The sequence below is a fragment of the Pseudomonas sp. AC083 genome (assembly GCF_979253165.1).
This window is the reverse complement of the sequence record NZ_CEEDDH010000026.1, coordinates 1-43822: the sequence shown is the minus strand read 5'-3', so window position 1 is coordinate 43822 and position 43822 is coordinate 1. Positions and strand designations below refer to the sequence as shown.

Below are 43822 nucleotides of genomic sequence, written 5' to 3'. Positions count from 1 at the left end.
AGCGGGAAAGTCGGGAGAAAGTGCGCAAGAAGTTGCGCAGTACTGCGCAACTTCTTGCGCACTTGGCTGCAGGGCTTGCACCGTTTGGGCTGCAGAGAATTTACCCGGTGAAATATTACGACCAACTGCGCAACTTCTTGCGCAGTTGGGCATCGAGGTGGCAATGATCGCCAAGCCTGTTGCTCAGGCAAACATCTCGTTCGTTATTGAAGGCAGAGCTGGCAACAGCTCCATGACATCGCAGAACAATTTGCGCTGTCGCCAGTCATTACGATCGCCGATTACATACAGGCGTCGTCTCGCGCGGGTGACGGCGACGTTAAGCAGATTGGGTTTTGAAACGGCCCATTCCCGGGCACCTGGATTGTCGCTGCTGCCACCCAGAACAAGAATGATTACCGCAGCTTCTTTTCCCTGCATGGTGTGAATGGTGCCTCGCACAATTTTGCCAGGCAGACGGTCTTTGAGATGATTCCGCACGTCTTGAAAAGGTGTAATGACGGCAATACTGTCCGACGGTACTCCACTGGCATCGAGTAAGCCCAGCAAACGATCGAGCTCCAGTCCTTCATTGTCGACCCAGTTGCCGCTTGACTGACCGCTTGCATGGACCCAGCCGGTCAGCAGGCGCGCTGGCGTTTCCTTATCGGCAGCAGGAGCAAGAGTGCCGTAGATCATGGCCCCGTCGTACGCGATGCGGTTAGCCAGGTCGAACATGGGTTTGTCGCAACGGCGGTGCACAACCAATGGCAGGCCGACCCAGCATTTTTGCCCTTTTGGACCGGCCATCCGGCCCCATCGAGTGGCTTGATCGGCAAGCGTCTGAGCTGACTGGCGATTGGGTAGCCAGTGAGCGTCGACCTGATAGCGTGTGCGCATATGTTCGAGCACCGCGTCTGAAACGGTCACGATAGGTTCGAGCTGAAGCGGATCACCGACCAGTACGGCGCGCTGAGCGCGCCACAGTGCGCCTGTTGCGGCTTGCGGAGTAGCCTGACCCGCTTCGTCCACCAACAGCCAGCCGATCTCGCCGCACCCAAGGCTGCCAAAAGACCGAGCGAACGAAGCAAACGTGCTGCTGAGCACCGGTACTACCATGAACAAAGACGCCCATGCCGAACGCATGACCGCTTGAGACACTCCGCCGTAATGACTGCCAGTCAGCAAACTGGTAATAAAACCCAGATTGCCACCCAGACGTGATGCCTCGATCCTGAAAAAGGTCTGGTGGAGCTTGAGTGCTTCGATGAACACCTTGCTCCGGGCCTGACGCCAGCCTTCGACGATCCAGGGTTCCAGCAGCTCGATCTCACTGCCTCGACCCATTGCGCCATGGTCAAGCCACGCTAGCACATGCCTTGCTTTACCGGTCTGAGCAACGCTGCGAGCCTTTTCCACCTGATGGCGAGCGTCACGCTCGGCTTGGTCGACCTGCTCTTGATCAGCGGCCAGTTGCAGGTCGAGTTCGCTGAGCTGACTGCTGATTCGCTGCATCAGACGTTGAATGCTGTCGTAGGCATCCTTTGCCAGAGCGTGAGCGCTGACGAGCATCTGTTGTCGAGCTAACCATTGGCGCTGCGCGCCCCACAAGCTGAACAGGTTGGCGAGAAAACCTGGTTTCAGTGTCAGATGCGTTTCAAGGCGTTGCAGTTGCAGCTGCAACTGTTCCCGTGCCGGGGTGAGTTGGCGAACTTCCAGCAAGGCCTGCTCCTCATCAAGGCGGCGGCGCTCAACCAGATGGGTATGACGTTGCTGGGTGGATTTCAGGATCTGCGCTCTGGCGCTGTTCACAGCCTCGATATGCGAGGTGATGTCACTGACTTGCGCACGCAACGCCTGTTCGGCGCTCTTCGCGTTCTGATATTGCTGGACAGATTCTCGCCAGAGAGCGGCTTTTTCAGTTGATGTAAGCGATTTCATGTGCGCGGCCTGTTCGAACAACCAGTCGCGCATGCCCTTTGGAGAGGGCTTGTCATTTGCTTCGGCGGCATCGACCTCAGCGCTGTCGAGCAAGGGATTTTCGCTGTGCAACGCTTCGTCTTCGTTCAAATCCGGCGTTTGCTGTTCTGACGATTCCAGCGGTGCGCCTGTTTTATCTTTGGGTGGACGTTTTCCGTAATAAAAGCGATCAACAAACAGCGTGCGTTTAGCCTTGCTTCCCAGCGCTGCCGAGATCATGCCCCAGGCGGGCTTGCCACTTGTCAGGCTGGCCAATTCGCTGAAGTAATCCGCATCGGGCCGCCACGAAGGATCGATCCTGTCCTGCTGAGGCAACTCGAGAGTGACGTTTTCCACGGCACCGTTATTGGACGAGGCCACGACCATTTCGAACCCGAGCAATCGCGCATCGAGTGTATAGGCAGACCGGTTATGTCCAGCGTCATTGGCAACTTCGCGTCCATCCTTGGTAAAGGCCTGCGAAGCCCTGTCGAACGACGCCAGTACGTCGGCGCGCTGCGTCACCACCGCGGCAATCAGATCACGCAGCAAGGTAGTCTTTCCGGTGCCGGGAGGACCGTTGACCCCCATGATGCCGGCCTTGAAACTGAGCTCGTGCAACAGGCTGTTGACTGCCAGTTGTTGGGAGTGCACCAGCCCTAGATGTCGTTCGGCAGGCCAGCATCCTGCGGCATATTGTGACGGCGCGAGGCGATTGATAAGAGCCGGATCAGCATCTGCCTGATCCAGATGCTGGCGCTCTTCCGGGGCGTGATGGCTGAGGTAACGAGCCAACGCCTCGCTGGTTTTGCCACGCGCCAGCGCATCGGCAACGTCGCAGAGATCCTCCAGCAAAAAGCTGTTGAGTGGATCGTCTTCCTGTTCGGGTTTGTTCGGATTGATCGGTGCTGAGCGGAAGCGATGCATGCGCGGTTGATCGGAGAAGAATTCATCGACCCCCAGCACCTTGCGCACATAGTCAGTCATGCTGCGAAGATCATCAGCCTGCGCTACACCACTGAAGTGGCTGTTGGCCTGTTCGCGGAGAAACTTTTGAGTTTCGTCGAAGCCGCGTGTCCAGTCCTGATGATTGATGGCGCAACCGACAAACCATGCCTCACTGGACAGAACAAGGCTGTCGATCAGCATCATGCCTTCCTGATTGAACTTGAGCGAGAACAGCGCTGACGTGCGCCGTTGCGGCTCTTTGTACCCTTGATCAGCGCCGTACAACTCGGCCAGCCGGCGGGTTACAACCAGATTGTCGTAGAGGTGAGCGTAGAGCGTGTGACTCCATGCGCGTTTTTCCGGAAGATTTTCCCTGGCCAGAGGATTCGTCGGCATCCACGGCAGAACCTTGGCGGTAAGAGGGATATCCTGGTAGTAAGGCTGATAATCGCTTTCGCGCTTCTTCAGCTGGGGCGCTGCCTGGGGTTGCAGCAACTCGACGGCGTGCCAGTAACGCACGATATTCTGCATGGTCATGAACGTCCTTGAAAGCGCTGGGCTTTGAATCCTGGTGCAGAGGATATCAGGCGCCATCCATCACTTCTTCGTCATTGACACGAAAACGTTGCAGTTCATTGACCCGCATGCTGTTCGCCCACGGTTTCCAGTTTCAAAAGCCGCCTTGTTTCCAAGGCCGAATCGTCAGAGCCGTTTGATCCGTAGCACCTCGACACATTCCGCAATCGACCGCCGTTGCGTCTCGGCATACAACCCCAGCTCATCAATGGTCGAACGCCCCAGCGCCTGTTCGAAAGCCTGGCGATTGGAGTGTTCGGCGTAATGCGTCTGTGCGGCATCCCCCAGGTTCGACTGAAAAATCCCCGCCGCGCTCACCGGCAGGAAATCTTCGTACACCAGCGGCTCCGCTTTCACGTAGCCATCGCGCAGCAAATCCTCCAGGGACGACTCACCAAGTCCTCCAGCGACCAAACCCTTTTCCGTGACGAAATAACGAAAGTACGCCAGCCCCTGTTCGCGCATGCCCTCGATGCTGTCAGGAAATTCGGCAAAGTGCTGCGTCATCAGCGCGTTGTAGCTTGCGGCATTGGCTTCGTTGGGGAAGTCGCCCAGTTCATCGCGAGCGGCATTCAACAAGCGGTCATACAGCGCGCGACCCTTGGGTGTCAGAGCTGCGCCGCGTTGTTCGATTTCGCCGAAACGCGCGCTGTGGCTGCCACGGGTTTCGGGTTGATCGGTGAATGCGATCGGCTCGTCCAGCGCCTTGAAACTGGTCTGGCGCAGCAGGATCGGGCAGTTGCGGCGCGGTGGGCCTTCGATTACCGCTTTTGGTGTGATGCCATGGGCAGGCATCTGTTGCTGCACGGTGTCGATGTCCAGCGTACGTGGCGTCAGGTGGTTGATGTGCGGGCCTTTGAATGCGACGACGTCGGCGACCAAGCGGTGCTGAGCGCTGAGTTTCTGGTATTGCGCAGCGCTGACGGTAGCGCTGTGGTGCCAGCGAAAAGTCTCCAAGGCCTGTCGGACGAATTCTGCGGCTTCGGCGTCATTCAGTCCGCCTGCCGTTTCCGCCTGTTCAATCAGGTGCAACGCGGAGTCGGTAAAAATCGAACGACCGGCCAGCACCGATTCGGCAAACTCACGCAGTTCAGGGTCTTCGATCAGCTCCAGGCGCAGCAACGAGGTGAACACGCGAAACGGGCTGACCTGCAGCGCCTCTTCATGCACCGCGCGAAACGCCGTCGAATGCACCGGCACACCGGCCGGGGTCAGGTCGTAATAACCCACCGGTTGCATGCCCATCACCGCGAACAAGCGGGCGAGGGTAGCCAGTTCGCTCGCGGTGCCGACGCGAATGGCGCCGTGGCGTTCCATGTCCAGCCGCTCGATTTCGCCAGTGCGCTTGAGCTGTCCGGCAATCTCAGGCTGACGTGCCAGCACTTCGCGGTTGGTTTTTTCCACCAGCTCCATCAGCGCGCCGTACAGCGGCACCTCTTCGCGGTACATGTCGGACATCGCTCGGGAGAAGCGTTGGCGGATCAGGTCGGGGCTGACGAACGGCTGCACGGTCATGAAAAAAATTCCTGCCACGGTGACGAAATGGATGCCGGAAAAGATCGCAGCCTTCGCCCACGCGGGCAAACGAAGAATCCTACGAACTTCATTCTGCCAACGACTGATCCACCAGCTCGATCCAGTGTCTGACCGGCGTGCGCCCGGCGCTCGCCAGATGGCTCTGACAGCCCACATTGGAAGTGACGATCAACTCAGGCCGGCCGCTTTCCAGAGCGTTGAGTCGCTGGTCACGCAGTTGCCGCGCCAGCACCGGTTGGGTCAGCGAGTAAGTGCCCGCCGAGCCGCAGCACAAATGGCCATCCGGTACCTGCGTGAGGTTGAAGCCGAGTCGGGTCAGCACGGCTTCCACCGCGCCGCCAAGTTTCAACGCGTGCTGCAACGTGCACGGGCAATGCACGGCGATGCGTCGTTCGCTGGCGGCGCAGACCTGTTCCAGCGGTTCCTCAGCGAGGATTTGCACCAGGTCCCGAGTCATTTCGCTGATCTGCCGAGCCTTCTCGGCATAGATCGGATCATCCGCAAGCAAATGCCCGTAATCCTTGATGAACGCGCCGCAACCGCTGGCCGTCTGCACGATGGCTTCGGCGCCGTTCTGCAGATGCGGCCACCAGGCGTCGATGTTCTGCCGAGCGCGGTCGAGACCTTTGCCCTGAGCGTCGAGATGATAGTCAAGCGCACCGCAGCAACCGGCCTCGCTCACCGGGGTGACGCTTATGCCCAAGCGATCGAGCACTCGCGCCGTCGCGTCATTGGTATTCGGCGACAGACCCGGTTGCACGCAGCCTTCGAGCAGCAACACCCGGCGCGCATGCCGAGGAGCAGGGCGCGCCCCCATGGCACCCAAGCGCTGCGGCAGTTTGCTTTCCAGCAGGCGCGGCAGCAGCGGCCGAAAGGTCGCGCCCATGCGCAGCAAGCCTTTGAACAGCCCCGGATTCGGCGCCAGCGCGCGCAAGCCTTCGCGCAGCAAGCGCTGAGCGGCCGGGCGCGGCACCGCGCTGTCGACTACCGCGCGGCCGATGTCGAGCAGGTTGTGATAATCGACGCCGGACGGGCAGGTGGTTTCGCAGTTGCGGCACGACAGGCAACGATCCAGATGCAGTTGCGTCTGCTCGGTGGCCGGTGCGCCTTCCAGCACTTGCTTGATCAGGTAAATGCGCCCGCGCGGCCCATCGAGTTCATCGCCGAGCAATTGATAGGTCGGGCACGTCGCGTTGCAAAAGCCGCAATGCACGCAGGTGCGCAGGATCTTTTCCGCTTCGGCGGCGCGGGGCAGTTGCCGCGATTGCTCGCTGAGGGTGGTTTGCATGGCTAGACCTCCGCGTACATTCGCCCGGGGTTGAACAGCCCTTGCGGGTCGAGTTGCGCCTTGAGTTGCCGGTGGTAGCGCAGCAGGGTCGGCGCCAAGGGTTGAAACGGCGAATCGGTGGCGCCGTGGGTAAAGCACGTTGCATGGCCGCCCAGGGAATGGGCGAGTGCGTGAATCTCAGGGCTTTCGGATTTCACCCAGCGTTGCGCGCCGGCCCAGTCGATCAGTTGCTCGCCGGGCAGTTCGAGCGGGCCGAGATTGTTCGGCAATGACAGGCGCCACAGCGGCAAGCCTTCGTCGAAAAAACTCAGGCGCTGTTCGTTGAGGTCGCGCCAGAAAACCGAGTCCAGCGGCTCGCCGCCGAGGCGTTGATGCGCCGCCGTTACCGAACCTTCGCCGCCTTCCAGACGCAGATACAGGCTCTGGCCATCGTGACATGCCGCGCTGATCGGCAGCGGTTGCTGGCCCCATTCGGCAAGTTTGCTCAAGGCCCGAGCGCAGTCGATATCGAGGCGAATGCTCAGGCACTGGCGCGGTTTCGGCAGGACTTTCAGCGACACTTCGGTGAGCACGCCGAGGCAACCGTAACTGCCGGCCATCAGTCGCGAAAGGTCATAACCGGCGACGTTTTTCATCACTTCGCCACCGAAGCGCAAATGTTGACCGAGGCCGGTGATCACCCGCGTGCCAAGAACGAAGTCGCGCACCGAGCCGGACCACGGCCGGCGAGGTCCGGACAGTCCCGTGGCGACCATGCCGCCGACCGTGGCGCTGTCGGCAAAGGATGGCGGTTCGCAGGGCAACATTTGCCCGGCGGCGTCCAGCGCCGCGAGCAGCTCGGACAACGGCGTGCCGGCACGTGCGGTGACCACCAGTTCGGTCGGGTCGTACTGGACGATGCCCCGATGAGCACGGGTGTCGAGCACTTCGCCGGCCACCTCGCGGCCGAGAAAGGCCTTGCTGTTGCCGCCCTGAATCTTCAGCGGCGTGGCATTGGCCCGCGCGGCGTTGACCTGATCGAGCAGGGCGTTGGCGGCATCGAAATCAGCCATCAGAATCGCTCCAGCTCGGGGAAGGGCAGTTGCCCGGCGTGAATGTGCATCGCACCGAATTCGGCGCAGCGATGCAGGGTCGGAATGTTCTTGCCAGGATTGAGCAAGCCCTGCGGATCGAACGCGGCTTTCACCGCATGAAACAGCAGTAACTCGTCGCTGTTGAACTGCGCGCACATCTGATTGATTTTTTCGCGGCCGACACCGTGCTCGCCGGTGATGCTGCCGCCGACTTTCACGCACAATTCGAGGATCTTGCCGCCCAGTGCCTCGGCCCGATGCAGTTCGCCTGGCTGGTTGGCGTCGAACAGAATCAGCGGATGCATGTTGCCGTCGCCGGCATGGAACACGTTGGCCACGCGCAAGCCATATTCTTCGCCGAGGCTGGCGATACCTTGCAGCACAGCGGGCAATTCGCGGCGCGGGATGGTGCCGTCCATGCAGTAATAATCCGGCGACAACCGGCCGATCGCCGGAAACGCATTTTTGCGCCCGGCCCAGAAACGTACGCGCTCGGCCTCGTCCTGGGCCTGGCGCACTTCAGTGGCGCCGGCCGCTGTCATCACTTCCCGTACGCGCTGGCAATCGTCGTGCACGTCGGCTTCGACGCCGTCGAGTTCGCACAGCAGAATCGCCTCGGCGTCGACCGGGTAACCGGCGTGGATAAAGTCTTCGGCGGCGCGAATGGCGAGGTTGTCCATCATTTCCAGACCACCCGGAATGATCCCGGCAGCGATGATTTCGGCAACCGCACGACCGGCCTTTTCCACTGAGTCGAAACTGCCGAGCAGGACCTTGGCGACTTGCGGTTTGGGCAGCAGTTTCACCGTGACTTCGGTAATGATCCCCAGCAGGCCTTCGGAGCCGGTGAACAAGGCGAGCAGGTCAAAACCGGCTGAGTCAAGCGCCTCGGAGCCCAGCGTCAGACGTTCGCCCTCAATGGTCAGCACTTCGATTTTCAGCACGTTGTGCACGGTCAGGCCGTACTTGAGGCAATGCACGCCACCAGCATTTTCCGCGACGTTGCCGCCGATCGAGCAGGCAATCTGCGACGACGGATCCGGTGCGTAATACAAGCCGAACGGGGCCGCCGCTTGAGATATGGCGAGATTGCGCACCCCCGGCTGAACCCGCGCGATACGTGCAGCGGGGTCGATGTGCAGGATGCTGTTGAACCGCGCCATCACCAGCAACAGGCCCTTTTCCAGTGGCAGGGCGCCGCCGGACAATCCAGTGCCGGCACCCCGCGCGACCACGGGCACGTTGTTCTGATGGCAGAGTTTCAGCAGGGTTTGCACTTGCTCCAGACGCCGGGGCAGGGCGACCAGCATCGGCGTGGTGCGGTAGGCGGAGAGGCCGTCGCATTCGTAGGGTTTAAGTTCATCTTCGCGCCAGAGGATGTCCAGGTCCGGCAGGGCTTGTTGCAGGGCCTTGAGCAATTCGCCCTTGTTCACCTCGGGCAACGGACCGTCGAGGCGTTCGTCGTAAAGGATGTTCATGGGAGCGCCAACCTTCTGTCTCCGCTGATCGTTCCCACGCTCTGCGTGGGAATGTAGCCCGTGACGCTCTGCGTCACTGGACGCAGAGCGTCCCCTGAGGCATTCCCACGCAGAGCGTGGGAACGATCAGTTGCGCCACCTGGGGCATTGCGAATATCCATCTTCATCGCTGTCGTTCCAGAAATTCCCCGTACAGCTGCGCGGTATTTCCCGGCTGTTCGACCATCGGCATGTGCCCGACGTGATCCCACACATCCACTTCGAGATTGGCGATGCCTTTGCTCCACACCGGTACGCTGCTGACATCGATCAAGCGATCCTTGCGCCCCCAAAGGAGCAGCGCCGGGCATTTGATCTCGGCGAGTTTCGGCTCCATCGGTGGGCTGGCGCGGAAATCGCGGAAGATTTCTTCGAGCTCGTCACGTTGTTGCTCATAGCGCTGGGCGACGGCGTCCAGCACCAGCTTCGGCACCCACGGCGGCGACTCCATGGTCATCGCGTAGAAGCGCTGAAATTCTTCGCGGGAGTTGATCAGGAACGGATTGTGCCCGCGCGCCAGATGACGCTCCATGTCGCTGGGCTCCGGTGCGGTGACGCCGGCCGGGTCGATCAAGGCCAGCGAGGCGATTCGCTCCGGATAGGTCGCCGCCAGCCACGCGGCGATATAGCCGCCCATGGAATTGCCGATGACATGGACTTTCTCCACGCCGCAGACATCGAGCAGTTGAATCATGCGTTTGGCCTGAACCGCAATGTCGTAACCGCCGCCAGCCTTGAAGCCGGTTTCGCCGTGGCCGGCCAGATCCGGAATGATCACCCGATACTGGCGCACGAAGTGCCGGGCGCATCGTAGCCAAAGGTTTTTGTCGGCGCTGAAACCGTGCAGCATCAGAATCGCGCTGGACGCCTCGTACGGCCCGCCTTGCCAGGTCGACACGGTCATCTCGGCGATCGGCACTTCAATCTTGTGCAATTTGTACAACTTGGCCTCGCTGGCCATGGCCAGGTCGTACAGCCAATGGCCAACCGCCGGATAACTCAGCCAGCTCCAGGCCACGAAAACCGCGAGTGCGACAAACAGCAAAAGCATCGACGTCTTCCTTTTACGTGTTCAGGACAAAATATGGTCGGCCGGTTTCAGCGCCCGGGTCAGCAGGTGATAGCTGAAACTGAAGCCGGGAAACATGGCGATCACATGACCGCTCTTGCTCTGGTACCAACTGTGGCAACCACCGGACTTCCACACCGTGCGCTGCATTTCCCGGTGGATCATTGCAGTGTAGGTACGTTCTGCGTCACGGCGCACTTCGATGCTGCGCAGGCCTTTGGCCCGTACGGTGCGGATGCAGTCGAGGATATAGTTCATCTGCGATTCGATGATGAACAGCGCCGAAGTGTGGCCAATGCCGGTGTTCGGCCCGGTGACGATAAACAGGTTGGGGAAGTCCGGCAGGCTGGTGCCGAGGTAGGCGCGCGGGTATTCGGCCCAGACATCTCTGAGTCGCACCGCGTTTTTGCCGCTGACCGGGTAGGAAATTACCCCGTCGGTGGCGTCGTAACCGGTGGACCAGACGATCAGATCAACATCGAGATGCTCGCTGCCCACGGTGTTGATTCCGCTTTCGTCGATCGAAGCGATGCCGTGCTCGCGACTGTGCAACGTGACGTTGGCGCGGCTCAGCGCCGGGTAGTACGTGCTGGACACCAAAACGCGTTTGCAGCCGATGGTGAAGTCCGGGGTGAGTTTCTGTCGCAGCAGCGGGTCTGGAACCTGGCGCTTGAGGAACCGCAGCGCATGTCGCTGGACCAGATGAATCGCCGGTCTCGAGTATTTGAAGGCGATCACCCGGGTTTCGAATTGCCAGTAAATCAGCCAGCGCAGCAGCTTGTACGCCGGCTTCAGGCCAAGCAGCCAGCGCTGAAACCGGCCGAATTTGCGATCGGCACGCGGCAGCACCCAATGCGGCGTGCGTTGGAACACATGCAGGTGTTCGACTTGTGGCGCGATCGCCGGGATCACCTGCGCGGCGCTGGCGCCGCTGCCGACGATCGCCACGCGTTTACCGCGATAGTCGTAGCTGTGGTCCCAATTGTTTGTGTGAAAAGTCTTGCCTTGAAAGCGATCCATCCCGGGAAAGTTGGGGATGACCGGCTGACTCAACGGCCCGGAAGCATTGATCAGGAATTGGGTTCGGAAAGTACCTTGGGCGCGGGTGTGCACCAACCAACGCTTTTCCGCTTCGTCCCACTCGACGCCCTCGACATCCGCCCCCAGTTCCACGCGCTCGCGTAAACCGAACTGCTCGACTACCTGTTCGGTGTAGCGCCGCAGTTCCGCCTGTTCGGCGAACATCTGCGACCAGCGGTAGGGTGCGAATGACAGCGAGTACAGTGGCGACGGCACGTCCACCGCTGCGCCGGGGTAGGTGTTCTGGCACCAGGTACCGCCGAAGAAGTCGCGTCGCTCGAGAATGCGAAAGTCGTCGATTCCGGCCTTGAGCAGGTTGACCGCCGCGCACTGGCCGCCGAAACCGCTGCCGATGATCAACACAGCGTAGGTATGCATGTGCCCCCTTTTTATAGTTGTTTTTCCATTTCCCCTCTTTCATTTATAGCCAACTCTGGGCCGCGCGTGCGGCGCTGATAGCGCTCTATTCAGGCCGCTGGCCGGTGATGGCTATTTAACGGCGCCCTGATAGACTCCGGACACATCCTTGTCGGGATGTAACCATGCATCGCGCGGTCGAGGCCCTTATGGGAAATACGCGGGGAAAGGGACTTTCACTGGCCAGGAGGCTTTACAGGTCGCGGGTGTTCGGGCTGCTGCTCGGGCTGATGTGTGTCAGCGTGGCGATGTATGCCCTCGATCCGCCGCTGTGGGTGTGGGGCCTGATGCTGTTCAATGGCCTGGTCTGGCCGCATCTGGCCTTTCTATGGGCGCGAAGCTCAAAGATTCCGTACCGCGCCGAACACCGCAATTTGCTGATCGACGCATTCATGGGCGGCTTCTGGGTCGCCGCCATGCAGTTCAATCCGCTGCCCAGCGCAACCACGATTTCGATGATGGCAATGAACAACGTCGCCATTGGCGGTGGGCGTTTTTTGCTCGCCGGGTCGGCGGCGCAGCTATTGGGCATCGGCGTCGGGCTGGTGGTGTTTGCGCCGACGTTCATCCCGCCAACAACGCCGCTGCAGTTGTACGCCTGTTTGCCGCTGCTGTTGCTGTATCCGCTGGCGCTGGGCTGGATCTGCTTTCGCCAGGCCTCGACCCTCGGTCGGCACAAGCGTGAGCTGTTGGCGTTGAGTCGCACCGACAGCCTGACCGGCCTGCTCAATCACGGCGCGTGGAAGGATCAACTGAACCTCGCGTTCCAGCGCTGCAAACGCCAGCAGCAGGGCGCGGCGATTGCCTTGATCGACATCGATCACTTCAAGGCGATCAATGACACTTACGGTCACGTCGCCGGCGATATCGTCCTGCGCCAGTTGAGCAAACTGCTCAAACAGAATCTGCGCGCCACGGATGTGGCCGGGCGATACGGCGGGGATGAGTTCTGCGTGATCCTGCCGGAGCTGCCACTGTTCAACGCCGCTCAGGCCATGGAAGCCTTGCGCGAGCGTTTCGCGGTGATGGGCTACGAGCAGAACCCGGCGTTGAAGGTCAGTCTGAGCATTGGTCTGGCCGCGTACGACCCGAGCCATGCCGACGCCACGCGTTGGCTGGATGAGGCGGATCAGGCGTTGTACGAAGCCAAGGCCAGTGGGCGCAATCGGGTGATCTGCAACAGTGACAACAAACCGAGGCAGGCGCTGCTGGATTCGGTTTGAAGAGTGATCGGAGATCCCATGTAGGAGCTGCCGAAGGCTGCGATCTTTTGGGACGCTCTGCGTCCCGGCCTGCGTTCCTTTGCTGCGCCTGGGAACGATCAAAATCAAAAGATCGCAGCCTCCAGCAGCTCCTACAGTTTGTTCGGTGTCAGTCGGGCAAGTGTCGCATCCGCTATAGAGCCTTGCGCCGATGTCGGTTACGGTGGAATCCCCCCGACACGAAACAAGGACTGCTTCATGACGTTCTCATTTCCCCGCTCACTGCTGGCTGCCAGTCTCGGTCTGTCCCTCGCTTTCTCGGCCGTGAACGCTTGCGCCGAACCGCATAAACAAGTGCTCGCCGATGCCGAGCAGTACCAGCCCGAAGCCCTGAAGTTACTGGAACGGCTGGTCAATATCGACTCCGGTTCCGGTTATGAACCGGGCCTGAAACAGGTCAGCGAGATCGCCATCGATGAGCTGAAGAAACTCGGCGCCACCATCGAATTGGTACCCAACACCCCGGAAAAATCCAACCACGTGCTGGCCACGCTCAAAGGCACCGGCAAGGCGAAAATCCTGCTGATGGCGCACATGGACACGGTGTTCAAGGAAGGCTCGGCTGCCGAACGGCCATTCCACATCAAGGACGGCCGTGCCTACGGGCCGGGGGTGATGGACGACAAGGGCGGGATCGTCGCCGGCATCTACGCGCTTAAAGTGCTGAAGAACCTCGACTTCAAGGACTACGCGCAGATCACTTTCCTGCTGGACGCTAGCGAAGAAACCGGCTCGGATGTCGCCACCGACCTGATCAAGAAAACCGCCAAACAGCACGACGTCACCCTCAACCTCGAACCGGGCCGCCCAGCCGATGGCCTGGTGGTGTGGCGCAAGGGCAGTGCGACGGCGCTGGTCGAAGTCAAAGGCAAGGCCGCCCACGCTGGCGTCGCGCCAGAGTTGGGACGGAACGCGGCGATGGAAGCGGCGCACCAGATTCTGCAACTGGGCAAGCTCGGCGATGAGGCGAAGAAAACCACCATCAACTTCACCGTGCTCAAGGCCGGCGATCGCACCAACGTGATTCCTGATCAGGCCACGGCCAAGGCGGATGTGCGCGCGGCGGTGCCGGAAGAGTTCGATCGTATCGAGAAGGATCTGGCGCGGGTCTCGCAGGACAAGTTGATTGCCGAGACCGAGGTGAAAACCTCTCTGCAGCGCGGTTTGCCGCCGATGCCGCAGACGGCCGAGTCGGATCGCCTGATGGCCATGGCCCAGGGGATTTACGGCGAGATTGGCCGCAAGCTGACCGAGGAGGGCAGTGGTGGCGCGGCGGATGCGAGTCTGTCCGCAGGCGTAGGGACGCCGACGCTGGATGGCTTCGGCATTGTCGGCGGCAATATTCACACGCCTGAGGAATATGCCGAGGTGGCGAGCGTGGCGCCGCGGATTTATCTGTTGTCGCGGATGATAATGGAGTTGGCGAAGCCGCGGTGAAGCAATGATCATTCCCGGTTCAGCCCCGCAGCCGCAGCCGCAGACGCTTTCGCGAGCAGGCTCGCTCCCACAGGGGAGCGCATTTCAACTGTGGGAGCGAGCTTGCTCGCGAAGGGGCCGGTACAGCGTATGCGTCACTCCTTGACGCTCATGTATTCCTTGGCCCAGAGAATGTATTCCTCCGGCTGGGTATAAGTGTGGGTCAACTCGGTCGCGCTCAAATCGGCGGCCTGGGTGAAGATCTGTCGCTGTTCGCGCAGGCTGTCATAGGTGGCCTTGATCGCGGCGAAGTAGGCGCCGTGGCCGTCGATGGTCACGCGCACGCCCAGTTCGGCCAGGCGTTTGTCGTCGCGCAGGGCCGGGTTGCCGTAAGTGACCAGCATTAGCGGCACCGTCAGATGTTCGGCGATTTGTTCCAGTTGATCAAAGTCCTGCACGCCGACCATGCAGATGCCGTCAGCGCCCGCCGCCTGATATTGGCGGGTGCGGCTGATGATTTCCTGGTTCGGCAGAATGCCGGCATTGGTGCGGGCGATGATCGCCATTTCCGTATCGACCCGGGCTTCCAGCGCCGCGCGGATCTTGCCGACGCCTTCGGCCACGGTGATCAGGTCGGTGGATTTGCGCCCGAATTGCGCGGGCAGCAGGGTGTCTTCGATGGTCAGTGCAGCGACGCCGGCGCGTTCCAGTTCGACGATGGTGCGCATCACGTTAAGAGCGTTACCGTAGCCGTGATCGGCGTCGGCGATCACTGGCAATTGGGCGACGCGACCGATGCGCGTGGCCTGTTCGGCGAATTCGCTGAGGGTGATCAGGGCGAAGTCCGGTGCGCCAAGCACCTGCAGCGAGGCCACGGAACCGCCGAGGATACCTACTTCAAAACCCAGGTCAGCGGCGATGCGGGCCGACATCGGGTCGAACACCGAAGCGGTGTGGTAGCAGGTGTCGGAGGCCAGCAGCTGACGGAAATTGCGGCGCAAATCTTGATGGGAAAGCCTGGTCATACGAGTTCCACCAATACATAAGGAATGGAAAGGCTTGAGCAAAGGTGTCAACGCCGAAGAATGAAAAGGCTATCACGCGAATGGGTCAAGAATCATGACGAATTTGCGCGGCAGGACTGGCGGCTGAAAGGTTTAATCTCCCGTGCCGGAAATATCAGGCCGCCACGGCATGTTGCTGTTGATGGGGCAGGAGCACCGCGCGCACCGAATTTCCCGGCTGAAGTTGCAGGCGCTTGGCGGTGAGACGATCAACCACCAGGCTGTTGCCCGCCAGTCGACCGTGGGCCGCGGTGATGCGGCAGTTTTCCAGCCGGCGGTTGTGAATCAGCCACAGCGGCGCCTGCTCGTCGGGGGTGCCGAGGCTCAGGGTCAGTTCGAGGCTGTCGCGCACCGTGCGGATGCTGCGGATTGGCGCCTCGATGACCGGGCCACCGTCGAAAATGTCGATATAGCCTTTGTGCGCAAAGCCTTCAGCTTGAAGAATTTTCAACGCTGGTTGAGTGTTCGGATGCGTCTGGCCGATCGCCGCCTGCGCCTGTTCGGTGAGCAGGCAGGTGTACAGCGGCTGGCGCGGCATCAGTTCGGCGATAAAGGCTTTGTTGCCCAGGCCGGACAAGTGATCGGCGTGGGTGAAATCCATCTGGAAAAAGTGCCGGCCGAGGCTGTCCCAGAACGGCGAGCAACCGTTTTCATCGGCACTGCCGCGCAGTTCGGCGATCATCTTCTCGCCAAACAGGTGCGGAAATTCAGCGACGAACAGCAAGCGACCCAGCGACAACAGGCGGCCATTGCTGCCGTTGCGCTGGTCATGGCGCAGGAACAGCGAGCACAGCTCCGATTGGCCGGTCAGTTCATTGTTGAGGAACAATGTCGGGATCTGCCGCTGAATGCCCAGGTCCGGTGCCGAACTGACGGTGACGCCGAGCCGGTAGTTGTACCAGGGCTCGCGCAGGCCAACGGCGCCGGCCATCGCGCTGACACCGACCACGCGCTGCTCATCATCCTCGAGGACAAACAGGTAATCGGCATCGGCGCGTTCCACCTGTTCGGCGAATGCGCGCTGTGCCCAACGCACTCGATGTGCGAGGCGGTCCTCGTTGGCAGGAAGGGTGGTGAAACCTGGCCCTGCCTGTTCGACGAGGGTCATCAAGGCAGGCAGGTCGCTGACTTTTACCGGACGGACAATCATGCTCCAACTCCTTTGGCGTACCGATTCAGGCGCGGATGGCTAACGCGGCTCACAGAGCGACCAGCCGTATCGAGCTGCCATCGCTGACCTTCAGCGCCGCGCAGATGGCGGGTGTCAGGGACAGCGGCTGACCGGGGTGATAGTCGAGTTCGGTGACCATCGCGCGGTAGTCATGCAGGGCGTCGTTGCTCAGCAGGTAACGGCCACGGGCGTCGGTCGATGCTTGTTGGCGGACGATGGCCGTTTGGCTGCCAGCGATCGAGCGAATGTTCGCGGTGCGCGCATACAGGGTCGGGCCGGCGTCGAACAGGTCGATGTAGCTGTTGGTTTCGAAGCCTTCCCGCGCGAGGATGTCGAACGCTTCCTGGCCGTCCGGGTGCACGCGGCCGATGCAGTCCTGCGCCGCTGGCGGCAGCATCGGCACGTAGATCGGATATTGCGGCATCAGTTCGGCGAGAAACGTGCGGCTCTGCAAACCGCAGAGACGCTCGGCTTCCGCGTAGGGCAGATCGAAAAAGTGCTTGCCCAGCGCATCCCAGAACGGCGAGTGACCCTGCTCGTCGCTATAGCCGACGATTTCGGTGATCACCGCTTCGGAGAACCGCTGCGCATGCGCGGCAATGAACAGCAGACGCGCCCGCGACAGCAGTTCAGAAAACGGCGTGCGCACCAACGCGGCGTCAATGTGGAAACCGCGCAGCAAGGTATGCCCGCTGAGGTCATGGCACAGCGACAACGCCGGTACGCCGTGCTCGATGTTCAATTCCCGCGAAGCACTGGTGAAATGGCGGTTGCGCAAGCTGTAGAACGGCTCCTTGAAGCCGGCGGTGGCAAGGATTTCCGAGCAGCCGACCAATTGCCGGCGTTCGAGATCTTCCAGCACAAAGAAATAGTTTTCCGGCCCCTGGGCTGTGGCGGCGCTATCGAAGGACGCGCACGACGCGGCGATTTTCTCGCGCAGGTGTTCGCTGTCATCCGGCAGCGAGGTCACGCCGATCAGGCTCTCGCGGGCCAGGCGCTGTAGCTGGGGCAGATCATTCTGCTCGACTGGGCGTAAGACCAGCATGGATGTACTCCTGTATCAAAAGGTTCGACCCATTCGCCGAACCTGACTATCACTGTCGGTTTCCACGCGTTGAATCGGCGGTCGCCTGATTTGTTGTCAGACGCCGCTCTTTTTCTTGTCAGCCTTTGCTCGGATCGGGCAGCGCTGTGCTGGCGCCGAGCTTGTTGAGGAAGAACAGATACACCAGGCCCAGGGCAATCCAGATCAGGCCGAGTTTCTGCGCATCGACGCCCATGTTGTACATGATGGCGGCGACGATGATGAAGCCGATCACCGGGCAGAGCAGATGGCGCACAACCTGTCCCGACTTCTGCCGACGCCAGTAGTGGTTGATCACCGTCAGGTGCAGCAGCATGAAACCGCTGAGGGCGCCGAAGTTGATCAGCGAGGTGAGGATGTCGACCGCGTCGATGAACAGGTAGCAGATCAGCAGCGACAACACCGCCACCAGATAAATGCTCAGGTACGGCGTGTTGTGTTTCGGGTGGACCTTGGCCAGCACCTTCGGCAGCTTGCCGTCGCGGGCCATGCCGAACAGCAGCCGCGACACGGCGGCCTGCGAGGTGATTGCCACGGCGACGCCCCAGGCCAGCGCCGTGGCGACGGCGGTCAGGGTCGCCAGCCAGCTGCCGGCGGCGATTTCAGCGATTTCATAGAACGCGGTGTCGGCGGATTTGAAACCCATGCCCGCTGCCAGATCGGTGGCGATCCACGTCTGTACGACGAAAATCGTGCCCATCACTGCCAGAGTGATCAGCGCTGCCTTGCCGACACTGCGGCCCGGATCTTCCTTGATTTCTTCGGCGAGGGTGGAGATCGCGTCGAAGCCGAGGAACGACAGCACGGCGATCGACACGGCTTGCATCAGCAGGGCGAAGTTGAAGGTTTCCGGGTGATACAGCGGCGCCAGCGTCAGCTCGCCATTACCGCCGCCGTTCTGCAGGGCGTTCCAGGCGTAGAACAGGAAGATGCCCAGCACCACCAGTTGTGCCAGCAGGAACAGCATGTTCATCCGCGCGGTGAAGGTGATGCCGCGCAGGTTGACGAATGTTGCGCTGACCAGAAACGCCAGAATGAAGCCGACCTTGGGAATGTCCGGGTACAAATGGTTGAGCGCCATCGCCGAATACAGGTACAGCAGCGGCGGAATCAGCAGGTAATCGAGCAGCATCAGCCAGCCAGCGATGAAACCGACGTGTTGATTAAGGCCGCGTTGCGCGTAGGAATATACAGAGCCGGCAACCGGAAAGGCCTTGGCCATGCTGCCGTAACTCAGCGCGGTGAACAACATCGCCACCATGCCGATGATGTACGCCAGCGGCACCATCCCCGGTGCTTCGGCGTTGACGTAGCCATACACACCGAACGGGGCGATGGGGATCATGAAGATCATCCCGTACACCACCAGATCGGTCAGCGTCAGGCTACGTTTCAACTCTTGCTTGTAGCCGAATTCTTCAATTTCCATGAAGCGCAACTCCTTGTCAGCTATCGGTCGGTTTATGTTTTATGGTCCTTCGTTTACAGCAAAGGTGCGAGGTAACCTGCCCAGCGCGAGACCGCTTCGGGACTGCGCAGCAGATCATTGCGCACCTCGATCAGTACCGCCTCAAGGCCCCTGGCATCACCGTGCACCGGCACGGTCATGTCGCCCAAGGGATCAATTTTGTACGGCTGGTTGCCCGCGACTTTCAGCGGCTGCGCTTGCAACCCGTCGAGCAGGCGCTGAGCATAGTCCTGGGCCTGGCCGAACAACACGCCGACTTCCAGTGGTCGCGGCTGGCCGTAATACACCGGGGTGAAACTGTGAATACCGACCACACGCACCGGCAGACCTTTGGCAATACGCTCGTCGATCAAGGTCTGCAAGCGCGCATGAAACGGTTTGAACAACGTCTGGCGCCGATACTCGCGGGTCGCCTCATCCAGCTCGCGATTGCCAGGTATCGGGTAGATCTCACTCTGCAGCGGGATGCTGTCCGGGGCATGGCGCGGGCGGTTGAGGTCGATCAGCAGCCGTGAGTAATTGGCGCTGAGCAACGTAGCGCCGAGCTGTTCCGACAACTGTTCGGCCAGTTGCAACGCGCCGATGTCCCAGGCGATATGTTCGCGCGCGGCCGCCTCGTCCAGGCCCAGATTGTTCAGGGCGTCGGGGATGTAGCGACTGGCGTGTTCGCACACGAGGATCAACGGATTCGTCGAGTCCTCGCGGCTCAGGTTGTAGACCGGGCGGGTATACAACCCCAGCTCAGCGGATTCAGTACAGGCGTGCATAGTGCTCACACAAGTCAGCGGGCGAGAGCTGTTCCGTCAGCGCCAGTTCCTCGGTTTTCAGGGCGTAATAAGTGTCGAGCAACGGCTTGGGCAGCCATTCGTTGAAGGCTGCACTGTCACGCAGGCAATCCAGCGCCTGGGCCAGCGAGGCGGGCAGGGCGACGATGCCCCGGGCCTTGCGTTGCTCGTCGTTGAGTGAATCGGGAATTTCATCGGTAACCGCGTTCAGCGCCAGACGCTGTTCGATGCCCAGCCGCCCGGCAATCAGCAGCGCAGCCATGGCCAGATGCGGCGAGGCGGTGGCGTCCATGGCGCGGAATTCCAGGTTGAACTGCTGCGCAGCGGATTTACCCCCCAGGGTCACGGTCGGGCAGATGCGCAGCGCCGCTTCACGGTTCTGCTGCCCCAGACACGCATAGGACGCGCTCCAGTGGTGCGGCTGCAAACGCTGGTACGACAGCGGCGTCGGCGCGGTGAACGCGCACAGCGCCGGCAGAAAATGCAGGACTCCGGCAGCCCAGTGCTGACCGATGCTCGACAGGCCGTTGCTGGTGCCGGCGTCGTACAACATCGGCTGGCCGCTCAGGTCGAGCAGGCTGACGTGCAGGTGCACACCGTTGCACACCGCCTCGGCGGCAGTCTTCGGCGCAAAACTCAGATCCAGGCCCATTTGCCGGGCGATTTCCCGGGTGATTTCCCGCACGTTGACCGCGCGATCCGCCGCCGCCACGCCAAGCGTCGGGCGGCAGGTGATTTCGTATTGGTGCTTGCCGTATTCCGGCAGAAACATTTCCGGCTCGACGCCGCCGGCGCGCAGGGCGCTGAGCAGCCAGCCGCCGAATTCGGCGCCTTGGCGCTGCGCCTCGAGAGAGAACGCCGCGTGTTCGGAAATGCCTGCGTGCAGGTTGAATTCATGTTCGAAGGCGGCGTTGACCTGCAACCCCAGCTCATCGTGATAGCGCTCGATTTCATCGCGCAGCAATGTGCGCGGGCAGGCGCCCCATGCCTGGCCGTCGGTCTCGCGAATATCGGCGTGGATGAAATCCAGCACCGGCGCATTGGCGTCCGGGCCGCTGCCGACAGTGACGCGGCTGCTCAGATCGGGAATCAGCCGCAGGTCGCCGTACGCGCCCCAGGGATTGCTCGAAGCGATGATGTCTTGCGGCGTCAACGCGCTGTTGGCCGGGACCCAGCCGCAACCCGCTGCCTGGTAGTGCTCCAGCTCATCGCTGGGAAACGAGCGGCCCCGGGTGATGCCGATCAGGTCAGTTGTCACCAGCGTGGTCATCGGTAAAGGCGTCAGGCGCGGGCTCATGGCTGCATCTCCTGCAAACGCCCGAGCACGGTGTCGGTGTCGGTGATCCAGCAGTAACCCTTGATCGCGTTGAGGCAGGCGTGATGGCGTTCAACTGTGTAAGTGGCGCAGGCATCCTCCACCAGCGTGACCAGATAGCCACGGTCGGCGGCGTCGCGCACAGCCATGTCGACGCATTGGTCGGTGACAACACCGGCGATGATCAGATGGCGGATCTGCAGATTGCGCAACACGTAATCAATATTGGTTGAATTGAACACCCCGGAGGAGGTCTTCGGCAGCACGATTTCGTTTTCGGACGGGGTCAGCTCAGCGATGACCTGAGCCTGCACGCTGCCCTTGGGCAAGTGCATGTCAGACAGTTTGTGATCCAGCGAGCGGTCGCGACCGTCGGCGGTCAGGCTTTCGATAATCGTGTGCAGCACGTTCTGCTGCGCCTGACGAAAGGCACCAAGCAGACGTTGTTGATTGGGCACCACTTGCTTGCGCGTGCGCTGGAGAAAATACTCGGCATCCGGCTCGCTCAGGTGCGGGTCGAATTGCGGTTCGAGCCAGGCGCGCTGCATGTCCACCAGCAACAAGGCGGTGTGGTCGAACGCAAACGGCAGGTCCCGAGGCGAGCGGTGGGGAAGGCTGAACATCCTTATTTTTCCTCCAGCAGGTGAGTCGCAAATTCATTGCGCAGGGCGTCGATGCCTTCCAGGCGATCGGCCGGGTCCGGCACGCGCAAGGTCAGGCAGGCGATCAGCGCCTCGACCTGCGCCAGCGCCGGTACCATGGTGTCGAACGGCGATGCCGATTCCACCGGTGCGCTGATGATCAGGTCGGCCAATTCGCGCAGCGGCGAGGCGTAGACATCGGTGAACAGCACCACCCGCGCGTTGTTGTTCTTCGCCGCCTGCGCAACGCGCAAAGCTTGGGTCTGATAGCGCCGGTAGTCGAACACCAGCACCACGTCCTGACGTTGCAGATCGTATAAACGGTCGGGCAGCAGGGCGTTGTCTTCCAGAGCGAAACAGCCGGGACGCAGCAGGCGCAAGTGGTTGAGCAGGTAATTGGCCAGCAGAATGCTGAAGCGGCCACCGAAACAGTAGACCTGATGGCGGCTGTCGAGCAGCCATTCCACGAGGATGCGCACGTCCTCAGGCTGGGTCAGGGCGTGAGTGTCTATCAGCAAACGCTGGCTGTCCGCCAGGTAATGCGCCCAGGCATCGTCCTTGTTCTGCTGCGAGCGCGGCTGCAACAAGGTGCGCGGTGAACGCAGGCGATGGTCCATGTCGCTGAGCAGGGCTTCCTGGAATTCGGCATAACCGCCGAAACCGAGCTTTTTCACCAGGCGCACGATGGTCGGATCGCTGACGCCGGCATGTTCGGCCAGTCGCGCCATAGGCCCGAGACCGTTGCGCGGATACTGATCAAGCAGGGCGCGAACGACTTTGCGCTCCGACGGCGTCAGGTCCAGGCCGGGATCGGTGATCAGGTCTCTGAGAGGGGGCATCCGGGCTCCTGCTGGATGGGGTGTCGAATTCGTTTCACAATCCGTTAAAAGAGTATTTATGTAATGTGTGCTACATGTCTAGCGAATTTTTGTACAGGTTTTCCGAGCACCAAAAGTGTGCAAGGTGCCCGTGTAATAAGGGCTACGTCGAAGTAACGCGCTGTTGTAGTCCTTTGCCGATTGCTGTGTCAGACATTGCCTATCCCAAGCTCAGCGACTGGCCGCTGACAACCCTGAACGCCGAGGTTTTACGGCACAATGCGACGCGTATCAGCTGTGTGCCATCGTTTGTTTTATCTTTCGACCGAGAACCTGCTTGTGCCAAGTAGCCGTTTGACACTGATTTGCCATGCGCGAACCATCGCACAGAAACTGGCGCGTTTTCCTACGGACGAGCCTGTTGAAAATCTGGCTGTTCCGTCCGACGCGTTCAGGGCGCGATTGGCGGTAACACGGCGGCTGGTGTGTGCCCCGGAGTTGAGAACTCAGCAGACGGCGGCATGGTTTGGCGTCGATGCGCAGATTGATCAAGCCCTGCGCGATTGCGATTGGGGACGCTGGCGCGGCCAATCGATCAAGGATCTGCAAGCCAATGAAAACCAGGCGTTGCAAGCCTGGCTGGCCGATCCTGAAGCGGCACCCCATGGCGGCGAATCAGTCAGGCAACTGACGCAGCGGGTGGCAAAGTGGCTGGACACAATCGCTGCAACGCCTGGGCATGTCGTGGCGGTGACTCATCCATTCGTCATGCGCGCGGCGCTGATGCAGGTGCTGCAGGGCGCGGCGTTCCACGCAATCGACATCGAACCGCTGGCGATGATCGACTTGCGCTTCAATGGCCTCTGGCGGCTACGCTTGCCGGGCATGGCCCTTGAAGAGGAATTCTGATGAAACAGCTGCTGGTCATCGGCATTGGCGCCGGCAATCCGGACTACATCACCATGCAGGCGGTGAAAGCGCTGAATCGGGTCGATGTGTTCTTTCTGCTGGATAAAGGCCAGAGCAAGCAGACACTGATCGACCTGCGCCGGGAGATCTGCGAGCGCTACGTCACCGACCACGCTTATCGCTTTGTCGAAGCCAGCAGTCCGGAGCGCGAGCGCGGCGATGTCGACTACACGGCGAGCGTCGATGCACTGAACCGCGCCAAGCAGCAGACCTTCGAACGGCTGATCAATGAAGAATTGTCCGACGGCCAATGCGGCGGATTCCTGATCTGGGGCGATCCGGCGTTATACGACAGCACATTGCGGATTCTTCAGGCGATTCAGGCATCAGGCCGCTGTGAATTCGAATATGAGGTCATCCCCGGGATCACCAGCGTTCAGGCCCTGGCCGCGCAGCACAAAATACCTTTGAACACGATTGGTCGCTCAGTAGAAATCACCACAGGCCGGCGATTGGCGGCGGGGCAGGTGAGTGAATCGGACAGTCTGGTGGTGATGCTCGATGCCGAGGATTCGTACCAGCGGGTGGCGGATCGGCAGACCGAGATTTTCTGGGGCGCTTACCTGGGCACGTCGGATGAGATTCTGCTCAGCGGTCGGCTGGCGGATATCGCCGATGAGATCGAACGGGTGCGCAAAGCGGCGCGGGCGGAGCATGGGTGGATTATGGATACCTATCTATTGCGCAAGCCTTGAGTGGTTGGCGCCTGAACAAGCGCTTTCGCGAGCAGGCTCGCTCCCACATTCTGGAATGCATTTCCCGGTGGGAGCGAGCCTGCTCGCGAAGGGGCCAGAACATTCACCGCCGATTTGGGACAGGCAAAAAGAAACCCGATGCAACGCAAATCGCACCGGGTTTTTTGTTGTCAGCCAACAGCGGATGTCGTGGATCCGCCGTCAACCTTGAACTCTTTATCAGCCGCGTTCCAGCGCCAGCGCCACACCCTGACCGCCGCCGATGCACAAGGTCGCCAGACCTTTCTTGGCATCGCGCTTGAGCATTTCGTGCAGCAATGTCACCAGCACGCGGCAGCCTGATGCGCCGATCGGGTGGCCGAGGGCAATGGCGCCGCCGTTGACGTTGACCTTGTTCAAGTCCCATTGCAGGTCCTTGGCCACGGCCAGCGATTGCGCAGCGAACGCTTCGTTGGCTTCAATCAGGTCGAGCTGGTCGATGTTCCAGCCGGCCTTGTCCAGGCAGCGGCGGGTCGCCGATACCGGGCCGATACCCATGATCGCCGGGTCGACGCCAGCGTTGGCGTAGGCGGCAATCCTGGCCAGAACCGGCAGGCCCAGCGCTTTGGCTTTCTCGGCACTCATCAGAATCACGGCGGCGGCACCGTCGTTCAGCGACGAGGCGTTGCCAGCGGTGACGCTGCCGTCCTTTTTGAACGCCGGACGCAGTTTCGCCAGGGATTCTGCGCTGGTATCGCCGCGTGGCTGCTCGTCGATCTTGAACGCCACCGGATCGCCTTTGCGCTGCGGGATCAGGATCGGCGTGATTTCATCCACGAAGCGCCCGGCCTCGATCGCGGCGGCGGCTTTCTGCTGAGACGCGGCAGCAAAGGCGTCCTGCTGTTCGCGGCTGATCTGGTATTTGTCGACCAGATTCTCGGCAGTGATGCCCATGTGGTAATCGTTGAACGCATCCCACAGGCCATCGCTGATCATGGTGTCGACGATTTGCGCGTGGCCCATGCGCAGACCGGTGCGCGCGCCCGGCATGATGTAGTTGGACAGGCTCATGTTCTCCTGACCGCCAGCGATGATCACCTCGGCGTCGCCGCAACGGATCGCTTGCGCGCCCAGGTGCAGAGCCTTGAGGCCCGAACCGCAAACCTTGTTCAGGGTCATGGCCGGTACGGCATGGGGCAGGCCAGCCTTGATCGCGGCCTGACGTGCCGGGTTCTGCCCGGCGCCAGCGGTGAGCACCTGGCCCATGATCACTTCATCGACCTGCGCCCCGTCCAGACCGGTCTGCTCGAGCAACTGGCGGATCACCGCCGCGCCCAGGTCTACAGCGGATACATTGGCCAGGGAGCCCTGAAAACTGCCGATCGCGGTACGCGTGGCGGCAACAATGACGACGTCTTGCATGTGCGAATTCCTCACTGGGCAGCGAACTGCATTTCCGGTACGTGATCCGGGACGATCAGTTTACCAGCGGTTTTGGCGACGATTTCCTCGACGCTGACGCCAGGTGCGCGTTCCTTGAGGACAAAAGCGCCATTTTCGATTTCCAGATAGGCGAGGTCGGTCAGCACGCGCTTGATGCAGCCGGCACCGGTCAGCGGCAGGCTGCACTTGGCCAGCAGCTTGGACTCACCGTCCTTGGACGCGTGGGTCATGATGACAATGATGTTGTCGGCGCCGGCCACCAGATCCATCGCGCCGCCCATGCCCTTGACCAGTTTGCCGGGGATCATCCACGAAGCGATGTTGCCTTCAACGTCGACTTCAAATGCACCAAGGACGGTCAGGTCGACGTGGCCGCCACGGATCATTGCGAAGGACTCGGCGGAATTGAAGATCGACGCGCCGATCCGTGCCGTCACCGTTTGTTTACCGGCGTTGATCATGTCGGCATCGATGGTTTCTTCGGTCGGGAACGGGCCCATGCCGAGCAGGCCGTTTTCCGACTGCAGCATGACCTCCATGCCTTCGGGGATGTAGTTGGCAACCAGGGTCGGAATGCCGATGCCGAGGTTGACGTAGTAGCCGTCCTGCATTTCGCGGGCGACGCGTTGAGCCATTTGTTCGCGGGTAAGTGCCATGTTGTTGTTCTCCGTAGGCCTGAATTATTTGCGGATGGTGCGCTGTTCGATGCGTTTTTCGAACGTGCCGCAAATGACCCGGTCGACGTAGATGCCCGGGGTGTGGATCTGCGTCGGGTCGAGTTCGCCGGGCTCGACGATTTCTTCGACTTCGACCACCGTGATCTTGCCGGCGGTCGCGGCCAGCGGGTTGAAATTCTGCGCGGTGTGTCGGTAAACGACGTTACCGAAATGGTCGGCCTTCCAGCCTTTGACGATGGCGAAGTCGCCAGTGATGGATTCTTCCATCAGGTACTTGCGACCCTTGAATTCCCGCACTTCCTTGCCTTCAGCAACCGGGGTGCCAACGCCAGTGGCGGTGAAGAACGCCGGAATGCCGGCGCCGCCCGCGCGCATTTTTTCGGCGAGGGTGCCTTGCGGGGTAAGGATGACTTCGATCTCGCCCTTGAGCAGTTGCTCTTCGAACAGCTTGTTTTCGCCGACGTAAGAGGCGATGACCTTGCTGATCTGGCGGTCGGTGAGCAGCACGCCAAGGCCGAAACCATCGACGCCGCAGTTGTTGGAAACGACGGTGAGGTCACGCGTGCCCTTGCGCTTGATCTCGGCGATCAGGTTTTCCGGAATTCCGCACAGACCAAAGCCGCCGGCGATGACGGTCATGCCGTCTTCCAGCCCGGCCATCGCTTCCTCGTAGGAATACACACGCTTGTCGAAACCTGCCATAGGCACCTCTTTTATTATTTGCGGGCGGCTGGCTAGCCGAATGACTGGAGTGTCTCTCTGTGGAATATATTTGTTAAGTTGATTTTTACGGTTGATTGATTGATAAAGCTCACTAATACGCGTTCGGCGATGATCGTTCCCACGCTCCGCGTGGGAATGCCTCCAGGGACGCTCCGCGTCCAGTGACGCGGAGCGTCTCGGGCTGCATTCCCACGCAGGAGCATGGGAACGATCAGGGCCATCGCATCACGGCTTGCAGCTTGACGCTTGCAGCTTGCAACTGGAGCAAAGCGACCATGACCATCAAACAGATCCGTGCCTTTCTCGCCGTGGCCCATAGCCTGAGCTTCGCCGTGGCCTGCGAGCGTCTGCACCTGTCGCAGTCAGCGCTCAGCCTGACCATCAAAGCGCTGGAAGAGGGCTTGGGCGGGCGCTTGTTCAGCCGCAACACGCGTAATGTCGCGCTGACCCCGGAAGGCGAGTCCCTGCTGCCGCTGGCGCGCCGCTTGATCGCCGATTGGGACAACGCCGAAGACGAGATGCGCCAGCGTTTCAGCCTGCAACGCGGACGCGTGACGCTGGCGGCGATGCCGTCATTTGCCGGCAATATGCTGCCGCCGATTCTCAAGAACTTCCGCGCGCGCTATCCGAACGTCAACGTCACGGTAAACGACGTGATTAACGAGCAAGTGCTGGAAATGGTCCGCGATCGTCAGGTCGAACTCGGTGTGGCGTTCGCGCCGATGCAGAGCACGTCGATGACATTCACACCTTTGTATGTCGATCGCTTTGTCGCCGTAGTACCGGCGGATTCAGCGCTGGCCGGTCGCGCCGATATCGATTGGCAGACCTTGATGGAGCAACCATTCATCACCCTGCAGCGGCCATCGACCGTGCGGGTCATGCTCGAAGAGCATTTGCAGGCGCGCGGGATGAAGTTGCCGGTGGAGTTCGAAAGTCATCAATTGGCGACCGTCGGGCGAATGGTTGCCAGCGGGCTTGGGGTCAGCGCGGTGCCGGCATTGTGCGCGGGGCAGATGCGCGAGCTCGGTGCGCATTGCCTGACCTTGAATGATTCTGTCGAACGGGCGATTGGCGTGTTGACCGAGCCGGGCAATGAGCTGTCGGCGGCGGCGCAGGCGTTGTTCGAGATTCTCAAGGCTGAAGATTTGCAGCGCCAGTTCGATTTCCCCCTCACCCCAGGAGCGCGGAAACAGAGCGCCGAACGCTGATTCAGTGTGGCAGCGAGCCTGCTCGCGAAGAACGCTAACGCGGTCTAAACCTTGGCCACGCGCCACAGATACCAGGCCGCGACCGTCCGATAAGGCGTCCACGCCTGGCCAATCTCGATCATCTGTTTGCGCGTCGGCTGCACCTCCAGTCCCTTCAGGCGCCGATATCCCTCACGTACGCCAAAATCATCCGCCGGCAGGATATCCATCCGTTCCAGGCTGTAGATCAACAGCATCTCCACGGTCCAGCGGCCGACCCCGCGCAGGCTGGTCAGGCGTTCGATCAGGGTTTCATCGTCCATCGCCCGTGCAGTCGGGTAATCCGGCACCACGCCGTCCAGCGTCGCCTGGGCGATCCCTTGAATCGTCGCGATCTTGCTGGCTGAAAATCCGCAAGCGCGCAGTTGCTCGACCTCAGTCGCGAGAATCTGCTCCGGGCGTGGAAACACCTGACCGGGAAACAACCCCACTAAACGCCCAAGGATCGCATCGCCGGCCTTGGCGTGCAGTTGCTGATAGGCAATCGCCCGGACCAGCGATTCATAGGGATCGCGCGCTGGATGTGGTTGATGCAGGCACGGGCCGACGGCGTTGATATGGCGCTGCCAGTCAGTGTCTATCGCGGCCAGAAAAGCGCTGGCCATCTCATACATGTCAGCCATGTTGCGGTGATTCGAACATACCCATCGAAATCCTTACTTGCGTGTTGGATTGCATGGCTCAAAAAGCTAATTGTTGAGTCATTTGCAGTGCGGCGTTTTCCAGTCTGAGCAGAAACGCCTTGCGCGGTTGTCCGCCACCATAACCGGTCAGCGAGCCGTCTGCGCCGATCACCCGGTGGCACGGGACCACGATTGACAGCCGATTGTGCCCGTTGGCGAGGCCGACGGCACGGCTGGCGCCGGGTTTGCCCAGGCCTGCCGCGATGGCGCCGTACGTGCTGGTGTGGCCATAGGGAATTTGCAGCAGCGCCGCCCACACCTCGCGTGCAAAAGCGCTGCCGGGCAGGTGCAGCGGCACGCTGAACTGAGTGAGTTTGCCGGCAAAGTAATCCGCCAGTTGCACCTCGATCTGCTGCAAGTGCACGTTGTGCCCCGGTGCAATCGCGTAGCCGTAACGGTTTTGCAGCGCTTCGACTTCACGGGTCAGCGCCGGTCGATCGAGAAACTCCAACAACACCAGCCCACGCTGCTCAGCCATGGCGATCATTGGCCCCAGCGGCGTGGTCAGGCGAGTGAACAGCAACGGTTCACTATTGGCCGCGCGGCCCGGGGTGATGTGGAAGGACTTCTGAAATGCGTCGCGAAAACCACTGAGCGACTCGTAGCCGGAGTCGAACGCGGCGTGATCGATCGAAGTGCCTTGCCTGATCCCGCCCAGAGCCATGCCGAGGCGCCGTGTGCGCAGCCAAGCGTGGAAAGTCATACCGAAGTGCTGCTTGAACCAGCGTCGCAGTTTCAGCGGTTCGATGCCCTCGGCGAGCAATTGCGCATCGCTCCAGCGCCGTTCGGGATCGGCGTCCACCGCATTCAGCAGGCCCTGCACCCAGTCCGGGGCGATGGCTGCTGCGTCCAGCGGTTTACAGCGCAGGCAGGCGCGGTAACCGGCGCACAGGCACTCGTCGGCGTGGGCGAAGAATTCGACGTTTTCCGGTTTCGGCTTGCGCGCTGTGCAAATGGGACGGCAAAAGATCCCGGTGGTTTTCACGGCGGTGAAGAACACGCCTTCATAGGCAGTGTCGCGCTCGAGCATGGCGCGAACCATTTCGGCGTGGGGCGGCAGGACAGCGGCTGGTATGTTCATGACGTGAGAGTAAATCCGCTTTGTCGATGGCTCCACCGAAAAATCGACAGTGAATTTTTTCCCTTGTGCAGCACAATGAGCGGGTCGCCGCTTTCGAGGGAGCCAGCCCATGCATCCATTTTCCATTCAGCGCATCGATCATATCGTCCTGCGCGTCGCCGACCTGCAACGCAGCATCGATTTCTACGCCAGGGTGTTCGGCGCCGAAGTGGTCAGGCATAACCAGCCGCTGGGGCTGGTGCATTTGCGCGCTGGCACGTCGATGATCGATCTGGTCGACTTGCACGGCGAACTCGGGCGCATGGGCGGTGGCGCGGCGCAGGCGCAGCGACGCAATGTCGACCACTTCTGCCTGCGCATCGAACCGTTCGATGAAGCCGCGCTCATCGCTCACCTGCAATCGTTCGGTCTGACCGTGGAGAAAGCCGCCAGGCGTTTCGGCGCCGAGGGTTACGGCTTGTCGCTGTACTGTTTCGACCCGGACGGCAATCAGGTCGAACTCAAAGGCCCGTCCGAGAGCGATCAGCCAGCGGTTTCCTGAAGCAGCAGCTCGGCCACTTGCCCGAGGGCCGAACGGCCGTTTTGCGCTTGTTCAGACGCGAGGTTGAACAGCGCCAGTTGCCGATCGGCGCTGGTGCCGCTGTCGATGATCGCCCGGGCACGCTCGAACAACTGCGCCGCACCCAGTATCTGCGCCGTCTCGGCAAAACGCTGCTCGGCCAGCTCCAGCCACTGCGCGAGCGAACAGTCGCCGTCGATGCCTTCGACCAAAAAGCGCGCATGAATCCCCTGATGTTTGGCCCGCCAGCGATTTTCCTCCAGCATCGAACGCGCGGTCTGGTCGTACAGCAAACCGGGCCGCCGCTGTGCACTGGCATGAGCCACCAATACGCGGAAAAACGCCGCCAGGGTCAGCGCATCATCGACCCGAGGGCAAGCGTCGGTCATGCGCAGTTCCAAGGTCGGAAAACGCGCGGCCGGGCGCACGCCCCACCAGCACTCGCCGGGCTGGCTGATCGCGCCGATGCGCATGAGGAACGCCAAGTGCTCGTCGTAATGGCGCTGATCGGCGAACAGCGGCGGGATGCCCATGCGTGGCCACTCGTCACACGCGGTCTGCCGATAGCTCATGAAACCGCTGGCGGCGCCATCCCAGATCGGCGACGAACAGCTCAGCGCCAACAGCAGCGGCGTCCAGGGCAGCACTTCGTTCATCACCGCAATGCGATCCAGCGGCTCTGCCACCTCGACGTGCACATGCAGGCCCGACAGCACGCTGCGGCGGGCGACATGGCCGTAGCGTTCGAACAGATACTGGAAATGTTCCTCGTCGGTCGGAACCTGCTCGCGCCAGTCGGCCAGCGGATGACTGCCGGCGCTGAGCATGCCCAGAGCAAATGGCTCCAGGGCCGCGCGCAAGGCCTGACGGCTGCCACGCAGGAAATCACTAGCGTGCTCGAAATCGCTGAATACCGGCGAAGCCACTTCGATCTGGCCCTGAAACATCTCCGTGGCAAACCACACACCCAGCGCCGCCCGGCAAGCCTCGATGGCCTGTGGCGGCGGACTGCCGATCATGCGCAGGCTCTGCAGGTCAGTGAGAAAGTACTCTTCCTCAATGCCGAATCGCGGGTGGCTCATGACAGTGCTCGAGCAAGTGTTTCTCTTGAGAACCGTGCGCCGTTGCGGTGGTTCACGCCAGGCGACCAGTGCCCCGCGAATGCACCGTTGGTCTTGTCCATCGCACTTGAGCGGCTTGGGCGTTTCCAAACAAGTCCGATCAACGTGTTCTGGAGGCACACATGAGCAACCCATCCAGCAACGACAAAGCGCTTAACCAAACCGTCAATCCCAACGACGACGGCTTCGCCATCGGCACGGCCGGGCGCGATGAAGACCCCAACGCCACCACCGACTGGGACGTCAGCCGTGACAACGAGGATGTCATGACGCCGGACGATACTCGCGGTCTGCCCGGTTATCCCGGGGCCGAAAAAAACAATCCTTCGAAACCCGTTGTCGACAGCAGCGTACCGGCCAACGGCGATCCATCGGTGCAGAACGACGGCGCTGATTGAGGTGGTCAGCAGTGGCAGGATAATGGCGTCGGTCGAACTTTTCTGATCCGGCGCCACTCTGAACCTGTCATAGGGTCGCAGTTCGACAGAAAAAACGCTTCGGCAGGCAGAAAAAGTTGCGTGGCGTGATAAATTCCCCCCACGTCGAGCCCACCCAGAATGGCCCCTGCCGGGTCCCACCAAGAGCGATCTACATGCAAGCAAAGGCCCGTGAGGTTTATGTGCCACCGGTGCTGCAAGATCTGCGGGCCGGCACAGCCGAACTGCACATCGCACTGGAAAAACGCCTTCCTTTTTTCTCCGACACCCTCAATACCCCCGCTTTCGAGCGCTTGATGCAGGCCTATTACGGGTTCTATCAGCCGCTCGAACAGGCTTTGCTCGCCAGTGGCGCGGTCCCGGACGATTTCAATCTGCTGCCTCGTCTGAAGGCTGACACCCTGCGCGCCGACCTGCGCGCACTGGGGGCAACCGCTGATGATTTGCCGCTGTGTGAAGATCTGCCAGTCATTGACTCCAGCGCCGCCAGTCTCGGTGTTTTGTACGTGCTCGAAGGCGCGACCCTCGGCGGGCAGATCCTGCGTCGCGAGATCGCCGCGCGGCTGAATCTGGACGCCGACAATGGCGCTGCTTTCCTCGATGTCTACGGCGCGGCCACCGGGCGGCGCTGGCGCGAGTTCATCGAATACCTGAGCAACCGGCCCATGGCGGCCAGCGAACGCGCGGCCGTGGTCAGCGCAGCACAAATCACATTCAGCTGTTTCGAGCAGTGGCTCGAGCGCCAGGAGGTACTGGCATGAACCCGCAAGACCAACAAGCCTTTGAAGAACTGCTGGCCAACTGTGCCGACGAGCCGATCCGCTTTCCCGGCGCGATCCAGCCCCATGGTCTGCTGCTGACCCTGACCGAGCCTGCGCTGCAGATCATTCAGGTCAGCGCCAACGTTGCAACCCTGTTGGCCCGCGCGCCCGAATCCTTGATCGGCCAGCCGCTGCACAGCCTGATCGGCGCTGAACACACCGCGCAAGTGCTGCAAGCCTTGCAACAGGCGACGTTCTCCGAGGCGGCGCCCCTGCGTTTCGAGCTTAACGACACTGAATTCGAAGGTTTGCTGCACCGCCATCAGGGCGTGCTGATTCTCGAACTGGAAATTCACGTGAAGAATTTCCAGCCGCGCAACGTCGCCGGGGTCAATACCCACCTGGGCCGCATGCTCCAGCGCCTGCAAGCGGCGACCACGCTGCAGGCCCTGTACGACATCAGCGTCAAGGAAATCCAGGCGATGACCGGTTACGACCGGGTGCTGATCTATCGTTTCGAGGAGGAGGGCCACGGTCAGGTCATCGCCGAAGCGTCCGACCCATCGATGGAAGTGTTCAACGGCCTGTTCTTCCCGGCTTCGGACATTCCCGAGCAGGCGCGCGAGCTGTACCGCACCAATTGGCTGCGGATCATCCCCAACGCCGATTATCAGCCGGTGCCACTGGTGCCGAAACTGCGCCCGGACACGCAGACGCCGCTGGACCTCAGTTTCGCCACGCTGCGCAGCGTCTCGCCGATTCACTGTCAGTACATGAAGAACATGGGCGTGCTGTCGTCGATGAGCATTTCCCTGCTCAAGGGCGACAAGCTCTGGGGTCTGATCAGCTGCGGCAATCGCCAGCCGCTGCACGTGCCGCATGAATTGCGCATGGCTTGCCAGACCATCGGCCAAGTCCTGTCGTTGCAGATCAGTGCCATGGAAACCCTTGAACTGACCCGCCAGCGTGAAGAGAAGGTCGAAGCGCTGGCGCGGCTCAATCAGGCGATGGTCGATTCGCCGCAAAACGTCTTCGACGGCCTCGCCCAGCAGCCTGCAACATTGATGGCTCTGGTCAATGCCGGCGGCATCGCGATCATCGAAGACAAGCAGTTGCACCGTTACGGCAACTGCCCTGAACCGGAAGAAATTCGCGCGCTGCACAAGTGGTTGCAGGCGCGCGGCGAGCCGGTGTTCGCCAGCCATCACCTGTCCAGCGTTTACCCGCCGGCGGCGCAGTATCAGTCGGTGGCCAGTGGTGTACTCGCCATGAGCCTGCCGAAACCGGTGGACAACGGCGTGCTGTGGTTCCGTCCGGAAGTGAAGGAAAACATCAACTGGAGCGGCGACCCGCGCAAGCCGCTGGATCTGGAAAACTCCGACGCCGGGATGCGCTTGCGTCCGCGCACCTCGTTCGAGATCTGGAAGGTCGAGATGGCCGGGATCTCCACCAAGTGGAGCCACGGTGACCGGTTCGCCGCCAATGACCTGCGCCGTTCGGCGCTGGAAAACGATCTGGCCCGTCAGGTACGTCGCGAGCAGGCGGCTGTGCAGGCGCGCGATGATCTGGTGGCGGTGGTTTCCCACGACCTGCGCAACCCGATGACGGTGATTTCCATGCTCTGCGGCATGATGCAGAAAGCCTTCAGCTCGGAAGGCGCGCACACTTCGCGGCGTATCTCCACGGCAATCGACACCATGCAGCAGGCCACGGCGCGGATGAACACGCTGCTGGAAGACTTGCTCGACACCTCGAAAATCGATGCCGGGCGCTACTCGATCACCCCGCAGGCGCTGGAGGTCGGGCACATCTTTGAAGAGGCCCAAGCGTTGCTGTCGCCTCTGGCCCATGACAAGGACATCAGCATTTCCTTCCAGGCCGATCCTGACCTGCGCATCCACGCTGACCCCGAGCGGCTGTTTCAGGTGCTGTCGAACCTGGTGGGCAACGCCATCAAGTTCACCCCGCGCATGGGCACCGTCGGCGTACACGCGAGATCGGTGGGCGATGAGATTGTATTTATCGTGCGTGACAGTGGCGAAGGCATTCCCAAGGAGCACTTGCCGCATGTGTTCGATCGTTACTGGACGGTGAAGGAAGGCAACCCGACTGGTACGGGCCTGGGTTTGTACATCACCCAAGGCATCGTCGAAGCCCATGGCGGACAGATCGTCGCCGAGAGCGAGCCGGGGCAGGGCAGCGAATTCCGCTTCACCGTGCCGCGCCTGGCCTGAGTGCTCCCTGTAGGTTTCGATCGTTCCCACGCTCTGCGTGGGAACGCCTCTACGGACGCTCTGCGTTCGGCTCTGAATGGGACGCAGAGCGTCCCGGGCTGCATTCCCACGCAGAGCGTGGGAACGATCAGATTTGCAGCCTCAGGGTCATTTTCTTCAATACCGCAAATCCCCCGCTCGCTACCGTAGCCACCTCGTTCCTCGTTTGAAGCAGGTGTGCAATGAGTCTGATTCTTTCCATGGCGGCGTTTGCCCTCGCCGCATCCATCACTCCCGGGCCGGTCAATATCGTCGCCTTGAGTTCAGGCGCGCAGTACGGTTTCCGCGCCAGCCAGCGGCATGTGGCCGGGGCGACGCTGGGTTTTGTGCTGTTGCTGGTGCTGATGGGCCTGGGCCTGCATGAAGTTCTGCAGTTGTGGCCATTCATGACCCGCGTGGTGCAATGGGCCGGAGTGGCGTTTCTGTTGTTCATGGCCTGGAAACTGGCCAGCGATGACGGCCAGCTGAACACCAGCGAGTCCGGCCGTGCGCCGTCGATGCTCTATGGTGCGGTGATGCAATGGCTCAACCCCAAGGCCTGGCTGGCATGCGTGGCCGGCATGGGCGCGTTTGTCGCCGACGGCGAGGCGCGGCTGGTCTGGCAGTTTGCGGCGGTGTATCTGGTGATCTGTTATCTGTCGGTGGGCTGCTGGGCGTATGCCGGGACGTTCTTGCGCGGGTATCTGAGCAATGCGGCGGTGATGCGCTGGTTCAATCGGTTGATGGCGTTGTTGCTGGCGGTGAGTGCGCTTTATTTGCTGTTCACTTGATTCACAGGTCAATTACAAAACCCCTGTGGGAGCGAGCCTGCTCGCGAATGCGGTGGATCAGTCAGTGAAGTGTTGAATGACACACCGCATTCGCGAGCAGGCTCGCTCCCACAAGGGGGGGCAGTGTTCAACTTTGAGTATGAAGTCAGCCGCGATACTGCCCCGGCGTCGCCGCCAGATGCTGTTTGAACGCTCGCTGAAAATGCGCCTGATCGGCAAACCCGGCCTGGAGCGCGACATCGGCAATCAACTGGCCGCTGCGCAAGCGCTCGCGGGCGAACTGGATGCGCTGGTTGACCAGGAAGGCATGGGGCGTCATCCCGTAGCGCTGTTTGAACGCACGAATCAGGTATGACGGCGATAGTTGCGCCGCCGCGCAAATTGCCTCGAGGCTCAGCACTTCGGTGCAATGTCCACGGATGAAATCAGCGGCGCGCTCCAGCTTGAAATTCGGCTCGGCAACGGGCTCGTCCGCTGGATTCAGGCGGACCTGCAAATCACTGAAAAACTCAACCGCTGCGCTGTGTTTCGCCAGCGCCTCCACCTGGTCGTCGAGCAGAACCTCATACAACCCCATCAATTTGCCAAACAGCTCGGCATCAGTCAGATGCGTGTCGGAAAATCGGCGAAATTCCAGCTCCCCGGCAAACCCCAATTGATGCTGCAAATCCGTCAGCCACGGCGTTTCGACATACAACATCACATACGACCAAGGCTGATCATCGATCGGATTGCAGGCATGCACATCGCCGGGATTCATCAGCACCACGGTGCCGGCCGCCACCTCATATTGCGCGTACTCATGCACATAGGTGCTGCGCCCGGCGGTGGTTGCGCCGATAGAAAAGTGCGCATGGGAATGCCGCGCATAACAGACTTCACGCCCATCCGCGATGGCCCGCGCTTCGATGAAGGGCAGGGCGTCGTCGCGCCAGAAGCGCGGGGCTTTCTCGGGGTTTTTCGCTGTGGGGTGTTTCATCGTGATCGTTCCGGCAGGTCAGCGTCTGAGTGTATTAGCTCTGGCCGGCGAATGCCCGTTGCAGTGTCGCCACATCAAGCTTTTCATCTGAAACATCGCCTGCATTGCAGCGCCGACTGTTATAGGCTCTGGGGGCGTGACACCACGAGCGCGATGGAGCTAAACCATGACTGCATTTACCGGCGGATGCCTGTGCGGCGATGTGCGTTTTCAAGCCTCTGGCGAGCCTTACCGGGTCGGGCTGTGCCATTGCCTGGACTGTCGCAAGATCCACGGTGCGCTGTTTCATGCCTCGGCGATTTTTCCTGAGGACGCGGTGACGATTACCGGCGAAACCCATGAGTACCAGGGGCGGCACTTTTGTCCGCGCTGTGGTTCGTCGGTGTTCAACCGCAGTGGTGATGAGGTCGAGGTGAACCTCGGCGCGCTGGATGCGCCGGATCAGTTGAAGCCGACCTATGAGAGCTGGATTGTGCGGCGTGAATCGTGGTTGCCGGATTTTCCGCTGGCCAGGCATTACCGTGGTGATCGTGAAGGCAAAGGGCGGGCAGAGGGGTAGGGGATTGATTCAACTTTCAGCACGCCTGCGATTTCTGTGGGGGCGAGTCTGCTCGCGATAGCTATCTCAAGATACGAATGAATAGCGGATCTACCTTGCCCCCTGTGGGAGCTGGCTTGCCAGCGATGGCGGCCTTCCAGCCGACCAGTCTCTGGCGGATATATACCCAATACCAACTGTGGGAGCGAGCCTGCTCGCGAAAGCGGAGTGTCATTCGCAGATAATTAGACTGGAGCGACGCCTTCGCGGGCAAGCCCGCTCCCACAGGGGATCAGTGTTTGCCGATATCGCCGTAATCCTGATTGAGGCGATTACCCGCGAATAAACGCCAACAAATCCGCATTGATGGTTTCAGCCTGCGTCGTCGGCATGCCATGCGGGAAGCCCGGATACGACTTCAGTGTGCCGTTGGGCAGCAGTTTCGCCGATAACGGTCCGGAGTTGGCGTAGGGCACGATCTGGTCATCCTCGCCGTGCATCACCAACACCGGCACGGTGACTTTTTTCAGGTCGTCGGTGAAGTCAGTTTGCGAGAACGCGACGATACCGTCGTAGTGCGCCTTGGCGCCGCCGATCATGCCCTGGCGCCACCAGTTGGCGATGATCCCTTCAGCCGGCTCGGCGCCCGGGCGGTTGTAGCCGTAGAAAGGCCCGCTCGGCACATCGCGATAAAACTGCGCGCGATTCGCCGCCAATTGCGCCTGAAAGCCATCGAACACCGATTTCGGCAAACCGCCGGGGTTGCTTTCGGTCTGCACCATCAGCGGTGGCACGGCGCTGATCAACACCGCTTTGCTGACCTTGTCCTGACCATGCCGGGCGATGTAATGGATCACTTCGCCGCCGCCGGTGGAATGGCCGACATGCACCACGTTGCTCGTACCCAGATGATTGACCACCGCCAGCACGTCGTCGGCGTAATGGTCCATGTCGTGGCCATCCCAGACCTGGCTGGAGCGCCCGTGTCCACGTCGATCATGGGCAATCACCCGAAAGCCCTGCGCGAGAAAGAACAGCATCTGCGCATCCCAGTCATCGGAACTGAGCGGCCAGCCGTGGTGGAAGTGGATCACCGGCGCGTCGCGCGGGCCCCAGTCCTTGTAGAAGATATCGACGCCGTCTTGAGTGGTGACAAAGCCCATATTCGTTACTCCTGACCTGTGATGGACAACCGCGATGTACGCGGACCGTTTGCGCAGAGGTACGACGACTCAGTGCGAGCCGTTATCAACTGTAGGAGCAATGCCGGGGTCTGCATGACCGCTGGTCACAACGTCTGGCTTCAAGCGCAAATTAGGCTTTGCTGAAAGGGATAAGCGCGGGCGTCCGTAGGTTTTTGCGACCACAGCGACGCCCCTTCGCACCACCGTGAGCCTGAGGAAATCCGCCGATGCTGACCCTGAATATCAATGGCAAGGATCAGGAGCTCGATGTCCCCGCCGACATGCCGCTGCTTTGGGTTCTGCGCGATGTTGCGCACCTGACCGGGACCAAGTTCGGTTGCGGCATGGCCCAGTGCGGTGCCTGCACCGTGCACGTCGACGGCGCGCCTTTACGCTCCTGTATCACCCCGGCGACTGCCGTTGCCCATGGGCAGAAAATCCTCACCATCGAGGGCTTGTCCAGTGATGGCTCGCACCCGGTGCAGCAGGCCTGGGCCGAGCTGGACGTGGTGCAGTGCGGTTACTGCCAGTCCGGGCAGATCATGTCCGCCGCCGCGTTGCTGGCGAAAATTCCCAAGCCCACCGACAGCGATATCGATCAGGCGCTCTCCGGCAATATCTGCCGCTGCGGCACCTATCCGCGCATACGCGCTGCGGTCAAACGCGCCGCCGAAATCGGCTGATTCATTCTGTGGGAGCTGAACGATGAACAGTCCCGTATCGCGTCGCGGGTTTCTCAAGGGCAGCGCACTGTTAAGCGGCGGCCTGATGGTGGCGTTCGTGGTGCCCGGGGCCAATCGCTTTGCCCGGGCGGCAGAAAATCAGAACAAGACCTTCGCGCCCAACGCGTTCCTGCGCATCGCGGCGGACAACAGCGTCACCGTGCTGCTCGGCCATTCGGAAATGGGCCAGGGCATCTGGACCGGCCTGACCATGCTGATCGCCGAAGAACTGGACGCCGACTGGTCGAAAATCAGCGTGCAACACTCGCCAGCCTCGGCGGCCGATTACGGCTTGCCGGCGTTTGGCGGCATGCAGATCACCGGAGGTTCGACGTCGACCTGGATGGAATTCGACCGTTATCGACTGGCCGGGGCGACGGCACGGCAAATGCTGGTGGAAGCGGCTGCGAAACGCTTCGACATCGCGCCATCGACGATTCGCACGGAGTCCGGCGTGGTCATCGCCGGGGACCAACGCGCGACCTACGGCGAACTGGCCGATGCCGCCGGGCAACTGCCGGTGCCGGATCCGAAAACCATCACCTTCAAGGAAGCCAAGGACTGGAAAGTCATCGGCAAACCGACCAAGCGCCTCGACACTCCGGAAAAGATCACCGGCCGCGCCAAGTTCGGCATGGACGTGCAGTTCGAGGGCCTGATGACCGCGATGGTCGCCCGCGCCCCGGTGTTCGGTGCCACGGTGAAATCCTTCGAAGGCGCCGCAGCGCTGGCGATTCCCGGAGTGCACAAGGTGGTGCAGGTGCCCAGCGGAGTAGCGGTGGTGGCCGAGCATTTCTGGGCGGCGAAGCTGGGCCGTGATGCGCTGAAGGTTGACTGGGATCTTGGGCCGCTGGCCGACATGAGCAGTGAAAAACTGCTGGAAAGTTTCCGCAAACTGGCGGCGACGCCGGGCACTTCCGCCACTCAGGCGGGGGACGCCAAGGCCAATTTTGGCAAAGCCGCGAAGAAAATCGAGGTCGAATACAGCGTGCCGTATCTGGCCCACGCGCCGATGGAACCGCTCAATTGCACGGTGAAAATCAGCGCCGGCAAATGCGAGATCTGGACCGGTACGCAATTTCAGACGCTGGACCAAATGGTCGCCAGCAAGATCACCGGGCTCAAGCCCGAGCAGGTCGAAATTCACACGGAATTTCTCGGCGGTGGTTTTGGTCGCCGCGCCAATCCGACCTCGGATTTCGTCGCCGAAGCCGTGCAAGTGGCGAAAGCGGCGGGCCTGCCGGTGAAAACCGTGTGGGCGCGCGAAGATGACATTCGCGGCGGCTACTACCGCTCGATGTACCTGCACAAGGCGCAGGTCGGGCTGGGCGCCGATGGTTTGCCGATGAGCTGGCAGCATGTGCTGGTCGGCCAGTCGATCATGGCCGGGACGATGCTTGAGGCTACGATGGTCAAGAACGGCATCGATGCCACCTCGGTCGAGGGCGTGGCCGACAGTCCGTACATCAAGGATCTGCCTCACCATCAGGTCGACCTGCATTCGCCGCAGACCGGCATCAATGTGTTGTGGCTGCGTTCGGTCGGCCATACCCACACGGGTTTCGTCATGGAATCGCTGATCGATGAACTGGCGACGGCGGCGGGCAAGGATCCGGTGGAGTACCGGCGCACGCTGCTCAAGGCGCACCCGCGCCACCTCGGAGTGCTCAATCTGGCGGTGGAGAAGGCCAATTGGGGCGCACCGTTGCCGGACGGGCATGCTCTGGGCGTGGCGGTACACGAGTCGTTCGGCAGCTATGTGGCGCAGGTCGCCGAGGTGTCGCAGGACAATCTGGCGATCCGCGTGCATCGGGTGGTCTGCGCGGTGGACTGCGGCATTGCGGTGAATCCGCAGAGCATCGCCGCGCAGATGGAATCGTGCATCACCTTCGGTCTCGGCATGGCGTTGCACAGCAAACTCACCGTCAAGGACGGCGGCGTCGTGCAGTCCAACTATCACGATTATCAGGTGTTGCGGCTCAACGAAATGCCGGTGGTGGAAGTGCATATCGTCCCCAGCAGCGAAAAACCCGGCGGCATCGGTGAGCCCGGCGTGCCACCGACCGCGCCGGCGGTGGCCAACGCAGTGTTTGCCCTCACCGGGCAACGCCTGCGCGAACTGCCACTGCAACTGTCGGGGGTGTGAGATGAAACGACATCTTGTGTTGGGCACCGTCGTTTTGCTCGGTCTCGGTGGCTATGCCTCGGACCTGTTTGCCGAAGATCAGGAAGCTCTGAAAGCCTTCGCCACGGTGCAGAAAGTCTTTCAGAGCCCGCGCTGCCAGAACTGCCACATTCCCGGCGACTCGCCGTTGCAGTTCGACGCCGGCATCCCCCACGCGATGAATGTGGTGCGCGGCATGGATGGCAAGGGCGCCGCCGGTTTGCCTTGCGCGACCTGCCACGCCGAAAGCAACCCGCCGGCCAGTTACGGTCCTCACGCGCCGCCGGGTGCGCCGCACTGGAGCCTGCCGCCGGCGGCGCACAAAATGGCCTGGATCGGCCTGCCCTCGGACAAGCTTTGCGCGATGATCAAGGACCGTGCGAGCAATGGTGATCGTGATTTCGCCGCACTGTTAAAACACGTCAGCGAAGACAAACTGGTGCTCTGGGGCTGGAATCCCGGGGCAGGGCGCGCACCGGTGCCAGTGCCGCACGATATTTTCGTCGCGCAATTCAAACTCTGGGCCGATGCCGGCGGGCCGTGTCCGGTGGCGCAAATGTGAAGCCCCGGTGATTTAGCGCTACGCTCAACGCATGACTGTCTACGGAGTGTGCGCATGCTGGTGCCCGGAAAGCCTGCCAATGAAGCTGCACGTATCGACGCGCTGCATGGCCTGAATCTCAATTCGGAGCCGGAGGAACGTTTCGATCGCCTTACGCGCTTGGCCAAGCGTTTGTTCAACGTGCCGATCGCTCTGGTCACGCTGGTCGACAAGGATCGCCAATGGTTCAAGTCCTGTGTGGGGCTGGATGTCACCGAGACGTCCCGCGATGTCTCGTTCTGCGGTCATGCGATTCTGCAGAACGAGCTGATGCTGGTCCCCGATGCGCTGGAAGATCTGCGCTTCCATGACAATCCGCTGGTTACCGGAGCGCCGAATATTCGCTTTTACGCCGGTTATCCGTTGACGGTCCCCGATGGCAACAAGTTGGGCACCTTGTGCCTGATCGACACCAAGCCTCGGCATCTCGATGACGAAGAGCGCGCGCTGCTGCGTGACCTCGCGGAGATGGCCGAGCAGGAGTTGATGGCGGTGCAGATGGCGAGCATGGATGAGTTGACGCTGCTGTCCAATCGCCGTGGTTTCAAGCAACTGGCCCAGCATGCACTGGATGCCTGCGCGCGCCTGAACCGGCCGGCGACGCTGCTGTTTTTCGATCTCAACGACTTCAAGCAGATCAACGATCTGTACGGCCATGCCGAAGGCGACAGTGCGCTGAAGACCTTCGCCGATGTGCTGCGCATTGCCTTTCGCGAAAGCGATGTGGTGGGGCGCTTGGGCGGCGATGAGTTCGTCGCATTGCTGACTGGCTCCAGCCACGTTGAAACCACGCGGATCATGGCCCGGCTCAAGGAAATCCTCGAAGAGCGCAACGCCACGCTGCACCGCGGTTACGCGATTCGCTTCAGCGTCGGCCAGATCGAATACGACCCCACGCGCCACGAAACCGTTGATCGGCTGCTAGCCGATGCGGATGGCGCGATGTATGCGCACAAGCAAGCTCTGAAAGGCTGCTAGCACCGGCACCATCGCTGGCGAGCCAGCTCCCACAGACTCCCTTGAATCCCGTGGGAGCGGGCTTGCCCGCGATGGCGTCAGCCGATCTATCGCCGGATTCGCCAGTGCTCAGCGCTTGGGCGGGCTCAGCTTCTGGTAAAACGCCAGCCATTTCTCGTGACTGGCCGCGGCATCCTCGAGTTCGGGCATGCGCAACGCGTCTTGCAAGGCTTTCGCTTCATAAGCATCGAACAGATGCCGGACGGCGGTGCTGGCAATGGCGTTGACTCTGTTGGAGGCGAAGGTATCGGGCACGGCGGTGCGTGCCTGTTGCGCCAGTGGTGCGCCCTCAATATCGAGGCGAGTAATGAACGCCTTGCAGGTGGCGTTCAAGCGAGGCTGGGAGCCGTTTTTGTAGGCTTCGGCGTCGAGGGGCAGCGTTTTCGCCGCTTCTTTCGCCACCGATGGTTTGAGTAATGCGATGTCGATATCGCGACGCAGCACTACTTCATCTCTGCTGGTGAAAATCTCGAAGACTCTGGTTGGCCGCCCATGCAGCAGTGCCAATATGCCAAACGGCGCCGTGCCGGCCTTGGCAAGTTTGTCCGTGGCTGCCGATACTGGCCGCAGCGCGAGCAATTCCAGCGTGTTGTCTTCGAGGTCGAGCCGTTGCGCCAACGGCAACCGGCAGAACGCTTCCTTGAGAATCGCGACATGCGCGTCCTTCATATGCTTGAGGCGCGCCGCGAGTGCTGCATGAAAAGCGCTTGCCACGTTGTTCAGTCTGGGC

At 61.2% G+C, this 43822-nt stretch carries 39 protein-coding genes; 15 read left to right on the top strand and 24 right to left on the bottom strand.

Annotated elements, in window-relative coordinates:
• Positions 1 to 183: 183 nt before the first annotated feature.
• The 7 genes from AC0IXA_RS26310 to AC0IXA_RS26280 form a co-directional block, all read right to left on the bottom strand.
• On the bottom strand, positions 184 to 3423 hold the full coding sequence (locus tag AC0IXA_RS26310) for a DEAD/DEAH box helicase (RefSeq protein ID WP_471814780.1): 3240 nt from the start codon (positions 3421 to 3423) through the stop codon (positions 184 to 186).
• A 165-nt stretch (positions 3424 to 3588) separates the two neighbouring features.
• Entirely contained in the window at positions 3589 to 4977 is a 1389-nt protein-coding gene (hglS, locus tag AC0IXA_RS26305; protein ID WP_471814779.1) for a 2-oxoadipate dioxygenase/decarboxylase HglS, read from the bottom strand.
• Positions 4978 to 5065: 88 nt separating this feature from the next.
• Positions 5066 to 6286 (bottom strand): glycolate oxidase subunit GlcF, encoded by a 1221-nt coding sequence (gene glcF, locus AC0IXA_RS26300; RefSeq protein WP_471814778.1) that lies wholly within the window; start codon positions 6284 to 6286, stop codon positions 5066 to 5068.
• A gap of 2 nt (positions 6287 to 6288) precedes the next feature.
• A complete protein-coding gene (glcE, locus tag AC0IXA_RS26295; protein WP_341637881.1) occupies positions 6289 to 7338 on the bottom strand; it encodes a glycolate oxidase subunit GlcE in 1050 nt (349 codons plus the stop codon).
• On the bottom strand, positions 7338 to 8837 hold the full coding sequence (gene glcD / locus AC0IXA_RS26290) for a glycolate oxidase subunit GlcD (protein WP_122700056.1): 1500 nt from the start codon (positions 8835 to 8837) through the stop codon (positions 7338 to 7340). Before glcD ends, glcE begins: the two co-directional genes overlap by 1 nt.
• 163 nt (positions 8838 to 9000) lie before the next feature.
• Positions 9001 to 9927 carry an alpha/beta fold hydrolase gene (locus AC0IXA_RS26285; protein ID WP_471814777.1) on the bottom strand — a complete coding sequence of 309 codons (927 nt, stop codon included), beginning with the start codon at positions 9925 to 9927 and terminating at the stop codon, positions 9001 to 9003.
• Between the two features lie 21 nt (positions 9928 to 9948).
• Entirely contained in the window at positions 9949 to 11403 is a 1455-nt protein-coding gene (locus AC0IXA_RS26280) for a flavin-containing monooxygenase (RefSeq protein ID WP_471814776.1), read from the bottom strand.
• 188 nt (positions 11404 to 11591) lie between these two features.
• Here AC0IXA_RS26280 and AC0IXA_RS26275 point away from each other — a divergent pair, with 188 nt between their 5' ends.
• Together AC0IXA_RS26275 and AC0IXA_RS26270 are read left to right on the top strand one after the other, a co-directional pair.
• Positions 11592 to 12665 carry a diguanylate cyclase gene (locus AC0IXA_RS26275; protein ID WP_471814775.1) on the top strand — a complete coding sequence of 358 codons (1074 nt, stop codon included), beginning with the start codon at positions 11592 to 11594 and terminating at the stop codon, positions 12663 to 12665.
• A gap of 237 nt (positions 12666 to 12902) precedes the next feature.
• Positions 12903 to 14141, top strand: a complete 1239-nt coding sequence (locus AC0IXA_RS26270) for a M20/M25/M40 family metallo-hydrolase (protein ID WP_016774121.1) — start codon at positions 12903 to 12905, stop codon at positions 14139 to 14141.
• A 134-nt stretch (positions 14142 to 14275) separates the two neighbouring features.
• Here the strand turns inward: AC0IXA_RS26270 and AC0IXA_RS26265 are convergent, their stop codons facing one another.
• The 8 genes from AC0IXA_RS26265 to AC0IXA_RS26230 form a co-directional block, all read right to left on the bottom strand.
• On the bottom strand, positions 14276 to 15145 hold the full coding sequence (locus AC0IXA_RS26265; RefSeq protein WP_024012471.1) for an isocitrate lyase/PEP mutase family protein: 870 nt from the start codon (positions 15143 to 15145) through the stop codon (positions 14276 to 14278).
• Positions 15146 to 15299: 154 nt separating this feature from the next.
• Positions 15300 to 16334 (bottom strand): arginine N-succinyltransferase, encoded by a 1035-nt coding sequence (astA, locus tag AC0IXA_RS26260; RefSeq protein ID WP_125915917.1) that lies wholly within the window; start codon positions 16332 to 16334, stop codon positions 15300 to 15302.
• 49 nt (positions 16335 to 16383) lie between these two features.
• A complete protein-coding gene (locus AC0IXA_RS26255) occupies positions 16384 to 17400 on the bottom strand; it encodes an arginine N-succinyltransferase (protein WP_471814774.1) in 1017 nt (338 codons plus the stop codon).
• A gap of 118 nt (positions 17401 to 17518) precedes the next feature.
• Positions 17519 to 18868 (bottom strand): APC family permease, encoded by a 1350-nt coding sequence (locus AC0IXA_RS26250; RefSeq protein WP_471814773.1) that lies wholly within the window; start codon positions 18866 to 18868, stop codon positions 17519 to 17521.
• Between the two features lie 53 nt (positions 18869 to 18921).
• Positions 18922 to 19674 (bottom strand): N-formylglutamate amidohydrolase, encoded by a 753-nt coding sequence (locus AC0IXA_RS26245; RefSeq protein ID WP_471814772.1) that lies wholly within the window; start codon positions 19672 to 19674, stop codon positions 18922 to 18924.
• Entirely contained in the window at positions 19658 to 20989 is a 1332-nt protein-coding gene (locus AC0IXA_RS26240) for a type I glutamate--ammonia ligase (RefSeq protein WP_471814771.1), read from the bottom strand. Before AC0IXA_RS26240 ends, AC0IXA_RS26245 begins: the two co-directional genes overlap by 17 nt.
• Entirely contained in the window at positions 20986 to 21630 is a 645-nt protein-coding gene (locus AC0IXA_RS26235) for a cysteine hydrolase family protein (protein ID WP_471814770.1), read from the bottom strand. Before AC0IXA_RS26235 ends, AC0IXA_RS26240 begins: the two co-directional genes overlap by 4 nt.
• 2 nt (positions 21631 to 21632) lie before the next feature.
• Entirely contained in the window at positions 21633 to 22487 is an 855-nt protein-coding gene (locus tag AC0IXA_RS26230) for a MurR/RpiR family transcriptional regulator (RefSeq protein ID WP_471814769.1), read from the bottom strand.
• A gap of 318 nt (positions 22488 to 22805) precedes the next feature.
• Here AC0IXA_RS26230 and AC0IXA_RS26225 point away from each other — a divergent pair, with 318 nt between their 5' ends.
• Together AC0IXA_RS26225 and cobF are read left to right on the top strand one after the other, a co-directional pair.
• Positions 22806 to 23375 (top strand): histidine phosphatase family protein, encoded by a 570-nt coding sequence (locus AC0IXA_RS26225; protein ID WP_341637871.1) that lies wholly within the window; start codon positions 22806 to 22808, stop codon positions 23373 to 23375.
• A complete protein-coding gene (gene cobF / locus AC0IXA_RS26220) occupies positions 23375 to 24130 on the top strand; it encodes a precorrin-6A synthase (deacetylating) (protein ID WP_341637870.1) in 756 nt (251 codons plus the stop codon). Before AC0IXA_RS26225 ends, cobF begins: the two co-directional genes overlap by 1 nt.
• A 219-nt stretch (positions 24131 to 24349) precedes the next feature.
• Here cobF and AC0IXA_RS26215 read toward each other — a convergent pair whose 3' ends face one another.
• From AC0IXA_RS26215 to AC0IXA_RS26205, 3 genes are read right to left on the bottom strand one after another with little or no spacing between them, the layout of a single operon-like run.
• On the bottom strand, positions 24350 to 25531 hold the full coding sequence (locus tag AC0IXA_RS26215; protein WP_471814768.1) for an acetyl-CoA C-acetyltransferase: 1182 nt from the start codon (positions 25529 to 25531) through the stop codon (positions 24350 to 24352).
• A gap of 11 nt (positions 25532 to 25542) precedes the next feature.
• Positions 25543 to 26208, bottom strand: coding sequence for a CoA transferase subunit B (locus AC0IXA_RS26210; protein ID WP_016774134.1), 666 nt, complete (start codon positions 26206 to 26208; stop codon positions 25543 to 25545).
• Positions 26209 to 26232: 24 nt separating this feature from the next.
• Positions 26233 to 26931, bottom strand: coding sequence for a CoA transferase subunit A (locus AC0IXA_RS26205; RefSeq protein ID WP_016774135.1), 699 nt, complete (start codon positions 26929 to 26931; stop codon positions 26233 to 26235).
• Between the two features lie 296 nt (positions 26932 to 27227).
• On the opposite strand from AC0IXA_RS26205, the gene AC0IXA_RS26200 reads away from it, so the two are divergent.
• Positions 27228 to 28163: a LysR substrate-binding domain-containing protein gene (locus AC0IXA_RS26200; RefSeq protein ID WP_471814767.1), complete on the top strand. Its 936-nt coding sequence runs from the start codon at positions 27228 to 27230 to the stop codon at positions 28161 to 28163.
• 44 nt (positions 28164 to 28207) lie between these two features.
• On the opposite strand, the gene AC0IXA_RS26195 is transcribed toward AC0IXA_RS26200, so the two are convergent.
• Both AC0IXA_RS26195 and AC0IXA_RS26190 read right to left on the bottom strand, forming a co-directional pair.
• A complete protein-coding gene (locus AC0IXA_RS26195) occupies positions 28208 to 28825 on the bottom strand; it encodes a DNA-3-methyladenine glycosylase family protein (RefSeq protein ID WP_471814766.1) in 618 nt (205 codons plus the stop codon).
• A 58-nt stretch (positions 28826 to 28883) separates the two neighbouring features.
• Positions 28884 to 29966 (bottom strand): bifunctional transcriptional activator/DNA repair enzyme AdaA, encoded by a 1083-nt coding sequence (locus AC0IXA_RS26190; protein ID WP_471814765.1) that lies wholly within the window; start codon positions 29964 to 29966, stop codon positions 28884 to 28886.
• A 109-nt stretch (positions 29967 to 30075) separates the two neighbouring features.
• On the opposite strand from AC0IXA_RS26190, the gene AC0IXA_RS26185 reads away from it, so the two are divergent.
• A complete protein-coding gene (locus AC0IXA_RS26185) occupies positions 30076 to 30507 on the top strand; it encodes a VOC family protein (protein WP_471814764.1) in 432 nt (143 codons plus the stop codon).
• Here the strand turns inward: AC0IXA_RS26185 and AC0IXA_RS26180 are convergent.
• Positions 30489 to 31607 (bottom strand): carboxylate-amine ligase, encoded by a 1119-nt coding sequence (locus AC0IXA_RS26180; protein ID WP_471814763.1) that lies wholly within the window; start codon positions 31605 to 31607, stop codon positions 30489 to 30491. The two genes, AC0IXA_RS26185 and AC0IXA_RS26180, sit on opposite strands and share 19 nt — an antisense overlap.
• A gap of 161 nt (positions 31608 to 31768) precedes the next feature.
• Here AC0IXA_RS26180 and AC0IXA_RS26175 point away from each other — a divergent pair, with 161 nt between their 5' ends.
• From AC0IXA_RS26175 to AC0IXA_RS26160, 4 genes are all read left to right on the top strand, one after another.
• Positions 31769 to 32044, top strand: coding sequence for a hypothetical protein (locus AC0IXA_RS26175; RefSeq protein WP_071171834.1), 276 nt, complete (start codon positions 31769 to 31771; stop codon positions 32042 to 32044).
• Between the two features lie 194 nt (positions 32045 to 32238).
• Positions 32239 to 32844 carry a biliverdin-producing heme oxygenase gene (locus AC0IXA_RS26170; protein ID WP_471814762.1) on the top strand — a complete coding sequence of 202 codons (606 nt, stop codon included), beginning with the start codon at positions 32239 to 32241 and terminating at the stop codon, positions 32842 to 32844.
• Positions 32841 to 35078, top strand: coding sequence for an ATP-binding protein (locus AC0IXA_RS26165; protein ID WP_471814761.1), 2238 nt, complete (start codon positions 32841 to 32843; stop codon positions 35076 to 35078). Before AC0IXA_RS26170 ends, AC0IXA_RS26165 begins: the two co-directional genes overlap by 4 nt.
• Positions 35079 to 35299: 221 nt before the next feature.
• Entirely contained in the window at positions 35300 to 35887 is a 588-nt protein-coding gene (locus AC0IXA_RS26160) for a LysE family translocator (RefSeq protein WP_130903229.1), read from the top strand.
• 145 nt (positions 35888 to 36032) lie between these two features.
• On the opposite strand, the gene AC0IXA_RS26155 is transcribed toward AC0IXA_RS26160, so the two are convergent.
• Positions 36033 to 36866 carry an AraC family transcriptional regulator gene (locus AC0IXA_RS26155; RefSeq protein WP_471814760.1) on the bottom strand — a complete coding sequence of 278 codons (834 nt, stop codon included), beginning with the start codon at positions 36864 to 36866 and terminating at the stop codon, positions 36033 to 36035.
• Between the two features lie 166 nt (positions 36867 to 37032).
• Here AC0IXA_RS26155 and AC0IXA_RS26150 point away from each other — a divergent pair, with 166 nt between their 5' ends.
• A complete protein-coding gene (locus AC0IXA_RS26150; RefSeq protein WP_471814759.1) occupies positions 37033 to 37425 on the top strand; it encodes a GFA family protein in 393 nt (130 codons plus the stop codon).
• Between the two features lie 311 nt (positions 37426 to 37736).
• Here AC0IXA_RS26150 and AC0IXA_RS26145 read toward each other — a convergent pair whose 3' ends face one another.
• Positions 37737 to 38567 carry an alpha/beta fold hydrolase gene (locus tag AC0IXA_RS26145; RefSeq protein ID WP_471814758.1) on the bottom strand — a complete coding sequence of 277 codons (831 nt, stop codon included), beginning with the start codon at positions 38565 to 38567 and terminating at the stop codon, positions 37737 to 37739.
• A gap of 248 nt (positions 38568 to 38815) precedes the next feature.
• Between AC0IXA_RS26145 and AC0IXA_RS26140 the strand changes: the two genes are divergently transcribed.
• The 4 genes from AC0IXA_RS26140 to AC0IXA_RS26125 are packed head-to-tail and all read left to right on the top strand — an operon-like array spanning position 38816 to position 43053.
• A complete protein-coding gene (locus AC0IXA_RS26140; protein ID WP_007937751.1) occupies positions 38816 to 39271 on the top strand; it encodes a (2Fe-2S)-binding protein in 456 nt (151 codons plus the stop codon).
• A gap of 22 nt (positions 39272 to 39293) precedes the next feature.
• Positions 39294 to 41456 (top strand): xanthine dehydrogenase family protein molybdopterin-binding subunit, encoded by a 2163-nt coding sequence (locus AC0IXA_RS26135; protein WP_471814757.1) that lies wholly within the window; start codon positions 39294 to 39296, stop codon positions 41454 to 41456.
• Between the two features lies 1 nt (position 41457).
• On the top strand, positions 41458 to 42036 hold the full coding sequence (locus AC0IXA_RS26130) for a hypothetical protein (protein WP_122506902.1): 579 nt from the start codon (positions 41458 to 41460) through the stop codon (positions 42034 to 42036).
• 54 nt (positions 42037 to 42090) lie between these two features.
• Positions 42091 to 43053 carry a sensor domain-containing diguanylate cyclase gene (locus AC0IXA_RS26125; RefSeq protein WP_341637858.1) on the top strand — a complete coding sequence of 321 codons (963 nt, stop codon included), beginning with the start codon at positions 42091 to 42093 and terminating at the stop codon, positions 43051 to 43053.
• Between the two features lie 108 nt (positions 43054 to 43161).
• Here AC0IXA_RS26125 and AC0IXA_RS26120 read toward each other — a convergent pair.
• Positions 43162 to 43822 (bottom strand): hypothetical protein (locus AC0IXA_RS26120; RefSeq protein ID WP_471814756.1); only part of this gene is annotated, 661 nt, incomplete at its 5' end.

Excerpts from the sequence above, each read along its gene's own strand:
- AC0IXA_RS26280 (WP_471814776.1), bottom strand. The coding sequence starts at position 11,403 with ATGCATACCTACGCTGTGTTGATCATCGGCAGCGGTTTCGGCGGCCAG.
- AC0IXA_RS26125 (WP_341637858.1), top strand. The coding sequence starts at position 42,091 with ATGCTGGTGCCCGGAAAGCCTGCCAATGAAGCTGCACGTATCGACGCG.
- hglS (WP_471814779.1), bottom strand. The coding sequence starts at position 4,977 with ATGACCGTGCAGCCGTTCGTCAGCCCCGACCTGATCCGCCAACGCTTC.
- AC0IXA_RS26275 (WP_471814775.1), top strand. The coding sequence starts at position 11,592 with ATGGGAAATACGCGGGGAAAGGGACTTTCACTGGCCAGGAGGCTTTAC.
- AC0IXA_RS26285 (WP_471814777.1), bottom strand. The coding sequence starts at position 9,927 with ATGCTTTTGCTGTTTGTCGCACTCGCGGTTTTCGTGGCCTGGAGCTGG.
- AC0IXA_RS26150 (WP_471814759.1), top strand. The coding sequence starts at position 37,033 with ATGACTGCATTTACCGGCGGATGCCTGTGCGGCGATGTGCGTTTTCAA.
- AC0IXA_RS26210 (WP_016774134.1), bottom strand. The coding sequence starts at position 26,208 with ATGGCACTTACCCGCGAACAAATGGCTCAACGCGTCGCCCGCGAAATG.
- glcD (WP_122700056.1), bottom strand. The coding sequence starts at position 8,837 with ATGAACATCCTTTACGACGAACGCCTCGACGGTCCGTTGCCCGAGGTG.
- AC0IXA_RS26190 (WP_471814765.1), bottom strand. The coding sequence starts at position 29,966 with ATGAACATACCAGCCGCTGTCCTGCCGCCCCACGCCGAAATGGTTCGC.
- AC0IXA_RS26175 (WP_071171834.1), top strand. The coding sequence starts at position 31,769 with ATGAGCAACCCATCCAGCAACGACAAAGCGCTTAACCAAACCGTCAAT.
- AC0IXA_RS26135 (WP_471814757.1), top strand. The coding sequence starts at position 39,294 with ATGAACAGTCCCGTATCGCGTCGCGGGTTTCTCAAGGGCAGCGCACTG.
- AC0IXA_RS26155 (WP_471814760.1), bottom strand. The coding sequence starts at position 36,866 with ATGAAACACCCCACAGCGAAAAACCCCGAGAAAGCCCCGCGCTTCTGG.
- AC0IXA_RS26235 (WP_471814770.1), bottom strand. The coding sequence starts at position 21,630 with ATGTTCAGCCTTCCCCACCGCTCGCCTCGGGACCTGCCGTTTGCGTTC.
- glcF (WP_471814778.1), bottom strand. The coding sequence starts at position 6,286 with ATGCAAACCACCCTCAGCGAGCAATCGCGGCAACTGCCCCGCGCCGCC.
- astA (WP_125915917.1), bottom strand. The coding sequence starts at position 16,334 with ATGATTGTCCGTCCGGTAAAAGTCAGCGACCTGCCTGCCTTGATGACC.
- AC0IXA_RS26140 (WP_007937751.1), top strand. The coding sequence starts at position 38,816 with ATGCTGACCCTGAATATCAATGGCAAGGATCAGGAGCTCGATGTCCCC.
- AC0IXA_RS26215 (WP_471814768.1), bottom strand. The coding sequence starts at position 25,531 with ATGCAAGACGTCGTCATTGTTGCCGCCACGCGTACCGCGATCGGCAGT.
- AC0IXA_RS26185 (WP_471814764.1), top strand. The coding sequence starts at position 30,076 with ATGCATCCATTTTCCATTCAGCGCATCGATCATATCGTCCTGCGCGTC.
- AC0IXA_RS26240 (WP_471814771.1), bottom strand. The coding sequence starts at position 20,989 with ATGAGCCCGCGCCTGACGCCTTTACCGATGACCACGCTGGTGACAACT.
- AC0IXA_RS26250 (WP_471814773.1), bottom strand. The coding sequence starts at position 18,868 with ATGGAAATTGAAGAATTCGGCTACAAGCAAGAGTTGAAACGTAGCCTG.
- AC0IXA_RS26245 (WP_471814772.1), bottom strand. The coding sequence starts at position 19,674 with ATGCACGCCTGTACTGAATCCGCTGAGCTGGGGTTGTATACCCGCCCG.
- AC0IXA_RS26205 (WP_016774135.1), bottom strand. The coding sequence starts at position 26,931 with ATGGCAGGTTTCGACAAGCGTGTGTATTCCTACGAGGAAGCGATGGCC.
- AC0IXA_RS26200 (WP_471814767.1), top strand. The coding sequence starts at position 27,228 with ATGACCATCAAACAGATCCGTGCCTTTCTCGCCGTGGCCCATAGCCTG.
- AC0IXA_RS26170 (WP_471814762.1), top strand. The coding sequence starts at position 32,239 with ATGCAAGCAAAGGCCCGTGAGGTTTATGTGCCACCGGTGCTGCAAGAT.
- AC0IXA_RS26310 (WP_471814780.1), bottom strand. The coding sequence starts at position 3,423 with ATGACCATGCAGAATATCGTGCGTTACTGGCACGCCGTCGAGTTGCTG.
- AC0IXA_RS26160 (WP_130903229.1), top strand. The coding sequence starts at position 35,300 with ATGAGTCTGATTCTTTCCATGGCGGCGTTTGCCCTCGCCGCATCCATC.
- cobF (WP_341637870.1), top strand. The coding sequence starts at position 23,375 with ATGAAACAGCTGCTGGTCATCGGCATTGGCGCCGGCAATCCGGACTAC.
- AC0IXA_RS26180 (WP_471814763.1), bottom strand. The coding sequence starts at position 31,607 with ATGAGCCACCCGCGATTCGGCATTGAGGAAGAGTACTTTCTCACTGAC.
- AC0IXA_RS26130 (WP_122506902.1), top strand. The coding sequence starts at position 41,458 with ATGAAACGACATCTTGTGTTGGGCACCGTCGTTTTGCTCGGTCTCGGT.
- AC0IXA_RS26165 (WP_471814761.1), top strand. The coding sequence starts at position 32,841 with ATGAACCCGCAAGACCAACAAGCCTTTGAAGAACTGCTGGCCAACTGT.
- AC0IXA_RS26195 (WP_471814766.1), bottom strand. The coding sequence starts at position 28,825 with ATGGCTGACATGTATGAGATGGCCAGCGCTTTTCTGGCCGCGATAGAC.
- AC0IXA_RS26255 (WP_471814774.1), bottom strand. The coding sequence starts at position 17,400 with ATGCTGGTCTTACGCCCAGTCGAGCAGAATGATCTGCCCCAGCTACAG.
- AC0IXA_RS26265 (WP_024012471.1), bottom strand. The coding sequence starts at position 15,145 with ATGACCAGGCTTTCCCATCAAGATTTGCGCCGCAATTTCCGTCAGCTG.
- AC0IXA_RS26145 (WP_471814758.1), bottom strand. The coding sequence starts at position 38,567 with ATGGGCTTTGTCACCACTCAAGACGGCGTCGATATCTTCTACAAGGAC.
- AC0IXA_RS26270 (WP_016774121.1), top strand. The coding sequence starts at position 12,903 with ATGACGTTCTCATTTCCCCGCTCACTGCTGGCTGCCAGTCTCGGTCTG.
- glcE (WP_341637881.1), bottom strand. The coding sequence starts at position 7,338 with ATGGCTGATTTCGATGCCGCCAACGCCCTGCTCGATCAGGTCAACGCC.
- AC0IXA_RS26230 (WP_471814769.1), bottom strand. The coding sequence starts at position 22,487 with ATGCCCCCTCTCAGAGACCTGATCACCGATCCCGGCCTGGACCTGACG.